The organism is Pseudomonas sp. Root71 (assembly GCF_001429045.1).
In the GTDB taxonomy this organism is placed as follows: Bacteria; Pseudomonadota; Gammaproteobacteria; order Pseudomonadales; family Pseudomonadaceae; genus Aquipseudomonas; species Aquipseudomonas monachiensis.
Genome location: NZ_LMHY01000026.1, coordinates 229809 through 286368 on the forward strand (window position 1 = coordinate 229809; position 56560 = coordinate 286368).

Here is a 56560-nt window from a genome sequence, read left to right on the forward strand (position 1 = left end):
ACAGCTGGAAAAGCAGGCAGGGGAAGTGACCCCTGACGGTAATGCTTCATCAGATGGCTGATACCATTTCCATATCAAGTGCGCGCAGCCGCTAGACTGCGTCCCTGATTTGCTAGTGGAGCGTGCGCCCGTCGCGCGCCCCCAATCTTTACATAGGCTTCCCCCCGAAATGATGGACATCAACGAGATTCGCGAATACCTGCCTCACCGTTACCCGTTCCTGCTGGTGGACCGGGTAGTGGAGCTGGATGTTGAAGGCAAGCGCATTCGTGCCTACAAGAATGTCAGCATCAACGAACCGTTCTTCAATGGTCACTTCCCTGCGCATCCAATCATGCCGGGCGTATTGATCATCGAGGCAATGGCTCAGGCTGCCGGAATCCTTGGTTTCAAAATGCTTGACGTGAAACCGGCCGACGGCACGCTCTATTACTTCGTCGGTTCCGACAAGCTGCGCTTCCGCCAGCCGGTATTGCCGGGTGATCAGCTGATCCTTGAAGCCAAGTTCATCAGCTGCAAGCGTCAGATCTGGAAGTTCGAATGCCAGGCTTCGGTCGATGGCAAGCCTGTCTGCTCGGCTGAGATCATCTGTGCGGAACGCAAGCTATGAGTTTGATTGACCCTCGTGCAATCATCGATCCGACAGCCGTTCTGGCTGACGGCGTCGAGGTCGGCCCGTGGTCGATCGTCGGCGCAGGTGTGGAAATCGGCGAGGGGACAGTCATCGGGCCGCACGTGATTCTCAAGGGCCCGACCCGAATCGGTAAGCACAATCGCATCTACCAGTTTTCCTCGGTGGGCGAAGATACACCTGACCTTAAGTACAAGGGCGAGGAAACCCGCCTGGTGATCGGTGATCACAACGTCATCCGTGAAGGCGTGACGATTCACCGTGGCACCATCCAGGACCGCTCGGAAACGACCCTGGGCGATCACAACCTGATCATGGCCTATGCCCACATCGGCCACGACAGCGTTATCGGCAACCACTGCATCCTGGTCAACAACACCGCACTGGCGGGCCATGTGCATGTGGAAGACTGGGCGATCCTCTCCGGTTTTACCCTGGTTCACCAGTATTGCCACATCGGCGCCCACAGCTTTTCAGGCATGGGTACGGCGATCGGCAAGGATGTTCCTGCCTATGTCACGGTGTTCGGCAACCCGGCTGAAGCCCGGAGCATGAACTTCGAGGGCATGCGCCGTCGGGGCTTCAGCGAAGATGCGATCCACGCGCTGCGTCGTGCCTACAAGATTGTCTACCGCCAGGGCCTGACCGTGGAGCAGGCGCTTGCCGAACTCGCCGAGCCTTCTGCGCAATTCCCGGAAGTAGCGGTGTTCCGCGACTCCATCCAGTCTTCGACTCGCGGCATCACTCGCTAACCATGGCCAATCTGCGTATTGCGCTGGTAGCGGGTGAAGCTTCCGGTGACATTCTGGGTGCGGGCCTCATGCGTGCGCTCAAGGCTCGTCACACTGCCGTCGAATTCATTGGTGTTGGCGGTCCGTTGATGCAGGCAGAAGGCCTGACCTCGTATTTTCCGATGGAACGTCTGTCCGTCATGGGCCTGGTGGAAGTGCTGGGCCGGTTGCGCGAGCTGCTTGCAAGGCGCAAGAAGCTGGTCGCCGACCTGATCGACGCGAAACCCGATGTGTTCATCGGTATCGACGCGCCCGACTTCAACCTCAATATCGAACTCAAGTTGCGCCAGGCCGGGATCAAGACCGTGCATTACGTCAGCCCGTCGGTCTGGGCCTGGCGGCAGAAACGCGTGCTGAAGATTCGCGAAGGCTGCGACCTGATGCTCACGCTGTTCCCGTTTGAAGCCAGATTCTACGAAGAGAAAGGCGTGCCGGTGCGGTTCGTCGGCCATACCCTGGCCGACGCCATTCCACTCCAGGCCGATCGCGCTGCTGCGCGGGCCGAACTTGGCTTGCCCGACGGGCCGCTGGTGGCGTTGATGCCCGGCAGCCGCGGCGGTGAAGTTGGCCGGCTCGGTGCGTTGTTTCTCGATACGGCCCAGCGCTTGCGTGCGCTGCGCCCGGGGGTGCGGTTTGTCATGCCTTGCGCCAGTGCGCAACGTCGTGCACAGCTGGAAGAACTGTTGGCCGGTCGCGATCTGCCGCTGACCCTGCTCGATGGCCAGTCTCATCTGGCCCTGGCAGCGTGCGATGCGGTGTTGATTGCCTCCGGCACTGCAACGCTTGAAGCGCTGCTGTACAAGCGGCCGATGGTGGTCGCCTATCGCCTGGCGCCGCTGACGTTCTGGATTCTCAAGCGTATGGTGAAAAGCCCCTATATTTCGTTGCCGAACCTGTTGGCCCAGCGTCTGCTGGTGCCCGAGTTGTTGCAGGACGATGCCACGGTCGAAGCGCTGGCCCAGACCTTGTCGCCGCTGATCGAGGGTGGCGAAGAGCAGACCCGCGGTTTTGACGAGATACACCGGACCCTGCGTCTGGATGCCTCCAACCAGGCTGCGGACGCAGTGCTGAACCTGATCGGCCAAGTAAAATGAGTAAACCGAATATGCAGATGGGGCTGGATTTCACCTTGGTCGCTGAAATCGAAGAGTTGGTTGCCGGTGTCGATGAAGTGGGTCGCGGCCCGCTCTGTGGCGCGGTGGTGACGGCGGCAGTGATCCTTGATCCGAATCGCCCGATCCTCGGCCTGAACGACTCGAAGAAACTCACCGAAGCCCGTCGCGAAAAGCTCTACGACGAAATCTGCGAAAAAGCCCTGAGCTGGTGCATCGCTCGCGCCGAGGTCGAAGAAATCGATGAGCTGAATATCCTGCACGCCACCATGCTGGCCATGCAGCGCGCGGTCGCCGGGCTGCACGTTCAGCCGAAGCTGGCGATGATCGACGGCAACCGTTGCCCGAAACTGCCGATGCGTTCCGAAGCCGTGGTCAAGGGCGATAGCAAGGTTCCCGCTATCGCCGCCGCATCGATCCTGGCCAAGGTCAGCCGTGATCGTGAAATGGCCGCATTCGAATTGATCTACCCGGGCTACGGCATTGGTGGGCACAAAGGCTACCCGACCCCCGTTCATCTGGAAGCGCTGGCACGGCTCGGGCCGACCCCGATTCATCGGCGTTCGTTTGCCCCGGTGCGTCTGGCGTATGAGGCGCTAGAGAGCGTCGTAGAGAGTTAGTCGCAAGGCTGATTTTTTTTACCAAGGCCCGGTACAATCCGGGCCTTGTTGTCTTCATGTTTACAGACAGGATCACTATGCCGGCTTCATTCGTTCACCTACGCCTGCACACTGAATACTCCCTGGTCGACGGTCTGGTGCGGATCAAACCGCTGGTCAAGACCCTGGTTGGCATGAACATGCCTGCCGTAGCGGTCACCGACCAGAACAACATGTGTTCCCTGGTCAAATTCTATAAAAACGCCATGGGTGCCGGGATCAAGCCGATCTGCGGCGCTGACCTGTGGCTGTCGAACAAGGATCCGGACAACCCGCTGAGCCGGATCAGCCTGCTGGTGATGAACGCCGAAGGCTATCGCAACCTTACCGAGCTGATTTCCCGCGGTTTCATCGATGGTCAGCGCAATGGCGCGGTCATCATCGAGCGCGAATGGGTTGCTGAAGCCAACTCGGGCTTGATCATGCTGTCGGCGGCCAAAGAAGGCGAGATCGGCCAGGCCATGCTCAGCGGCAACCCCGCCGAGGCCGAAACCCTGGCGCGGGAATGGATGGAAGTGTTTCCGGATCGTTTCTATCTGGAAATCCAGCGCACCAATCGCCCCAACGATGAAGAGCAGCTGCACGGCGCCGTGGCCCTGGCCGAGAAGCTCGGTGCGCCGCTGGTGGCGACCAACGATGTGCGCTTCATCAAGCAGGAAGACTTCGCCGCCCACGAAACCCGTGTGTGCATCGGTGAGGGCCGTGCCCTGGACGACCCGCGGCGTTCGAAGAACTACAGCGATCAGCAGTACCTCAAAAGCGCCAAGGAAATGGCCGAGCTGTTCAGCGACATTCCCGAGGCGCTGGAAAACACCGTCGAGATCGCCAAGCGCTGCAACATCGAAGTGAAACTGGGGACGCACTTCCTGCCCAACTTCCCGATCCCCGATGGCATGACCATCGACGAGTACTTCCGCAAGGTGTCCTTCGACGGCCTGGAAGAGCGCCTTAGTGTTCTGCTGCCCAAAGACACCACCGAAGACTACGAAGCCAAGCGTCAGGTCTATGTCGACCGACTGAATTTCGAACTGGATATCATCATCCAGATGGGGTTCCCCGGTTACTTCCTGATCGTGATGGACTTTATCCAGTGGGCCAAGAACAACGGCGTACCGGTAGGTCCTGGCCGGGGGTCGGGTGCCGGATCGCTGGTGGCCTACGTACAGAAGATCACCGACCTCGATCCGCTGGAATACGACCTGCTGTTCGAACGCTTCCTCAACCCGGAACGGGTATCGATGCCCGACTTCGACGTCGACTTCTGCATGGACGGTCGTGACCGGGTAATCGACTACGTAGCCGAGAAGTACGGCCGCAATGCCGTAAGCCAGATCATCACCTTCGGTTCCATGGCGGCGAAGGCTGTGGTCCGCGACGTGGCACGGGTGCAAGGCAAGTCCTATGGCCTGGCGGATCGTCTGTCGAAGATGATTCCGTTCGAAGTCGGCATGACCCTGGAAAAAGCCTATGAGCAGGAAGAGATCCTGCGCGACTTCATCAAGGTCGATGAAGAGGCCGCGGAAATCTGGGAGATGGCCCGCAAGCTCGAAGGCGTTGTGCGTAACGTCGGCAAGCACGCCGGTGGTGTGGTTATCGCGCCGACCAAGCTGACCGACTTCTCGCCGATCTATTGCGACGAAGCCGGTGACGGCCTGGTAACCCAGTTCGACAAGGATGACGTCGAGGCGGCTGGCCTGGTGAAGTTCGACTTCCTCGGCCTGCGAACGCTGACGATCATCGACTGGGCGCTGAAAACCATCAACCGCGACCGCGCCAAGGTCAACGAGCCGCCGCTCGACATCGCGTTCATCCCGCTGGACGACAAGCCGACTTACACACTGCTGCAAAAAGCCGAAACCACGGCGGTGTTCCAGCTTGAATCCCGCGGCATGAAAGAGCTGATCAAAAAGCTCAAGCCCGACTGCCTGGAAGACTTGATCGCACTGGTGGCGCTGTTCCGTCCGGGCCCGCTGCAATCGGGCATGGTGGACGACTTCATCAACCGTAAGCACGGTCGCGCCGAGTTGGCGTATCCGCACTCGGACTACCAGTACGAAGGCCTCAAGCCGGTACTGGCACCGACTTACGGCATCATCCTGTATCAAGAACAGGTGATGCAGATTGCCCAGGTCATGGCCGGTTACACCCTCGGTGGTGCGGACATGCTGCGTCGAGCCATGGGTAAGAAAAAACCCGAGGAAATGGCCAAGCAGCGCGGTGGCTTCATTGAAGGTTGCGCCACCAACAATATCGACGCGGACCTCGCCGGTAACATCTTCGACCTGGTGGAAAAGTTCGCCGGTTACGGCTTCAACAAATCCCACTCCGCCGCCTATGGCCTGGTGTCGTACCAGACCGCATGGCTGAAGGCGCACTACCCGGCGCCGTTCATGGCCGCGGTACTCTCGGCGGATATGCACAACACCGACAAGGTCGTGACCTTGATCGAAGAAGTGCGGACCATGAAGCTGCGTCTCGACGCGCCGGACGTGAACACGTCCGAATTCAAGTTCACGGTGAACGACGAAGGCCGGATCATTTACGGCCTGGGCGCCATCAAGGGCGTGGGTGAAGGCCCGGTCGAGGCGATCACCGAAGCGCGTCTGGCCGGTCCGTTCAAGGATCTGTTCGATTTCTGCGCACGGGTCGACCTCAAGCGTATCAACAAGCGCACCCTCGACGGTTTGATCCGCAGCGGTGCACTGGATCGCCTCGGGCCGTATTTCCACGACGAGCAGAAAGCCTACCAGGCCAACATCGACCGCAATCGGGCGGTGCTGCTGACCGCCATGGAAGAGGCGATCAAGGCGGCCGAACAGACCGCGCGTACGCAGGACAGCGGTCACTCCGACCTGTTTGGCGGTCTGTTTGTCGAAGAAGACGCCGACGTCTACGCGAACCACCGCAAGGCCAAGGAACTGACCCTCAAGGAGCGCCTGAAAGGGGAGAAAGATACCCTCGGCCTGTACCTGACCGGTCACCCGATCGACGAATACGAAGGTGAAATCCGTCGCTTCGCCCGCCAGCGCATCATCGACCTGAAACCGGCGCGTGATACCCAGACTGTTGCCGGGATGATCATCGCCTTGCGGGTGATGAAGAACAAAAAGGGCGACAAGATGGGGTTCATCACCCTCGACGACCGCTCCGGAAGGATCGAGGCCTCGCTGTTTTCCGAAGCGTTCCATTCCGCGCAGTCGCTGTTGCAGACCGACGCGATGGTGGTGGTCGAAGGCGAAGTCAGCAACGATGACTTCTCCGGTGGCCTGAAGTTGCGGGTCAAGCGGGTGATGAGCATGGAGGATGCGCGTACCAATCTGGCCGAAAGCTTGCGCCTGAAGTTGCATGCCAAGGACCTCAAGGGCGATCAGCTACGCTGGCTGGGTGAACTGTTGAAGCGTCACCGCGGCGCGTGCCCGGTCACCATGGACTACACCAGCCCCGATGCGAAGGCCATGTTGCAGTTCGGCGAAGGCTGGCGAATCGACCCGGCGGATGCGTTGATTCAAGCCCTGCGTGACCAGTTCGGGCGAGACAACGTCTTCCTCCAATACCGTTGACGGTCAGTGCTATCAGATTGCCCTGACCTCGACCTGAATTTTTAATCTCGACCTCAACGCGCCTGTCCCTTAAGGTAGGGCGCGAATAGACAACCGGCCGGCCCAAGAACCCTTGGGACTCGACCCAAGACGGACGCCTATGAACCCGAATTTTCTAGATTTCGAACAGCCGATCGCCGACCTGCAAGCCAAGATCGAAGAGTTGCGCTTGGTCGGTAATGACAATTCGCTGAATATCGGCGATGAGATCTCCCGCCTGCAGGACAAGAGCAAAACGCTGACCGAAGACATCTTCGGCAAGCTGACCAGCTGGCAGATCGCACGTCTGGCGCGTCACCCGAAACGTCCGTATACCCTGGACTACATCGAACACATCTTCACCGAGTTCGACGAACTGCACGGTGACCGTCACTTCTCGGACGACGCTGCCATCGTTGGCGGCATTGCCCGTCTGGACGACAAGCCGGTGATGATCATCGGCCACCAGAAAGGCCGTGAAGTGCGCGAGAAAGTTCGCCGCAACTTCGGCATGCCGCGTCCGGAAGGCTACCGCAAGGCGTGTCGCCTGATGGAAATGGCCGAACGTTTCAAAATGCCGATCCTGACCTTCATCGACACCCCGGGCGCTTACCCTGGCATCGACGCTGAAGAGCGCAACCAGAGCGAAGCGATTGCCTGGAACCTGCGTGTCATGGCTCGCCTGAAAACCCCAATCATCGCCACCGTGATCGGTGAGGGTGGTTCCGGTGGTGCACTGGCGATCGGTGTCTGCGACCAGCTGAACATGCTGCAATACTCGACCTACGCGGTGATCTCGCCGGAAGGTTGCGCTTCGATTCTGTGGAAAACCGCCGAGAAAGCGCCGGATGCCGCAGAAGCGATGGGCATTACCGCCGAGCGCCTCAAGGGCCTGGGCATCGTGGACAAGGTGATTGGCGAGCCATTGGGCGGCGCGCACCGTGACCCGGCTGCCGCAGCCGCATCGATCCGCGCCGAACTGAGCTCGCAACTGGCGATGCTCAAGAAGTTCGATAACAATGCGCTGTTGAAGCGTCGTTATGATCGACTGATGAGCTACGGTCTCTGATCGAATACCGATTCGGCCAGCGACGCAAACCACTGTGGGAGCGAGCTTGCTCGCGATGAGGGGATGACAGTCGACGAGTATGTTGAATGTCAGGCCGCTATCGCGAGCAAGCTCGCTCCCACATTTGATTTGTGCATAGGAGGCAGATATGGGGCGGTCCGCATTTGATTTGCCTTCCAGGCTTTTGCTGAATCTGAAACCATGGCGCAATGCTGCGACCTGGCGCATTGCCTTCTCCGGCGGCCTTGACTCCACTGTCCTGCTGTACCTTCTGGCAACACTCTCCAAAACTGAATCCCTGCCGGCGCTGAGCGCCATCCATGTCCATCATGGCCTTCAAGCCGTGGCCGGTGCGTGGCCGGAACATTGTCGTGCCGTGTGCACTGCGCTGGGTGTGCCGCTGCAAGTGGTTCGCGTGCAGGTGCAGCCGGGTGCCAGCCTTGAACGTGCAGCCCGGGATGCGCGTTATCAGGCCTTCACTGAAACCGTTCAGGACAACGAAGTGCTACTGACGGCCCAGCACCGCGACGATCAGGCGGAAACCCTGCTGTTTCGCTTGTTGCGCGGAGCCGGGGTGCGTGGATTGTCCGGGATGCCGCGTCAGCGCCCGTTGGGCAAGGGGCATCTGCTGCGGCCATTGCTTGATGTCACGCGGGCTGAACTGGAGGCTTATGCCAATGAGCATGGCTTGAGCTGGATCGAAGATCCCTCGAACCAGGATCGGCAGTACTCGCGCAATTACCTTAGGCATCAAGTCTTCCCCGTGCTGATCCAGCGCTGGCCGCAAGCGGTGGCGACCATGGCCCGCAGCGCGGCGCATTTGACTGAAGCGCAGGGGCTGCTCGAAGAACTGGCGGAATTGGATCTGCATAAGGCCAGTTCTGCCAGTGAGTTCGCTTGGCTGGGATTGCGATCCCTTGAACTGGCGCCCCTTGCGCAATTGTCTGATGCCCGGCAGCGCAACGCCTTGAGTCATTGGCTCGGACCGTTGAGCCGCTTGCCGGATACTGACCATTGGTCGGGTTGGGAGGACTTGCGCGATGCCACCGGTGATGCCTGCCCGGTGTGGCGGCTGGCCGATGGCGAACTGCATCGGTCGGACGGGCGGATCTGGTGGCTGTCCGGCCACTGGATGCGGCCTCTGCCCGTCGCCGGGGCGTGGCTGGATCCGGCGTCACCGCTGGCTATCCCGGGCAATGGAATGCTTTGGCTCACCGGCCAAATCCCCGATGGCCCGCTGCATATCCGCTATCGTGAAGGGGGAGAGATCATGGCATTGCCAGGCCGCGGCCATCGGGACTTGAAACGTTTGCTCAATGAAAGCGCTGTACCGTCCTTCGTACGCGGCAGATTGCCGCTGCTCTACAAAGACGGGCAACTGCTGGCGGTAGCGAACCTCAAGGGGCTCGATGGTGGTGCACTCGGCGACTGGCATTTGCATTGGCGGCCACTGAACGAAGATCAAGGTTTGAGCTGAAAGGGGCTTTCCGGTAGACTACGCTCCCTTCTTGATACAACTTCTGTGGATTCGCCTGAATTGCAGGAGTTGCCGATTACCAAGCAGTCTTTGCTGGGCGATTCCAAAAAATGTGTAGCGAGCAACGAACCGGTGTTTCATTTTCCGGTCTGTCCCAACGCGGCGGTTTTTTTGAAAGGTGCACTGTGATTAATGCAGGTGATCGGGGGCTTCGGCCTTCCTTCGCTTTCCCCGGCGGCTCGGACCGCTTTAACGCAGACTTCTAGGGTTTTTCATGACGCGCTACATATTCGTCACGGGCGGTGTTGTTTCTTCATTGGGGAAAGGCATTGCATCGGCATCATTGGCGGCCATCCTGGAGGCGCGGGGACTTAAGGTCACCATGCTGAAGCTGGACCCGTACATCAACGTCGACCCGGGCACCATGAGCCCGTTCCAGCACGGTGAAGTGTTCGTCACCCACGACGGCGCCGAGACCGACCTGGACCTGGGCCACTACGAGCGGTTCATCCGCACGACCATGACCCAGAACAACAACTTCACCACCGGCCGTGTCTACGAACACGTCCTGCGCAAGGAGCGCCGTGGTGACTACCTGGGCGCAACCATCCAGGTGATCCCGCACATCACCGACGAAATCAAGCGCCGCATCATCAAGGGCGCGGGCGATGCTGACGTGGCAATGGTCGAGATCGGTGGCACCGTGGGTGACATCGAGTCGCAACCGTTCCTCGAAGCCATCCGCCAGCTGCGTTTCGAAGTCGGCGCCAAGCGCGCGATGCTGATGCACCTGACTCTGGTGCCGTACATCGCCACTGCCGGCGAAACCAAGACCAAGCCTACCCAGCACTCGGTGAAGGAACTGCGTTCCATCGGTCTGCAGCCAGATGTGCTGGTGTGCCGCTCCGATCACCCGATCGATATTTCCTCGCGTCGCAAGATTGCGCAGTTCACCAACGTTGAAGAACGTGCGGTGATCGCGCTGGAAGACGCCGACACCATCTACAAGATCCCGGGCATCCTGCACTCCCAGGGCCTGGATGATTTCGTCGTCGAGCGTTTCGGCCTGCAATGCGGCGGTGCCGATCTGTCCGAGTGGGAAGCAGTGGTCGACGCCAAGCTCAACCCTGAGCACGAAGTCACCATCGCCATGGTCGGCAAGTACATGGAGCTGCTGGACGCCTACAAGTCGCTGATCGAAGCGATGAGTCATGCCGGCATCAGCAACCGTACCAAGGTCAACCTGCGCTACATCGATTCCGAAGACATCGAAAACCAGGGCACCGCGCTGCTCGAAGGCGTCGACGCCATCCTGGTACCGGGCGGCTTCGGTCTGCGTGGCGTTGAAGGCAAGATCACTGCCGTTCAATACGCTCGCGAAAACAAGGTTCCGTACCTGGGTATCTGCCTGGGCATGCAAGTGGCCGTTATCGAGTTCGCACGTAACGTGATGGGCTGGAAAGACGCCAACTCCACCGAGTTCGATCGTGCAAGCGGTCACCCGGTCGTGGGCCTGATCACCGAGTGGGAAGATGCCACCGGCGCTGTCGAAACCCGCACCGAAACCTCCGATCTGGGCGGCACCATGCGTCTGGGCGCGCAGGATTGCCTGCTGGAGCCGGGTTCCCTGGTCCACGGTTGCTACGGCAAGGACGTGATTGTCGAGCGTCATCGTCATCGCTATGAAGTGAACAACAACCTGCTGCCGCAAATCATGGAGGCTGGCTTGAAAATCTCCGGTCGTTCCGGTGATGGCGCACTGGTCGAAGTGGTTGAAGCACCGGATCATCCATGGTTCGTGGCTTGCCAGTTCCACCCTGAGTTCACCTCGACGCCACGCGACGGTCACCCGCTGTTCAGCGGTTTCGTCAAGGCAGCGTTGGCTCAACACCAGAAGAAGGCGTAACCCCGATGGCACAGAAGATCATCCGCGTCGGCGACATCGAGATTGCCAACGACAAGCCCATGGTGCTGTTCGGCGGCATGAACGTGCTGGAAAGCCGTGACATGGCCATGCAGGTTTGCGAAGAGTATGTGAAGGTCACCGAAAAGCTCGGTATCCCTTACGTGTTCAAGGCCAGTTTCGACAAGGCCAACCGGTCTTCTGTGACCTCCTATCGTGGTCCTGGCCTGGAAGAAGGCATGCGCATCTTCCAGGACATCAAGCAAGCCTTCGGCGTGCCGATCATCACCGACGTCCACGAACCGGACCAGGCCGCGGTCGTCGCTGAAGTCTGCGACATCATCCAGTTGCCGGCCTTCCTGTCGCGCCAGACCGACCTCGTGGTCGCGATGGCCAAGACCGGCGCTGTGATCAACATCAAGAAAGCCCAGTTCCTCGCGCCTCAGGAAATGAAACACATCCTGAACAAATGCGTGGAAGCGGGTAACGATCAGTTGATCCTCTGCGAGCGTGGTTCGAGCTTCGGCTACAACAACCTGGTCGTCGACATGCTTGGCTTTGGCATCATGAAGCAGTTCGAATACCCGGTGTTCTTCGACGTGACCCACGCGCTGCAAATGCCTGGTGGTCGCTCCGATTCGGCCGGCGGTCGTCGCGCCCAGGTCCTCGACCTGGCAAAAGCCGGTATGAGCCAGTCCCTGGCTGGCCTGTTCCTGGAAGCCCACCCGGATCCGGACAACGCCAAATGCGACGGTCCTTGCGCCTTGCGCCTGGACAAACTGGAGCCATTCCTGGCCCAGCTCAAGGCTTTGGACGAACTGGTGAAGAGTTTTCCGACGGTAGAAACCGCGTAATCTTCAATTCTCCGGTAAAGTACCGCACGATTTAATGCCCAGGCCCTCGGGCCTGAGCCTTGTCGTCTGCAAGACTGCCCGCTGCACCTCACTTGCCGACGATCAAAGATTTCCTACAGCTGCGTCGTTTTCGTCAACTTTGGAGTGTTTACAACAATGGCTAAAATCGTCGACATCAAAGGTCGTGAAGTTCTCGACTCCCGTGGCAATCCCACCGTGGAAGCGGACGTGCTTCTCGACAACGGCATCATCGGCAGTGCCTGCGCGCCGTCCGGTGCTTCCACTGGCTCGCGTGAAGCGCTCGAGCTGCGTGATGGCGACAAGAGCCGTTACCTGGGCAAGGGCGTTCTGAAGGCCGTAGCCAACATCAATGGTCCGATCCGCGACCTGTTGAAAGGCATGGATCCAAGCGACCAGAAAGCACTCGATCTGGCAATGATCAAGCTCGACGGTACTGAAAACAAAGGTTCCCTGGGCGCCAACGCGATCCTCGCCGTTTCCCTGGCCGCGGCCAAGGCAGCAGCACAGGACCAGGACCTGCCGCTGTACGCTCACATCGCCAACCTGAACGGCACCCCGGGTGTCTACTCGATGCCGGTTCCGATGATGAACATCATCAACGGTGGCGAGCACGCCGATAACAACGTCGACATCCAGGAGTTCATGGTTCAGCCGGTTGGTGCCAAGTCTTTCTCGGAAGGCCTGCGCATGGGCACCGAGATTTTCCACCACCTCAAGGCTGTACTGAAGGCCCGTGGCCTGAGCACTGCCGTGGGTGACGAAGGTGGTTTCGCACCGAACCTGGCTTCCAACGAAGACGCTTTGAAAGTGATCTCCGAAGCCGTGGCCAACGCCGGTTACAAACTGGGCACCGACGTGACCCTGGCTCTGGACTGCGCAGCCAGCGAATTCTACGAAGACGGCAAGTACAACCTGTCCGGCGAAGGCCAGGTGTTCACCGCCGAAGGTTTCGCTGATTACCTGAAAGGTCTGACCGAGCGTTACCCGATCATCTCCATCGAAGATGGCCTGGACGAGTCCGACTGGGCTGGCTGGAAGATCCTCACCGACAAGATCGGCGAGAAGACCCAGCTGGTAGGCGACGACCTGTTCGTCACCAACACCAAGATCCTGAAAGAAGGCATCGACAAAAAGATCGCCAACTCGATCCTGATCAAGTTCAACCAGATCGGTACCCTGACCGAAACCCTGGAAGCCATCCAGATGGCCAAGGCTGCCGGTTACACTGCCGTGATCTCGCACCGCTCCGGCGAAACCGAAGATTCGACCATTGCCGACCTGGCCGTGGGCACCTCGGCTGGCCAGATCAAGACCGGCTCCCTGTGCCGTTCCGACCGCGTTTCCAAGTACAACCAACTGCTGCGTATCGAAGAGCAGTTGAACGGCAAAGCCAAGTACAACGGTCGCAGCGAGTTCCGCGGCTGATTGTTAAATGGTAAATAGTCAGCGGATTGTGTCGAAAAAATCGCAACGGCGACGTTTTTTGCCACTAATCTGATGCCTTATATGCACAAGCCTGGTTCTTCCAGGCTTCGTGCTATCAGAAGCTTCACGTTTTGGCATGGCTGTCTTTTTTCACTGGATACCTGATATTCGATGCGCAGTCCCAATTGGTTGTTCCTCGTCTTGCTCCTGCTGCTGGCTGGCCTGCAGTACCGTCTGTGGGTGGGTAATGGCAGCCTGGCGCAAGTGGCCGAGTTGACTCAGCAGATTGCCGATCAGCAAGCTGAGAACCAGGCGTTGCTGGAGCGCAACCGGGTGATGGACGCCGAAGTCAGTGAGTTGAAAAAGGGCATGGAGACCGTCGAAGAGCGGGCTCGCCATGAGTTGGGCATGGTCAAGGATGGTGAAACCCTTTACCAGCTGGCCCAATGATTAATTCGTTACCGGCCTTCTGGGCCGTGATTCCTGCCGCGGGCATCGGTGCCCGTATGGCCGCGGACCGTCCCAAGCAATACCTGCAACTGGGCGGGCGCACTATTCTCGAACACAGCCTTGGCTGTTTCCTTGACCACCCATGCCTGAAAGGTCTGGTGGTCAGTGTTGCTGTTGACGATCCTTATTGGCCGAACCTGGCGTGTGCGAATGATCCGCGTATTGCCCGGGTCGAGGGCGGCGCCGAACGTTCCGGCTCGGTGCTCAATGCCTTGCTGCATTTGCATGCGCAGGGTGCCGACGATGAGGATTGGGTACTGGTTCACGATGCCGCGCGGCCGAACCTCAGTCGTGACGATCTGGACAAGTTGCTGGCTGAACTGGCTGACGATCCTGTCGGCGGACTGCTGGCGGTTCCGGCGCGGGATACGCTCAAGCGGGTCGACAAACACGGTCGTGTGGTCGAAACCGTGGACCGCAGTGTGATCTGGCAGGCCTACACGCCGCAGATGTTTCGCCTTGGGGCGTTGCATCGCGCACTGGCTGACAGTCTGGTGGCCGATGCCGTTATTACCGACGAAGCCTCGGCGATGGAGTGGGCCGGTTCTGCGCCACGGCTGATCGAAGGGCGGTCCGATAACCTCAAGGTTACGCGTCCTGAGGATCTTGAATGGTTGAGACAGCGTTGGGCTAATCGTCGCTAGTAGATCGCAGCCTGCGGCAGCTCCTACAAAGATCGATTACGTATCACCTGAAGTCCTGTAGGAGCTGCCGCAGGCTGCGATCTTTTGATCTTAAATCCTGTACTCGGGCCTTTGAGCCAACCCCTCCTTCAAAAAGTCCACCAACTTGCGCACCTTCGGCGACAAATGCCGCTGCTGCGGATACAGCGCCCAAACCGCCGTATTCGGTGGTTGATGTGCTTCCAGCAATGAAATCAACGCGCCGCTATTCAAATGCTCCAGCACGTAATAGTCCGGCAACTGACACAGCCCTACGCCTTGCAGTGCGGCATCGAGTACCGCTTGCCCACTGTTGCAACGCCAGTTTCCCTGGACCCTTTGCGAAAATTCCCGTCCGTTCTGTTCCAGTTGCCACAGGTCCGAACTGCCGATTAGGCAGTTGTGGCGGCTCAGTTCCGACAGGCTGTGCGGGCGACCGTAGCGCTCAAGGTAGGAGGGCGATGCACAGAGAAACATGCGGCGCGGTGCGAGGCGGGTGGCGACCAGCCGTGAATCCTGTAAGCGCCCGAGGCGAATCGCCAGGTCGAGGCCTTCGTGTACCAGCTCAAGCTGGCGATTGGTCAGTTCGATGTCGATACGCAGTTGCGGATACAGTCCCATGAAGCGGGTCACCAGCGGCACGATGAAACGCTCGCCGTAAGCCACGGCGCAGGTCATGCGCAGCATGCCCTTGGGTTCGCTGGTCAGGTCACCGACCGCGCGCAACGCCTCTTCGCGGCCGTCCTGTAAACGCTGGCAATGTTGCAGGAAGGTTTGCCCGGCTTCGGTCAGCGTGACCCGACGGGTACTGCGGTAGAGCAGACGGGTTTGCAGGCGTTCTTCAAGGCGTACGATTTGTCGACTGACGTGGGAGGAGGAAACCCCCAGGCGCTGCGCCGCAGCGGTGAACTGGCTGCATTCGGCAACGGCGACAAACTCGTCGATCCCTTCCCAGCGATTTTCGGACATCGAAGATTATCCCTGTACAGCAATAATATTTTGCATTTACATCGATTATTCATCGTTGAGCCATGTATTACACTCCCTGTCTCGTTTTTATTCACTGGAGAGTCATCATGATCAAGTCGCGCGCCGCCGTTGCCTTCGAGGCCAAGAAGCCCCTTGAAATCGTTGAAGTCGATGTCGCCATGCCCAAGGCCGGCGAAGTCTTGCTGCGCGTGGTGGCCTCCGGTGTTTGCCATACCGATGCCTACACATTGTCAGGCGCAGATCCGGAAGGCATTTTTCCGTCAATTCTCGGCCACGAAGGTGGTGCGATCGTGGAAGCGATTGGCGAGGGCGTGACCTCCGTTGCGGTCGGCGATCATGTGATCCCGCTGTACACCCCGGAATGCCGTCAGTGCAAATTCTGCCTGTCGGGTAAAACCAACCTCTGCCAGGCGATTCGCGCGACCCAGGGCAAAGGCCTGATGCCGGACGGCACTTCGCGTTTTTCCTACAAGGGCCAGCCGATTTTCCATTACATGGGCACTTCCACTTTTTCGGAGTACACCGTGCTGCCGGAAATTTCCGTGGCGAAAATTGCCAAGCAAGCACCGCTGGAAAAAGTCTGCCTGCTGGGCTGCGGCGTCACCACCGGCATTGGTGCAGTGCTCAACACCGCCAAGGTGAAACCGGGTGATACCGTGGCCATTTTCGGCCTCGGCGGCATCGGTCTGTCGGCTGTCATCGGCGCCGTAAAAGCCAAGGCTGCCCGCATCATCGCCATCGACATAAACCCGGCCAAATTCGAGATCGCCAAACAGCTGGGCGCAACCGACTGCGTGAACCCGAAAGACTTCGATCGTCCGATCCAGGAAGTCATCGTCGACATGACTGATGGCGGGGTCGATTTTTCCTTCGAGTGCATCGGCAATGTGCAGCTGATGCGCGCGGCACTGGAGTGCTGCCACAAGGGCTGGGGCGAGTCGGTCATCATCGGCGTTGCCGGTGCCGGCCAGGAAATCTCGACCCGTCCGTTCCAGTTGGTCACCGGTCGCGTCTGGCGGGGTTCGGCGTTCGGCGGTGTGCGCGGCCGTACCGAGTTGCCAAGCTATGTGGAGATGGCCGAGACCGGTGAGATTCCGCTGGATACCTTCATCACCCACACCATGGGCCTGGAAGATATCAACAAGGCGTTTGACCTGATGCACGAAGGAAAAAGCATCCGCTCCGTCATCCATTTCTGAGGTCCGCCATGAGCCTGGAAAACATCTCCTGCCAGAAAAGCTTCGGCGGCTGGCACAAGCGCTATCGCCATCGCTCGGAAGTGCTCGGCTGCGACATGGTGTTTGCCGTGTACCTGCCGCCGCAGGCGGAGCAGGGCGGCAAGCTGCCGGTGCTGTACTGGTTGTCCGGCCTGACCTGTACCGATGAGAACTTCATGCAAAAGGCCGGCGCCATGCGCATGGCCGCCGAGCTGGGGCTGATCATCGTCGCACCGGATACCAGCCCTCGCGGTCCTGAAGTGCCGGGCGATCCGGATGGCGCCTGGGACTTTGGCCTCGGCGCCGGTTTTTACCTGAATGCCACCCAGGAACCGTGGTCGCGGCATTATCGGATGCATGACTATGTCGTGCAGGAATTGCCGACATTGGTCGAAGCCCATTTCCCTGCGTCGGACAAGCGCGGTATCAGCGGACATTCCATGGGCGGCCACGGTGCGCTGGTCTGTGCCTTGCGCAATCCGGGGCGTTATCAGTCGGTGTCGGCGTTCTCGCCGATCAACAATCCGATGGATTGCCCGTGGGGGCAGAAGGCCTTCTCCCGCTTTCTGGGAGAGGACCGTTCGAAATGGCGCGAATGGGATGCCTGCGCGTTGATTGCCGAGGTCGATGAAAAGCTGCCGCTGTTGGTCGACCAGGGTGATCGCGACGATTTCCTCGCCAACCAGCTCAAGCCGGAAGCCTTGCAGCAGGCGGCCAAACAGGCGGGTCACCCATTGACGTTGCGTCTGCAACCGGGCTACGACCACAGCTATTTCTTCATTGCCAGTTTCATCGATGAGCACTTGCGGCATCACGCGCATGCTCTGGTTGGCTAATGCAGGTAGAATCACGCCCTGACAAAAATCGGGGCGTTTTTTTATGCGTATTGGCCACGGCTATGATGTGCACCGTTTCGCTGAAGGCGATTTCATCACTCTGGGCGGCGTGCGCATTGCACACAGCTTCGGACTGCTCGCTCACTCTGACGGTGACGTCCTCCTGCACGCCTTGAGCGATGCCTTGCTTGGCGCCGCGGCACTGGGCGACATCGGCAAGCATTTCCCGGATACCGACCCGAAATTCAAGGGTGCCGACAGCCGTGCGCTGTTGCGTCACGTCGTCGCACTGGTTCATGCCAAAGGCTGGAAAGTCGGTAACGTCGATAACACCATCGTCGCCCAGGCGCCGAAAATGGCCCCGCATATCGAATCGATGCGCGCGCTGATTGCCGCGGATCTTCAAGTAGAGTTGGATCAAGTGAACGTGAAAGCTACCACCACCGAAAAGCTCGGCTTTGTCGGTCGCGAAGAAGGCATTGCCGTGCACTCCGTTGCCTTGTTGCTGCGCGCATGAACGAACTGCAATTGCTCGGCCCGCGGGCTTACGGTGAGGCCCTCGGCACGGCGGTCCTGAAAGCGATCGCGGAAGATTTCCAGGTCGACGAAGTCCTCGACATTCCCCTCAGCGGCGAAGGCGAACACCTGTGGATCTGGGTGGAAAAGCGCGGCCTCAATACTGAAGAAGCGGCGCGACGGATTGCCAAGGCTGCCGGCGTGCCATTGCGCACCGTCAGTTATGCCGGGCTCAAGGACCGTCAGGCGTTGACTCGCCAGTGGTTCAGCGTGCAACTGCCAGGCAAGGCCGACCCTGATCTGTCAGCGGCAGAAAACGATACGCTGAAGATCCTCAAGACCGCCCGCCACAAGCGCAAACTGCAACGCGGTGCCCACTCGGCCAATGGTTTTACGTTGCGCCTGACGCAATTTTCCGGCGACAAGGTCGCGCTTGAAGAGCGTCTGCAATTGATCGCCAAACAAGGCATCCCCAATTATTTCGGCGCCCAGCGTTTCGGTCATGACGGCGGCAACGTCATCGATGCTCGCGCCTGGGCCGCGCGCAAGGCCTTGCCGGAGCAGCGCAACGTGCGCTCGCGTCTGCTCTCCACGGCGCGCAGTTTTCTGTTCAATCAGGTGCTGGCCGCACGAGTTGCCGATGGCACCTGGCAGCGTGCCCAGGTGGGCGATCTGCTGGCGTTCACCGACAGCCGCAGCTTTTTCCCGGCAGGCGAAGCCGAGTGCAGCGACCCGCGCCTGGCGATTCTCGATCTGCATCCGACCGGTCCGCAGTGGGGCGAAGGTGACTCGCCGGCCACGGGCGTTGTCCATGAACTGGAGCAGGCCATCGCCGCACGCGAAGCGGATTTGCGTGACTGGTTGATCAACGCCGGAATGAGCCACGAACGTCGCATCCTGCGGCTGCCCATTGGCGGGTTGACGTGGCATTATCCCTCGCTGGACATTCTGCAACTGGAATTCGTCCTGCCGGCCGGATGCTTCGCCACCGTATTGGTGCGCGAGCTTGTTGATCTGGTGCCGGTGGGGCAGACGGACAGCCCATGCGTATTCTGATTTCTAACGACGATGGGGTAACAGCACCCGGTCTCGCCGCGCTTTATGCTGCGCTGGCGGATTACACCGAGTGCGTGGTTATCGCCCCGGACCAGGACAAGAGCGGCGCCAGCAGTTCGCTGACGCTCGACCGTCCGTTGCACCCGCAAATCCTGGCCAACGGCTTTATCAGCCTCAATGGCACGCCAACCGATTGTGTGCACCTGGGCCTCAACGGCCTGCTGGAGCGCGAAGCGGACATGGTGGTTTCCGGTATCAACCTGGGCGCGAACCTGGGGGACGATGTCCTGTATTCCGGTACAGTGGCGGCGGCCCTTGAGGGGCGTTTCCTGAAACATCCTTCCTTTGCCTTTTCGCTGGTCTCACGCCAGGTAGATAACCTTCCCACGGCTGCCCATTTCGCGCGCAAACTGGTTGAAGCCCATGCTGATCTGGATCTGCCACCGCGTACGGTACTGAACGTGAACATTCCCAATTTGCCGCTGGACCGTATCCGCGGTATCCAGCTGACTCGCCTGGGCCATCGCGCCCGAGCCGCGGCACCGATGAAAGTGGTGGATCCGCGGGGCAAGTCCGGTTATTGGATCGCCGCGGCCGGGGATGCCGAAGATGGCGGCCCGGGTACCGATTTCCATGCAGTGATGCAGGGTTATGTTTCGATCACGCCGCTGCAACTGGATCGCACCTTCAATGATGCCTTCAGAAGTCTGGACGGCTGGCTGGAGGGGTTGCGCTGATGGGTCGCGAACAAGACGATATGCTGCGCCGCGGCATCGGCATGACCTCCCAGCGAACTCGGGAGCGGCTGATCCAGCGCCTGTACGAAGAAGGCATCTCCAACGCCAGGGTGCTGGAGGTCATTCGCCGGACCCCGCGCCATCTGTTCGTCGACGAAGCGCTGGCGCACCGTGCCTATGAAGACACCGCGCTGCCGATTGGCAACAACCAGACCATCTCCCAGCCTTATATGGTGGCGCGCATGAGCGAGCTGCTGCTGGAGGCCGGTCCCCTCGACAAGGTGCTGGAGATCGGTACCGGGTCGGGTTATCAGACGGCGGTGCTGTCGCAACTGGTCGAGCGTGTGTTCTCGGTCGAGCGTATCAAGGTTCTGCAGGATCGGGCAAAGGAACGTCTGGTCGAACTGAACCTGCGCAACGTGGTGTTCCGCTGGGGCGATGGCTGGGAGGGCTGGCCGGCACTGGCACCGTACAACGGGATTATCGTCACCGCAGTGGCGACCGATGTGCCCCAGGCACTGCTTGACCAGTTGGCACCGGGAGGCCGGATGGTGATCCCGGTCGGGGCCGGCGAAGTCCAGCAATTGATGCTGATCATCCGCGAGGAACAAGGTTTTTCCAGGCATGTCCTGGGGGCTGTGCGCTTCGTGCCATTGCTCAATGGGCCACTGGCCTGAGCATTTGTTTCGGCACGCTGAATTCTCTTCGATTGCCTTTGTCTTACAGCGGCATCGTTGTGTTAAACGGGATTCATCGTCAGGCAGCAAACGTGTGCGCGACACCGATTCGCCACATTAAAGGTAAAGCGGGCACGGCCCGTTATACTTGCGACAGTTCATTACCGGACTCCGGTATTTCACATTTTCAGCCACCACAGAGGGAGCGGCGGGTGAGTCTCACAGTCATTGCGCAGCGTATGAGTAAAACGAGCTTTCAGCGCCTGGTGACTGGCCTTGTCTTGAGCACGTTGCTGGTCGGTTGTTCCAGCAACAAGTCCAGCGATGTTCGTGTCGTCGACCGCAACAACGCCGCAACCCAGCGTCCGGCCGTGACCACCGGACAATACGTGGTTCGGCCCAAGGACACCCTGTTTTCCATTGCCTTCCGTTACGGCTGGGACTACAAGGCCCTGGCGGCACGCAACAACATTCCCGCGCCTTACACCATCCGCCCGGGTCAGACGATTCGCTTTGATGGTCGTACCGATTCAACGTCGACGGCGGTGGTCAGTTCGTCCAGCTCAACACCTTCGTCGTCGAGTAAAACCACGGTCATCCGTCGTTCGGCAAACGGTACGACCACCAGCACCACGACGGTTGTACCGTCCGTCGCGAGCAAGCCTGCACCCGCTCCGTTGCCCCCTCCCGGGCCAGCCCCGACCGGCTGGGGATGGCCATCTAATGGCATTCTGATTGGAAAATTCTCTTCAAACGGTAGTTTGAATAAAGGAATTGATATCGCCGGAGATTTGGGACAGCCTGTTTTAGCTGCGTCTGATGGGACGGTGGTATACGCCGGGAGTGGCTTAAGGGGCTACGGCGAATTAGTAATCATCAAACACAGTGAAACCTACGTCAGTGCCTACGGACATAACCGCAGGTTGTTGGTTCGGGAGGGGCAGCAGGTCAAGGTCGGACAGACAATTGCCGAAATGGGGTCAACGGGTACAGACCGGGTGAAACTGCATTTTGAGATTCGCCGCCAAGGTAAACCTGTAGATCCGCTGCAATTCCTGCCACGTCGTTGATTGCTTACCAGCCTGTTCCGTCGCGTAGAGGGGACAGGCTCCAGCGTTGCCAGGGATAAAGGCGCCGCTTGAGCTTGAGGTCGAACTCACCAAAGGACTATAACAATGGCTCTCAGTAAAGAAGTGCCGGAGTTTGACATCGACGATGAGGTTCTCCTGATGGAGAGCAGCATCGATACGGATTCGATGTCGAATGATGAAGGGGCGGCTCCACCTTCCGTTCGTGCCAAATCCAAACACTCCGCATCCTTGAAACAACACAAGTACATTGACTACACGCGGGCACTTGATGCCACGCAGCTGTATCTCAATGAAATTGGTTTCTCTCCCCTGCTATCACCCGAAGAAGAAGTTCATTTTGCGCGCCTGTCGCAAAGTGGCGATCCGGCCGGGCGCAAACGCATGATTGAAAGTAACCTGCGGCTGGTGGTGAAAATCGCCCGGCGTTACGTCAATCGTGGGCTGTCGCTGCTGGACCTGATCGAAGAGGGCAACCTCGGCTTGATCCGGGCGGTGGAGAAGTTCGATCCGGAACGCGGTTTCCGCTTCTCGACCTACGCGACCTGGTGGATTCGCCAGACCATCGAGCGCGCAATCATGAATCAGACCCGGACCATCCGGCTGCCGATCCATGTGGTCAAGGAGCTGAATGTGTACCTGCGGGCCGCGCGGGAGCTGACGCAAAAACTCGACCATGAACCCTCACCCGAAGAAATCGCCAACCTGCTGGAAAAACCGGTGGGAGAGGTCAAGCGCATGCTCGGCCTTAACGAACGGGTTTCTTCGGTCGACGTCTCGCTGGGTCCGGATTCGGATAAAACCCTGCTCGATACCCTGACTGACGACCGTCCAACCGATCCATGCGAACTGTTGCAGGACGATGACCTGTCCCAGAGCATCGATCAATGGCTCTCGGAACTGACCGACAAGCAACGCGAAGTGGTCATACGCCGCTTTGGCCTGCGCGGTCATGAAAGCAGCACCCTTGAAGACGTAGGCCTGGAAATCGGCCTGACCCGCGAGCGGGTCAGACAGATTCAGGTGGAAGGCTTGAAGCGGCTACGCGAGATCCTGGAAAAAAATGGTCTGTCGAGCGAGTCGCTGTTCCAATAAGGCACTCACTGCTCAGGCAATGAAACCCCCGACTGGTTCGGGGGTTTTTATTGCCTGAGCAGAAGACCGAATCCTCTCGGAATTTTGGTTTCGTGCTGTAAGCCCAGGCTTACACTTGCGTAAGTGTTCGTTATTTTTACACCCTGGCAATCGTCCATGTTGAACGTTTTGTGTGTTCATCTTTTTGATTTATATAACTATTTTTTATTATTAATGACGTGTGACAGTTGGAATTCGCGCCAAGGGGCCATTGATCCCGCAGGGGAACACTCTAGTATTGAGGTTGTGTCGATGGACAGACACGTCCTTCAAGGATGAGGGATATGGATATCGCAGGACGCGATTCATCAGGACGATGAAAAGGAACACAGGGAATAGGGAAAAAATGTGGGCGGGTCAAACCGCCCCTTTTTTTGCCTGCAGAAAAGCAAAAAGGCCCTTGTGGGGCCTTTTCAGAGAACGCGGGGGGTAATCAGCGCTCGAGGTCTTTGAGCTTGCTGCCTACAGATTTGTTGATGACGCGATCAAACTCTTCTGCATCAGGCATCGAATCTTTCTTCTCGGTGATGTTTGGCCAGATATCGGCCAACTCAGCGTTCAGCTCGATGAAGTTTTCCATGCCGGCCGGAACCTCATCTTCGGAGAAGATAGCCACGGCAGGGCATTCAGGTTCGCACAGCGCGCAATCGATGCACTCATCCGGGTGAATCACCAGGAAATTCGGGCCTTCGTAAAAGCAGTCCACCGGACAGACTTCTACGCAGTCGGTGTACTTGCACTTGATGCAGTTGTCGGTGACGACGAAGGTCATTTCTAATTTTCTCCTCAGGCGCGGCTTGCTGCGCCCCTTCTCGTAGGGGTCGCCAGGTTCGGGAGCGATAGTCTGCTGGCCAGGCTATTAGCCAGCAGCATCCCAAACCGCGCGAGATTCTAACAGCTTGCAAGCCGCTGCGTTAGATCCGTGTCTTTAGTGTATAGAGCATTTCGAGAGCACGACGTGGCGTCATGTTGTCCAGGTCGAGCTTGGCCAGGTCATCCAGCACCGGGTGCGGCAGGCTGGCAAACAGATCGCTTTGCTGCGGAGCCGCTGGTTTGCCCTTGGCCGGTGCCGGTGTTTCATGGGGCAGGGCGGTGTCTTCCAGGCGGCTCAAATGCTCGCGAGCACGGGTGATGACCTCGCTCGGTACGCCTGCCAGTTGCGCAACGGCCAGGCCATAACTCTGGCTGGCCGGCCCGGGCAGCACGTGGTGCAGGAACACGATGCGTTCGTTGTGCTCGGTGGCATTGAGGTGCACGTTGGCCACCAACGGCTGGGCTTCCGGCAGGACGGTCAGTTCAAAGTAGTGGGTGGCGAACAGCGTGTAGGCACGCAGGTGCGCCAGGCGCTCGGCCGCCGCCCATGCCAGGGACAGACCGTCGAAGGTGCTGGTGCCGCGCCCGACTTCGTCCATCAGCACCAGGCTGCGCTCGGTGGCGTTGTGCAGGATGTTCGCGGTTTCGCTCATTTCCACCATGAAGGTCGAACGCCCGCCGGCCAGGTCATCGCTGGAACCGATCCGGGTGAAGATGCGGTCGACCAGCGACAATTCGCAACTGGCTGCCGGCACGAAGCTGCCGATGTGCGCCAGGAGCACGATCAAGGCGGTCTGGCGCATGTAGGTGGATTTACCGCCCATGTTCGGACCGGTGATCACCAGCATGCGGGTGTTGTCGTCCAGGCTCAGATCGTTGGCCACGAATGGCGTGGTCAGCACTTGTTCGACCACCGGGTGACGACCCTGGGTGATGCGCATGCACGGCTCGCTGACGAAGCGCGGGCAGTTCAAGTCGAGGTTCAGTGCTCGTTCGGCCAGGTTGCTCAAGACATCCAGCTCGGCCAGGGCGCCGGCGGTGTCCTGCAACGGTGGCAGCTGGCTGATCAGGTCTTCGAGCAACGCTTCGTAGAGCATCTTCTCGCGGGCCAGGGCGCGGCTCTTGGCTGATAGTGCCTTGTCTTCGAACGCCTTGAGTTCCGGCGTAATGAAACGCTCGGCGCCTTTGAGCGTCTGGCGGCGAATGTAGTCGGCCGGTGCCGATTCCGCCTGCTTGCTTGGCAGCTCGATGAAGTAACCGTGGATGCGGTTATAGCCGACCTTCAGGTGCGACAGGCCGGTGCGAGCCTTTTCCCGTGCCTCGAGGTCGATCAGGAATTGCCCGGCGTTTTCGCTCAGCGACTGCAAATCGTCGAGTTCGCTGTCGTAGCCGGTTTTCAACACGCCGCCATCACGAATGACGGCGGGCGGGTTGTCGATGATGGCTTTTTCCAGCAGTGCCGCCAGTTCCGGGTAGGTGCTGGTGATGGTGGCGAGTTGCTGGAGGTGCGGGGCTTCAAGCTCCGTCATTGCCACTTGCAGTTCTGGCAGGGCGCCGAGGGCGTCGCGCAAGCGGGCGAGGTCGCGGGGGCGGGCATTGCGCAGGCCGATCCGCGCAAGAATCCGCTCGATGTCGCCGATTTCCTTGAGCTGCGGTTGCAGCCTTTCGAAGCGGTAACTGTCGAGCAGGCAAGTGATCGAGCTCTGACGCGCCAACAGCACCGTCAAGTCGCGCAACGGGCGATTCAGCCAGCGGGTCAGCAGGCGACTGCCCATGGCGGTCTGGCAGCGGTCCACCACCGATTGCAGGGTGTTGTCGCGGCCGCCGGCCAGGTTGGTGTCGAGCTCCAGGTTGCGACGGCTGGCGCCATCGAGCACCACGGTGTCGTCCAGGCGCTCATGACGCAGGCTGCGCAAATGGGGCAGGGCGGTGCGTTGGGTTTCCTTGGCGTAGGCCAGCAGGCAACCGGCGGCGCCGATGGCCAGGGTCAGGTTTTCGCAGCCGAAGCCCTTGAGATCCTGAGTCGAGAATTGCTGGCACAGGCTTTTGAGCGCCGAGTCGCGTTCGAAATCCCACGGCGCGCGGCGACGCACACCGCGACGTTTTTCCGCCGGCAAGTCCTTGGGCCAGTCATCCGGGATCAGCAGCTCCACCGGGTTGACCCGCTCCAGTTCCGCCAGCAGGTTTTCCCAGCCCTTGATTTCCAGCACGCTGAAGTTACCGCTGGTGATGTCCAGCACCGCCAGGCCGAACAGGCGCTCATCACCCAGGACTGCAGCGATCAGGTTGTCCCGACGCTCGTCGAGCAGCGCCTCGTCACTCACCGTCCCCGGTGTGATGATGCGCACGACCTGCCGCTCCACTGGCCCTTTGCTGGTGGCCGGGTCGCCGACCTGCTCGCAGATCACCACCGATTCGCCAAGCTTCACCAGTTTTGCCAGGTAACCCTCGGCGGCGTGGTAAGGAATCCCGCACATCGGAATCGCCTGGCCAGCCGACTGTCCACGGGCGGTCAGGGTGATGTCCAGCAACTTGGCGGCTTTCTTCGCGTCTTCATAGAAGATCTCGTAGAAGTCGCCCATGCGGTAGAACATCAGCTGGTCCGGGTGCTGGTTTTTCAGGCGCCAGTACTGCTGCATCATGGGGGTGTGGGAGGACAGGTCGGAGACGGCTTTATTCATCGGATTGTCAGGAAGCTCGTTGAAAGAGGTGGGGCAAAAGCGGGGCAATGGCCGGGCTTTTCCGCGATGGGCGCAAGGTTACCATGGGCGGTCTGCCCGACGCAGGCGCCACGGCCGGGTGACATCTTTTACGATGCAAAAAACGTGATATGTATCGATTATGCAAATCGGCATTGTCTTCATCGAGAAGAGCAAGCACTATGCGAGATATGCAAAAACGCAACGTGTCTACCGTATTAAGAGCATTGCTCGATCAGCACGGGATCTCCCCCACGGAGCTTCACCGTCGCACCGGCGTGCCTCAATCCACGCTCTCGCGCATTCTCAGCGGGAAGATCGTCGATCCTTCGGATAGACATATTTCGAAGATCGCCGAGTATTTCTCCTTGAGCACCGACCAGTTGCGTGGCCGCGCGGACGTCTCGTCTGCCGCTAATGCTGGGCGCGCTCCAGTGCATTCGGAACTCAAGGATATAAGTCTGTGGGATGACGATACCCCTGTCGATGACGACGAGGTGTCGGTCCCCTTTCTTCGCGAGGTTGAATTGGCCGCGGGATCAGGAAGATTCGTCATCGAAGAAAGCGAGCGCTCTAGCCTGCGCTTTGGCAAGCGAAGCCTGCGCCATAACGGTGTGCAGTTCGACCAGGCCAAATGCGTGACAGTGCGGGGCAACAGCATGTTGCCGGTACTGCGCGACGGCGCCACGGTCGGGGTCAATGCCGGCAAGTGCGGCATTGGCGATATCGTTGACGGCGACCTTTATGCAATCAATCACAACGGCCAATTGCGGGTGAAGCAGCTGTATCGCCTGCCGACCGGTATTCGCTTGCGCAGCTTCAATCGTGACGAGCATCCGGACGAGGACTACACCTTTCAGGAAGTCCAGGAGGAGCCGATTGTTATCCTCGGCCATGTCTTCTGGTGGGGCATGTACGCTCGCTAACGCCCTTGCGCTCAGATAAAAACCGCTTCCCGAGCGGTTTTTTTTCGCGTGCTGAAAACATCGGATCATCTTTCAATGCGTTAATGCATTGACTGATTATGCATCAATGCATAATCTGCTTGCCTGTCTATTCAAGAACGCGGAGTGACCGTTCACTCAAGGAGGCATGAAATGACCGTTGAGCAATATGCATTGCTGGACATGCCTCTGTGGCTGCTCATCAGTCTGCCAATACTTGGTGGCGTTACCGGTGAAATGTGGCGTGCCGATAAAGAGGGCGTTCGTGGCTGGCCCCTTGTCCGACGCCTGGGCCTGCGGTCTGGCTCCAGCATGATCTGCGGCGCCTCGGTCATCATGCTGCTGCATGCCGCCAATGTTTCCATCTGGGCTGCCTGTGCGGGTGGTTGTTTAGCGGCGATGGCCGGTACAGACGTGGTTCTAGGGTTGTATGAGCGCTGGATGGCCAAGCGTATGGGGATCGGACATCTTCCGTCCGGTGACGTCGAAGATTGATTCCCCGACAGGCCTTTTCCAGAGCCTCTGGTTCTTTACATTTTGATCGGTCCTGTCGCTTGCAAGTGCGGTCTGCTCGTGTACGGTTAACCTCATCCCGCCCGATCAGGAGATGACCGTGAACGAAATCACCCAGCTCGCCGCCGAACTCGGCAGACGCCTGCAGGTTCTCAATGCCCACGTCACCACGGCGGAGTCCTGCACCGGCGGCGGCATCGCCGAGGCAATCACCCGTATCCCCGGGAGTTCGGCCTGGTTCGAGGCCGGTTATGTCACCTACTCCAACCGGCAGAAAACCCTGCAACTGGATGTCCCGGTGGAGTTGTTCACCACCGTGGGCGCGGTCAGTCGCGAGGTGGTCGAGGCCATGGTCCGGGGGGCGCAGAAAAAAAACAGCGCGTATTTCTCCGTGGCGGTCAGTGGCATCGCCGGTCCCGATGGTGGAACGGCGAACAAGCCGGTTGGCACGGTGTGGCTGGCCTGGGGCGTCGGAGACCAGGTGTTCTGTGAACGGCAGCACTTCCCGGGTAATCGTGACGACGTCCGCCGACAAACGGTGAAGGCCGCGCTAGAGGGGCTGCTGCGGTATGCCGCGGCAGAAATCTCAAATCAGGGGTAGGCGATCCGGAATCGCTGTGGAATAATACTGGCTACTTATACAGGTGTTGGCCGTCAGGCCTTATTGATTACGTGAGGACTTTAATGGACGACAACAAGAAGAAAGCCTTGGCTGCGGCCCTGGGTCAGATCGAACGTCAATTCGGCAAGGGTGCCGTAATGCGTATGGGCGATCAGGACCGTCAGGCGATCCCGGCCATCTCCACTGGCTCTCTGGGTCTGGACATCGCTCTCGGCATCGGCGGCCTGCCAAAAGGTCGCATTGTTGAAATCTACGGTCCTGAATCTTCCGGTAAAACCACGCTGACCTTGTCCGTGATCGCCCAGGCTCAAAAAGCCGGCGCGACCTGCGCATTCGTCGACGCCGAACACGCCCTCGACCCTGAGTACGCCGGCAAGCTGGGCGTCAACGTCGACGACCTGCTGGTTTCCCAGCCGGACACCGGCGAGCAGGCCCTGGAAATCACCGACATGTTGGTGCGTTCCAACGCGGTTGACGTGATCATCGTCGACTCCGTGGCTGCCCTGGTGCCAAAGGCTGAAATCGAAGGCGAAATGGGTGACATGCACGTGGGCCTGCAAGCCCGTCTGATGTCCCAGGCGCTACGTAAAATCACCGGTAACATCAAGAACGCCAATTGCCTGGTGATTTTCATCAACCAGATCCGTATGAAAATCGGCGTGATGTTCGGTAGCCCGGAAACCACCACCGGTGGTAACGCACTGAAGTTCTACGCATCGGTTCGTCTGGACATCCGTCGTACCGGCGCGGTGAAGGAAGGTGATGAGGTCGTCGGTAGCGAAACCCGCGTCAAGGTTGTGAAGAACAAAGTGGCTTCGCCGTTCCGTCAGGCCGAGTTCCAGATTCTTTACGGCAAGGGCATCTACCTCAACGGCGAGATGATCGACTTGGGTGTTCTGCACGGTTTCGTCGAGAAGTCCGGTGCCTGGTATGCCTATGAAGGCACCAAGATCGGTCAGGGCAAGGCCAACTCGGCCAAGTTCCTGGCGGATAACCCGGAAGTCGCGGCAAAGCTGGAGAAGCAACTGCGTGACAAGCTGCTGTCCCCTTCGTCGGTAGCAGACGCCAAAGCTTCTGCGGTCAAAGAGACCGAAGACGACCTGGCTGACGCTGATATCTGATCGAAGCGATGACCGCCGTACTCGATACACTCGTCGCGGTGCGGCGAACCGCAATGGACCTGCTCGCACGGCGCGAGCACGGTCGTGTCGAGCTGACGCGTAAGCTGCGTCAGCGCGGCGCTCTCCCTGAGATGATCGAAACAGCACTCGACCGGTTGACGGAAGAGGGGTTGTTGTCCGAAACCCGTTACCTCGAAAGTTTCGTTTCCTACCGCGCCCGTTCCGGTTATGGCCCTTTACGCATTCGTGAAGAGTTGGGCCAACGTGGCCTGCAGCGCACCGATATTGAACTCGCCCTGCGTGAGAGCGGTATCGACTGGCAGGAGCAATTGATCGATACCTGGCGACGCAAGTTCTCAGGGCAATTGCCGGCAGACGCCCGGGAGCGAGCCAAGCAAGGCAGGTTCCTGGCGTACCGTGGATACTCCATGGAAATGATCAATCGCCTGTTCAGCGGTCGAGGGATGGACGATTGAACTGAAACGGCCCGCTATATCGATAGCGGGCCGTTTTTTTATGCCTCACGAAACCTTTGATGGCTCCCGGGTGCGTTGTTGCACCTGGGGTTTTGATTGTGCCCAGTTTTCCGGCAGGTTGATGTAGTCCACAAGCTCGCGCAGGCGGCCATGATTGCGGGCGTTGAAGTTGAAGACCAGCCGCACCAGATGGCTGAACTCGGCTTCGTCATGTTCCTCACTACTGTAAACGTGTTGATGGAAATGATCGCTCAGGCACAGGTCGGCGAAAGCCTGCTGCATGTGTTCGAGCGCGTGGTCGCTGAGTGTGTGATTCATGCGAATCAGGAACTGATGCTTTAGCCAGCGACTGGAGTGGAAGTTGCTGTAGAACTGGTTGATGTGCTCTACCGCTTCATCGACGTTGTAGACCAGTTTCACCAGCTTCATGTCAGTGGGCAGGATGTAGTGGTTTGCCTCCAGTTGCTGGTGGATGAAGTCCAGTGCGCCTTGCCAGAATTTGCCGCCCGGCGCGTCGAGCAGTACCACGGGCACCAATGGACTCTTGCCGGTCTGGATCAACGTCAGCACTTCCAGCGCCTCATCCAGCGTACCGAAGCCACCAGGGCACAGCACCAGGGCGTCGGCTTCCTTGACGAAGAACAGCTTGCGGGTGAAAAAGAAGTGGAAAGGCAGCAGGTTGGTCGTGCCGTCGACAGTGGGGTTGGCATGCTGCTCGAAGGGCAGGGTAATGTTGAAGCCCAGGCTGTGTGTCAGGCCGGCGCCCTCATGGGCGGCGGCCATGATGCCGCCACCGGCACCGGTAATGACCATCATGTCCGAGCGCACCAGCGCAGCACCGAGCTCTCGGGCCATGCTATAGAGCGGATGTTCCATGGGCGTGCGGGCCGAGCCGAAAACAGTGACCTTGCGTCGCCCCTTGAATTGTTCGAGCACGCGGAAAGCCTGTTCCAGTTCGCGCAGGGCTTGCAGGGTGATTTTGGCATTCCAGCGGTTGTGGTCTTCCTGGGCCATGCGCAGCACGGTCAGGATCATGTCGCGGTAGATCGGGATGTTCGGGCTGTTGGGTGAAATCAGCTTGAGTTGTTCTTCGACCTTGCTGATGAGGTCGTGGCCGCTTTCTTCAAAATGACGGCTCAGGAGGTCATTCGGTTGGTAAGGCATTCAACTTCTCCTTCTGCACAGAACCCTCGGCCCGACAACGTAAGTCGGTGCCACGACACTTCATGTGTCGCTGTCTGCCCAGGCCCATGCCTGGGCGATCTACTTGACCCGAAAGGCATCGGATCATCCAAACAGGCTCTGTTTTCCCTTGAATGAAAAAACGTTCGCACTACACGACAAGCAACGGCCAGCCCCTTTCCAGCCTTGAAGAAGTATAGGTGGATACCCTGAAATCCAGGTCTTCACAGTTATTTGCGCTGCCTTGATCATTGCGCCACAAAGTCTTTCCTGGCAACCGCTTATTGACGATTTGCAAGGTGCTTTCACCGCTCGTCTGAACGCACGTCGCATGTGCTGCACTCTGATTTACTAAGTTACAGGTGCAACACAACAACTTTGCGTCAACGGCAAGGCGCACGGTACAAGCGATTCAAGGATTTATCACTCAAACATGAGTGAGGTGCAGGGAGGCGGGAAACCATGGCCAGAGTCGTTCTGGAGATCGATACGCAACTGTATCGATTGCTGAAGTCATCAGCCGAGACCCATCATTTGAGTCTCGAGGATGAGTGCTGCCGTCGTTTGCGCGGTGGCGAACGCCGTTCGCATTACTTGCAGGCGCTGCTGGCGGAACTGCGCGCCGAAGATGAACAGCGGCGCGCCAAATCCAGGTGATTACTTTTTCTTCTTCGCCGGTTGCAGGCAATCCGATTCCTGGAAGCTTGCGGAGCCGACCGGGCGGTTGGTCTTCACCTCGGTGAAGTCGTAACGCATGATCGCGCCCTTGGCCATCAGCTTGCGAAACCCTTCGTTTCGGCAGACAGAAGCTCCCAGCTGGAAGTACACGGCTTTCGGGTCTGCACGCATCTTGTCGGCGTGGCTGCTCTGCACGCTCAGGTGGTTGATCAGCTGTTTGCCGTCAACGGTATAGCCTTGATCGAGAATGTCTTCGTTGATCGCTCGAGGAGTGCCGACGCTGCTCTGGGCGGCGACGTTTTGCAGCATTTTGTTCAGTTCCGTGTCTTTCAAGGACGCAGCCTGGGCGTTGAAGGATGACGCCAGCAAAATGGCCGCGGTAGGAACGATAAGGCGCAGCATGAAACTCTCCTGGTTCAGTGATGCGGGTTGGACCCGTCACGTGACTGTGCGTTCAGTGGCGGCGAATTATAGGGGAGGCGGGCTGGACGGTACAGGCTTGCGCCGGGCGCTCTGGTAAACTGCTGGCACTTTTTACCCTGTCGAGTGTTTTTCGTGTCGATTTCCCTTCTGTGTGGGCGTTGCCCGCCATGAGTCATACCCCCGCGCGCTTTGCCTTGAATGCCGTAGCCCGCTTGCGCGATCAGCGTGAGGAGGAGGGCATCAAGCCGATTCAGGCCCGCGGCTGGCGCGCGACGCGCTGCCGTGACTGCCGGGTGATCGAGAGCCACTGCCTGTGCGCATGGCGCCCGCAGGTCGCTACCCGTTCCGGCGTGTGCCTGATCATGACCAATAAGGAAGTGTTCAAACCGAGCAACACCGGTTGGCTGATCGCCGACGTGGTGCCTGACAACCATGCCTTCATCTGGTCCCGTACCGAGACCGATCCGAAGTTGCTGGCGCTGTTGTCCGACCCGCAATGGCAGCCTTACCTGGTGTTTCCGGGGGAGTACGTCGAACCTGAACGCGTGACAAACACTGTGGACGTCGATGGCACGAAGCGCCCGTTGTTCATTCTGTTGGATGCGACCTGGACCGAAGCGCGGAAGATCTTTCGCAAGAGCCCCTATTTCGATCGATTGCCGATCCTCAGCCTTCTGCCGGAGAAACTCTCCCGCTACCGGTTGCGCCGCTCGACCCGCAGCGAACATCTGTGCACGGCGGAAGTGGCGGCGCTGTGCCTCGACCTCGCAGGCGATATCGCCGCGGCATCGGCGCTGGACGCCTACTTCGATGTGTTCAGCCAGCATTACCTCGACGCCAAACACCAGTTGGACATGAACGTTTCGACCCCGGCGCACGCCGAGTTGATGCCCTATGTCCGGTCGGTCACCCCATTGATGGACTGATTGTCGCGCATACTGCAATAAAGTGTACCGGCCATGCTGCTTGACCACCCCGGCTTCGCTGGGCATGCTTGGCGCCGATTAGGGTGCTGCCGGAATTTTCGACGCCGTTTTTTGCGTTGAGCGTGCCTTGTCAGTGCAGCTGCGTGGCTGTGTCTTGACTTGCTTTGGCGAGGTCCGAATGCATCGGGCGTCCCATGAAAAACAGGATCATTTGAAAAATGGCCACATACGAAATCCTGATTGCCGATGACCACCCACTTTTTCGTAGTGCCTTGCATCAAGCGCTGACCCTGGGCCTCGGCCCGGACGTGCGTCTGGTGGAAGTGGCGAGCATCGCCGAACTGGAAGTGCGCCTGACGGAAAAGTCCGACTGGGATCTGGTACTGCTGGACCTGAACATGCCGGGGGCCTACGGTTTTTCCGGGCTGGTCCTGCTGCGCGGGCAGTACCCGCAGATTCCGGTGGTCATGGTCTCGGCCCAGGAAGAGCCAACCATCATGGTCAAGTCTCGCGAGTTCGGCGCCAGTGGCTTCATTCCCAAATCCAGTGACTTGAGTGTGATCCAGAAAGCCGTGCGCGCCGTTCTCGATGGCGACGTGTTCTGGCCGCCGCAGGCATTTGAAGCGGTCAGCGTCTCGGATGAGGCCAAGGCGGCCAGCGAAGGTCTTGCCAGCCTCACCCCGCAACAATTTCGCGTGTTGACCATGGTCTGCGAAGGCCTGCTGAACAAGCAGATCGCCTACGAGCTGAGCGTTTCCGAGGCGACTATCAAGGCGCACGTGACCGCGATTTTCCGTAAACTGAATGTACGGACCCGGACTCAGGCCGCGCTGCTCTTGCAACAACTTGAGTCAATTTCCAGCCATTAAAGGCTGGCAAATTCACGCTTTTTTGACTTTGGTTGAACTAGCTTTCCCACTTCTTTTTTGCCAGTTGCCCACTCTATGTCACCTTTCAAAGGCCAGACCGGCCTGAAACGTATTCTCAATGCTTCCGGTTATTCGCTGGACGGCCTGCGCGCAGCCTTCACCGGTGAAGCCGCCTTTCGGCAATTGGTGTTGCTCAACGTCATCCTGATCCCTTTGTCGTTCTTCCTGAATGTCAGCCGGGTCGAACAGGCGTTGTTGATCGCGGTATGCCTGTTGGCGTTGATCGTCGAGTTGCTCAACTCGGCGGTGGAAGCGGCCATCGACCGCATTTCCCTTGAACGGCACCCGCTGTCCAAGAATGCCAAGGACATGGGCAGTGCCGCCCAGTTCGTGGCGTTGAGCATGATTGCCCTGGTGTGGGCGGTGATTCTGCTTTAAGCGATCGTCGGCAGCACGATCTCGTCGCTGCGCTGGACCCCGGCGGTGAAGGCGCGGCACAGTTCGAGGAACTCGCGCATCGCCGAGGTCTGATACTTCTGTTTATGCCAGATGAAATAAAACTGTCGCGCCAGATCCAGATCCGGCGTCTCGACAGGCACCAGGCTGCCGCGGCGGAATGCGTCGCGCAAAGCCAGCCTGGAAATGCAGCCAATCCCCAAACCTGATTCCACTGCGCGCTTGATCGCTTCGGTGTGCTCAAGCTCGAGGCGAATGTTTAACGAAGTGCGGTGATGGCGCATGGCTTGATCGAAGGTCAACCGCGTGCCCGAGCCCTGTTCGCGCAAGATCCAGGCTTCGTGGCTCAACTCGTCCATGGTGGCCGTGCCACGCTTGGCCAACGGATGCTGGGGGGCGCAAAACACCACCAGTTCGTCCTCGACCCAGCTTTGCACTTCGATGTCCGGGTGACTGCAGTCGCCTTCGATTAGACCCAGATCAATTTCATAGTGGGCCACTTGTTGCACGATATTGGCAGTGTTCTGCACATGCAGTTTCACCTGGCTTTCCGGGTGGCGTTGCATGAAGCTGCCGATCAACAATGTGGCCAGGTAATTGCCGATGGTCAGGGTCGCGCCCACCGCCAGAGAGCCGAAACCGGACTTGCCATTGAGCAGGTCTTCGATTTCCTTGGCCTGGTCCAGCAGCGCCACCGCTTGCGGCAACAGTTGTTTTCCGAGGGCGTTGAGGCTCAACCGTTTGCCGGCGCGGTCGAACAACTGGCAGCTGCACTGGCGCTCCAGTTCGGTGATCGAGGTGCTCGCCGCCGATTGCGAGAGGTTGAGCAGGCCCGCGGCACGGGACACACTTTCCTGCTGGGCGACGGCGACGAATACTTGAAGTTGACGGAGAGTAAATCGCATATCGATATAACCGATAACCCTTATCTTAATAATCCATTTAACAGATATTGTCTCTGCCTTTAGAATGCGATGCAATTGCGCATATCACTGGCGCAGGCAAAATCTCCAGGAGTCCCACGTACATGAGCAACATGAACCACGAGCGTGTCCTCAGTGTTCACCACTGGAACGACACTCTGTTCAGCTTCAAGTGCACCCGTGATCCGGGCCTGCGCTTCGAGAACGGTCAGTTCGTGATGATCGGCCTGCAACAGCCCAACGGCCGCCCGCTTATGCGCGCTTACTCGATTGCCAGCCCGAACTGGGAAGAGCATCTCGAGTTCTTCAGCATCAAGGTGCCTGATGGTCCGCTGACTTCGCAGTTGCAGCATCTGAAGGAAGGCGACGAGATCATCATCAGCAAGAAGCCTACCGGTACGCTGGTACTGGATGACTTGAAGCCTGGCAAACATTTGTACCTGCTCAGCACCGGTACCGGCCTGGCGCCGTTCATGAGCGTTATCCAGGACCCGGAAACCTACGAGCGTTTCGAAAAAGTGATCCTGTGCCACGGCGTGCGTTACGTCAACGAAGTCGCTTACCGCGAGTTCATCACCGAGCACCTGCCGCAGAACGAGTTCTTCGGCGACGCGCTGCGTGACAAGTTGATCTACTACCCGACCGTGACCCGTGAGCCGTTCGAGAACGAAGGTCGCCTGACCGACCTGATGCGCAGCGGCAAGCTGTTCAGCGACATCGGTCTGCCACCGATCAACCCGCAGGACGACCGCGCCATGCTGTGCGGCAGCCCGAGCATGCTCGACGAGACCAGCGAAGTGCTGAACAGCTTCGGCCTGAAAGTTTCGCCGCGGATGCGCGAGCCGGGTGATTACCTGATCGAGCGTGCATTCGTCGAGAAGTAAGCACCAGTAACAGCTTTGTTTTACCTGTGGGAGCGAGCCTGCTCGCGATAGCGGTGTGTCAGTCGACGTCAATGTCGACTGTTACCCCTTCGCGAACAGGCTCGCTCCCACAGTTGTTTCTGTTGTTCAGCTTATTGCAGGAATGACTTCCAGGACGCGGATCAGCTCCGGTGTCGGGTAGTGCCAACGCACATCGACATCCCAGAACTGCGCGCCGTATTCCCGCTCGGGTGCAGGCGTCTGATAGGCCGGGCGCGGATCTTGCGCCAGGCATTGCTCGATCAACTCGACCAAGGGCTCTGCAAGGCGCTGGGCATGCTCCTGGGCCTGTTGCAGCGCTGTGTCCGTCCACTGCACGGGAATCAGTTGCGGCGCAGCGCTGGCGATGCTGTTGGCGGCGGTGTCGATGATGTCGGCGTAGGGCACGTAGGGTTTGATGTCGAGAATCGGGGTGCCGTCCAGCAGATCGATGCCAGAGATCCACAGCCGACCGGCTTCGACCTTGTCCAGTTTCACCACCGACTGCCCGATGCCATTGGGGCGGTGGGTGGCGCGGGTGGCGAACACGCCCATGGACTTGTTGCCGCCGAGGCGAGGAGGGCGAACCTTCAGGCGAGGCTTTTCCTCCAGGGCCTGGTGGAACAGGAACAGCAGCCACACGTGGCTGACCTGCTCCAGGCCCTGCACCGCGTCCCCTTGATCGAACGGCGCCACCAGTTCAAGCACCCCACGGGCGGCCGGGGCCAGTTGCGGCTGGCGCGGAATGGCGAACTTCTCCTTGAAGCAGGAGCGCACGAAGCCGATGGGGGAAACGCTGTAGGTCATGGTTTGGGATCGAGGCGGAATCAGGTAGGGCATGATGCCGTAAAGATCAAAAGATCGCAGCCTTCGGCAGCTCCTACAGAGGAATTCGTACGGCGTAGGAGCTGCCGCAGGCTGCGATCTTTTAAAGGCTGAACCCGCCATCCAGCGGAATGATATTTCCGGTCATGTAGGCCCCAGCGGTGCTCGCCAGACTGATCGCCAGCGCCGCCATCTCTTCCTCGCGCCCCCAGCGCTTCATTGGAATCAGGGCCGTATCCTGCGCCAGCGCCTGTTCATCATTGCCAATGTGCCGGGTCATCTTGCTCGGAAAGCGCCCCGGGGCGATCACGTTGAGGTTGATGTGCTGGCTCACCAGTTCGCGCGCCAGAATCCTCGACAGTTGGTGCAACGCGGCCTTGCTCGGCCCGTAGGCATACGCCTGCTCGCCGAAGGAGGAAATCCCCGCCACCGACCCGATGTTAATGATCCGCGCCGGATTCGCTTCGGAACCGGCCTTGCGCAGCAGGGGCAGGAACTGCTGGATGCAGTTGAACACCGAGGTCACGTTGAGCTGCATGACCTTCTCCCAGCCCTTGATCGGGTAGCTCTCCAGTGGTGCGCCCCAGGTGGTGCCGGCATTGTTCACCAGAATGTCCAGATGGGTGATCTGCTCGCCCAGGCGCGTGGCCAGTTGAAGGACGCCCTCTTCGGTGGCGAGGTTGGCCGCGATGGCGCGGCAGCGGCCAAGTGCACCGAGTTCGTCAGCGGTTTGCTGGCAGGCTTCGACGTCGCGGGCGCAGACGTACACGGTGGCGCCGGCCTCGACGTAGGCCTTGGCGATCATCTTGCCGATACCACGGGTGCCGCCGGTCACCAGGGCGGTGCGGCCTTGCAGGGAAAAGTAGGGATGCATGGCGAATCCTGAGAACTGAGGTCTTAATACCCTAGTCGTCAGCCGCCAGAAGCGGAGCCACTATTTTTACGCGGAATGAGGGGCCATATGGCCCGGCCTTGAACTGCATGCGTGCAGTTCAAGGCCGGCGGGCGTTTACTGCGGGCGAACGCGCAGGGTCAGGCCCTTGAGGAAATTGCGCAGCAGTTGGTCGCCACACGGGCGATAGTTGGTGTGGCCGAACTTGCGGAACAGTGCGCTCAACTCTGGCTTGGACACCGGGAATTCGGCGGCCTTGAGGATTGCGTGCATGTCGTCTTCTTTGAGTTCGAACGCCACCCGCAGCTTTTTCAGGATGATGTTGTTGGTCACCGGCACTTCGATCGGCTGAGGCGGACGGCTTTCGTCCTTGCCACGCTTGAAGATCACCAGGCCATCGAGGAAATGCGCCATGACTTCGTCCGGGCAACGTACGAAGCCTTCCTCGTCTTCCTCTTTTTTGTCGAGGTAGGTCAGCAGGTCTGGCAGGGTCACGTCCATGCCGCCGAGCTTGATGATCTCGATGACTTTCTTGTCGCTGATGTCGAGCATGTAGCGCACGCTGCGCAGTACGTCGTTATGAATCATGTGTGCAGTCCTGATATTCGGCTGTGGGCGTCGCGGCCAGGCGCGGCGCCGAAATGTGTGGCGGCGAGAAAAGCCTTAGAACTTCTCTTTGCCGGACAGGTAGCGCCATTGCCCCACAGGCACTTTGCCGATGGACACGCCGCCGATGCGAATGCGACGGATGGCGACGACCTTGAGGCCGACTGCCTGGCAAAGCAGGGCGATGATGCCCGGCTGCGGGTTCTTCATGGCAAAGCGCAGGCGGTTCTCGTTCTGCCAGCTGGCCTTGACCGCCGGCAACTCCTTGCCCTTGTAGGTCAGGCCGTGGTTCAGGCGGTTCAGGCCGTGGGCCACCATCTCGCCTTCGACCTCGACCACATACTCTTGCTCGATCTTGCTGGAGTCAGCGGTGAGTTTGCGCAGGATTTTCCAGTCTTGGGTGAACACCAGCAGGCCGCTGGCGTTGGCCTGCAGGTCGGTGCTGGCGGTCAGGCGCAGGAAGTGCCCGCGCAACGGGCGCTTGCCGTAGCGGTGCTCTTCGCTCAGGGTCTCGGCGCCGAGGGTGGCCATGGCAGTGTCTGTGTCCATGCCGGCGGGCACGTTGAGCAGCAGGGTCACCGGTTCCGGCGCGGTGGCCTTGGCTTCTGGATCAAGCTCGACTTTCTGGGTGTCGACCTTGAATTGCGGCTCGTCGATGACCACACCGTCGACGGTGACCCAGCCGCCCTCGATGAACAGCTCAGCCTCCCGACGGGAACAGCCGACGAGTTCGATGAGGCGTTTGGAGAGACGAATCGGGTCAGTCATGTCATGGCCGTAACAAAAAGGGGGTGGGCATTGTACCTGCCTGGCGCCGGTTAATCCCGGTTCCATTTGTAGGAGCTGCCGAAGGCTGCGATCTTTTGATCTTAAAAGCAAAGATCGCAGCCTTCGGCAGCTCCTACACGGGTATCGGTGTTGTGTCAGCCATGGTGTGAATTTTGTTGATCCTGACGCATACGCATGTGCAACAACGGATACGGCTGCCCCATGCCATCGACCTCCGAGCGACCGATGACCTCGAAGCCCTGCTTGAAGTAGAAGCCGAGGGCTTGGGGGTTCTGTTCGTTGACGTCCAGTTCGCAGGCATTCAGGTGTTCCAGGGCATAGCGCAACAGTTTCTTGCCCAGGCCCTGGCCGCGATGGTCAGGGTCGATGAAGAGCATTTCGATCTTGCCGGCCGCGACGCCGGCGAACCCGGTGATGCGCTGGTTCGAATCCTTGGTGCAGATCAGCATCACCGAGTCGAGGTAGCGGGTCAGCACCAGGTTCTTCAGCAGTTCGATGTAGCTGTCCGGCAGAAAGTCGTGGGTGGCGCGTACCGAGGCCTCCCAGACCCGGGTCAATTCTTCGTAGTCGCCGAGTTTTGGCGTGTGGATGACTGAATGCTGACGCATGCCCGTCTGCCTCTTGTGCAGTGGTTGATAGGAATCCTTTCAACCTCAAACAATAGCCGTAAAAAAGCCCCGCATCTCGTCAAGAGAGCGGGGCTTTGCGTATTTTTTGCGTTTAGATCTGTTCAGCCCACAGATCGTATTCGTCGGCGTCGGTCACTTTGCACCAGACCTTGTCGCCCGGCTTGAGGTTGCTGCCGTTGTCGATGAATACGTTGCCGTCGATTTCCGGGGCATCGAAGAAGCAGCGGCCCACCGCGCCTTGCTCGTCGACTTCATCGACCAGCACTTCGATCTCGCGGCCGATGCGCATTTGCAGGCGCGCCGAGCTGATGGCCTGCTGGTGCGCCATGAAGCGCTCCCAACGGTCCTGCTTGATGTCGTCCGGCACGACTTCCAGGTCCAGGTCATTGGCCGGTGCGCCTTCTACCGGCGAGTACTGGAAGCAGCCGACGCGGTCGAGCTGGGCTTCGGTCAGCCAGTTCAGCAGGTACTGGAAGTCTTCTTCGGTTTCGCCCGGGAAGCCGACGATGAAGGTCGAACGGATGATCAGGTCCGGGCAGATTTCGCGCCAGTTCTTGATCCGCGCCAGGGTCTTGTCTTCGAAGGCCGGGCGTTTCATCGACTTCAGCACTTTCGGGCTGGCGTGCTGGAACGGGATGTCCAGGTACGGCAGGATCTTGCCGGCGGCCATCAGCGGGATCAGCTCGTCAACGTGCGGGTACGGGTAAACGTAGTGCAGGCGAACCCAGACGCCGAGGGTGCTCAGGGCTTCGCAGAGTTCGGTCATGCGGGTTTTCACCGGAGCGCCGTTCCAGAAACCGGTGCGGTATTTCACGTCGACGCCGTAGGCGCTGGTGTCCTGGGAAATCACCAACAGCTCTTTGACGCCGGACTTGACCAGGCGCTGGGCCTCGTCGAGTACGTCGCCCACCGGACGGCTGACCAGTTTGCCGCGCATCGACGGGATGATGCAGAAGCTGCAGCTGTGGTTGCAGCCTTCGGAAATCTTCAGGTAGGCGTAGTGGCGCGGGGTCAGCTTGATGCCTTGTGGTGGCACCAGGTCGATCAGCGGGTTGTGGTCCTGGCGTGGCGGCACGACATCGTGCACGGCGTTGACCACTTGCTCGTACTGCTGCGGACCGGTCACGGCCAGCACGCTCGGGTGTACGTTGCGAATGTTGCCTTCTTCGACGCCCATGCAGCCGGTCACGATGACCTTGCCGTTTTCCTTGATGGCTTCGCCGATCACTTCCAGGGACTCGGCCTTGGCCGAATCGATGAAGCCGCAAGTGTTGACGACCACGACGTCGGCGTCCTGGTAGGTGGACACCACGTCATAGCCTTCCATGCGCAGCTGGGTCAGGATGCGCTCGGAGTCGACCAGTGCTTTTGGGCAACCCAGGGATACGAAGCCAACCTTTGGATTGGCCGGCGCAGGAGTGGTGGACATGTCTAACCTCGGTATTTTGTGACGTCGTTTGCCGCATAGGGCAAAACCGACGGACGGGCGCTTGAACTGCGCCTCTGATCAAAAAGTGCGCAATTCTAGCGATGAGTCGCTCACTTGACCAGCTTTATGCAGGGAAATACGACGAGTGCTGCGCTATGCTTCGCGCCGTTACGCTTTACTGATTTTTTACTGTCAACAAAACGTCTGTAACGTGAAGTAAAACAGCGCATGCTGCACGACAAAGCATAGTGCTTCTTTCAAAGAGGCCAGGGTCTGAGAAGTAGGAGTGGTGGATGGGTCAGGCAAGTAGTCAGGCTGCGGGTGCCGAGCATTCGGCGGTCAAGCCGATCGGCATGCTGGTCGCGGCAGTCGGGGTGGTTTATGGCGATATCGGCACCAGTCCGTTGTACACCCTCAAGGAAGTGTTTTCCGGAGGCTACGGCGTACCGGTCAACCATGACGGGGTGCTGGGGATTCTGGCACTGATCTTCTGGTCGCTGATCTGGGTCGTGTCGATCAAGTACATGATGTTCGTGCTGCGCGCCGACAACCAGGGCGAAGGCGGCATCATGGCCTTGACCGCACTGGCCCGGCGGGCGGCGGCGGGGCACGCCAAATTGCGTACGTTGCTGGTGGTCTGCGGGCTGATCGGCGCGGCGTTGTTCTATGGCGACAGCATGATCACCCCGGCGATCTCCGTACTGTCGGCGATTGAAGGCCTGGGGTTGGCGTTCGACGGGATCGACCATTGGGTGGTGCCTATCTCACTGGTGGTGCTGGTGGCGCTGTTCCTGATCCAGAGCCATGGTACGGCGCGCATCGGCATTCTGTTCGGGCCGATCATGGTGACCTGGTTCCTCGTACTGGGCGCACTGGGCGTCTATGGCATCAGCCAGCATCCGGAAGTCCTGCAGGCGATGAACCCGGTGTGGGGCGTACGTTTCTTCATGGTCCATCCGGGCATGGGGGTGTCGATTCTCGGTGCCGTGGTGCTGGCATTGACCGGTGCCGAAGCGCTGTACGCGGACATGGGCCACTTCGGCCGCAAGCCAATCGCTCGTGCCTGGTTCATCCTCGTGCTGCCGGCGCTGGTGTTGAACTATTTTGGTCAAGGGGCCTTGCTGCTGGGCGACCCGGAAGCTGCCCGTAACCCCTTCTACCTGCTGGCACCGAGCTGGGCATTGATCCCGCTGGTCGGGCTGTCGACCATGGCCACGGTGATTGCCTCGCAAGCAGTGATTTCCGGTGCGTTCTCCCTGACCCGCCAGGCGATCCAGCTTGGTTACATCCCGCGCATGCACATCCAGCACACCTCCAGCGCCGAACAGGGCCAGATCTACATCGGTGCGGTGAACTGGGCGTTGATGGTCGGCGTGGTGTTGTTGGTGCTGGGTTTCGAATCCTCCGGCGCCCTGGCCTCGGCCTACGGCGTGGCGGTGACCGGGACCATGCTGATGACCAGCATTCTGGTATCCGCGGTGATCCTGCTGCTGTGGAAGTGGCCTCCGGTGCTGGTGGTGCCGGTCCTGCTGGGTTTCCTGTTGGTAGACGGTGTGTACTTCGCCGCCAACGTGCCGAAAATCGTTCAGGGCGGTGCATTCCCGGTCATCGCCGGTTTCGCGCTGTTTGTGCTGATGACCACCTGGAAACGCGGCAAGCAGTTGCTGGTCGAGCGTATCGATGAGGGTGGCTTGCCGCTGCCGATCTTCATCAGCAGCATTGCCGTACAGCCTCCCCATCGTGTTCAGGGCACCGCCGTGTTCCTGACGGCACGCCCGGATGCCGTGCCCCACGCGCTGTTGCACAACCTGCTGCATAACCAGGTGCTACACGAGCAAGTGGTGCTGCTGACGGTGGTGTACGAAGACATCCCGCGGGTGCCGCCAACACGACGGTTCGAGGTCGATGCCTATGGCGAAGGTTTCTTCCGGGTGATCCTGCACTTCGGCTTTACCGACGAACCGGACGTACCGAAAGCGCTGAAACTGTGCCACCTCGATGAGCTGGACTTCAGCCCGATGCGCACCACCTACTTCCTCAGCCGCGAAACGGTCATCGCCTCCAAGCTCGAAGGCATGTCGCGCTGGCGTGAGGCGCTGTTCGCCTTTATGTTGCAGAACGCCAACGGCAATTTGCGTTTCTTCAATCTGCCGCTGAACCGGGTGATTGAGTTGGGGACGCAGGTGGAAATGTAAGCCTCATCAAAAAGCCCCCGTTGCCATTGCGGCAGCGGGGGCTTTTGTGTTCTAGGGCAAGAGTAAGTTCAAAAGATCGCAGCCTTCGGCAGCTCCTACATTGGAATGTGTACACCCTGTAGGAGCTGCCGAAGGCTGCGATCTTTTTGGGAGGCTCTATCAGATCACTCCTGAGCGGTCGTTTCGGCTTCCTTCACCTGCCGCTTCTCAATCACATCCACCAGGCGCTTGGCCAGCGCCGGATAGTTCTCGTCGAAGTGATGACCGCCAGGCAGTTTGATGGCTTCGCCCACCGCCGTCTTGTCGGTGCAGCCACTCTCGTCGGTTTCTTCCTCACCGTAGATGCACACTACTTTGGCGGCTGGCAGCTTGGCCATTTCCGGGCCGGTGGCGGCTTCCTTGCCGGCGTTGCCGAGCCAGCCTTCGACTTCGATCTCGAAGCTGCCGGTACGGGCGAAGGCCAGCAGGATAATTGCGTCGACGCGTTGCTGTTCCGATTCGGCCAGGCGGTTGTAGATCGCCGGCAGTACGTCGGCACCGAACGAGTAACCGGTCAGGATGAAGCGTTTGGTGCCCCATTTCTGCCGGTAGTGTTGCATCAGTTCAGCCAGGTCCAGCGCGCTTTGCTCCGGGCTCTTGTGCTGCCAGTAGTAGCGCAGGGTGTCGATGCCGACCACCGGGTAGCCGATCTTGGCCATCTCGCCCGCCACGTCGCGGTCGAGGTCGCGCCAGCCACCGTCACCGGACAGGAACAGGGTCACGGTGTCCCTGGCCTGGCCTGCTGGCACTTCGACCACCGGGATCTGCAGGCCGCCAGCGGCTTTGTCGCCGCCGACGAGGATCTTGCGCAGTTCGTTGTTCAGCACCTGCGGCAGGTTGATGTCGTAGTCGCTGATGCTGGTTTCGGCGTTCGGTTGATCACGCACAAAGCCGGCGCTGGTGTCGTCCGGGTTGTCGTTCCACGCCGCCAGCCAGTGGCCGTGGGCGGCGCTTTTGGGCAACAGGTGCGTGCAGCCACCCTTTTCCAGGGCCAGGTCGACCGAGACGGCCTGGGCCTTGTCGTCCTTTTGCTCGGACAACCAGCGCCAGGCCAGCACGGCGCCAGGGCCGATGCCGCTGACCAGGGTCGCCGGGCCTTTGAGTTCCCGCAGCCCCGATTGCAGGGCACGGCTTTGCAGCAGGCAATCCTTGGGCAGGATCACCTGGACAATTTGCGCCGAACCGCTGCGGCTCAGGGTCATCAATTGCTTGTCGCTGAGTTTCTGGTCTTCGTTGACCGCCACCAGCACCTGGGCGCGTGGCGTGGTGCCGGGGATGACACGGGTCATCACCGCACCATCGGTCGGGGTCAGCAATTGGAGGGTCGGTTCCGGTGCCGGGCGTTTCAGGTACCAGAAACCGCCTCCGAGAATCAGGGTCACTATCACCAGCGTGCCCAATACATACCGCAAGGAGCGTTGAATCATCAGCGTTTCACCAATCCGGTCAAGCCGCCCGCGATCAGGGCGGCAGTGTCGGCCAGCGCAACCAGCGGATCGAGTCCGGCGGGCACGGCCATATAACGGGGTTCCCAATCAGGCTGGAACTTGTCTTTGAAGCGGCGCAAGCCCTGGAAGTTGTACAGCTGCTCACCACGGCGGAATACCATCGAGCCCAGGCGCTGGGTCAATGGCGCGCCGCGACGGGGTTGCAACCCCGACAACGGCACCATGCCCAGGCTGAAACGCGCGTATCCATGGTTTTTATAATGTTGAATCAGGCCGACCATCATGAACTCCATGGTCAGCTTCGGGGCATCCGGATGCGCACGCATCAGGTCGAGGCTGGCCAGGTCATGGCCGTAGGTCTCGAGCAGGTTGGCGAACGCCACCGGGCGCCCTTCGAAACGAATCACCGCGATGCGGAAATGCTTGAGGTAGTCATCGCTGAAGCGGCCCAGCGAAAAACCTTTCTCGCGGACGTTCTTGCCGGTCAGCCAGGCATCGGAAATCACCTTGAGTTCTTCCATCGGCGCCAGGCCCGGCTCATGGATTTCCAGGGACAGGCCGTCACGGGTGCCACGGTTCCAGGTGTAGCGCAGATCCTTCATCTCCTTGCCCTTGGCTTCGAGATCAAAACGCTTGAGGTCGACCCGGGCTTCTTCGCCGAGCTTGATCGCGGTCAGGCCGATGTCCATGTAGTACGGCAGGTTCTCTGCACGCACTTGATAGAACACGGGACGGGCGTGGTGGATGTCGCACAGGTCGCGGAACTGCCAGATCATTTCCGCCCGTTGCTGGCCCGGGCCGATCGGGTCATACAGCGCCACCAGGCTGCGGCCGCGACGGGCGTACATCAGGAAGGCTTCGTCATTGGGGTGAAACAGCAGCGCCTTGTCACCGGTCAGGGCCAGGCCGCCATCCGGTTGGGCCGATGCCATGAGGATCTTGCTGGCGCGCTCCAGTTCGTCGGGCGTGGGCAGGTGAATAACCGGGCGCGCGGTGCGCAGCAGCCAGGTCAGGGACACCACCACCAGCAGCACAGCGGCGCCGAGCAGCGAACGCAGGCCGCGAGGGGCGTCGGCGTCCAGGGTGAACTGCCACCAGAGTTGGTGGCTGTAGGGAACGTCCTGGTAGGCGAACAGCAGCAGCCACATCGACGCACCGAGTACGCACAGGCTGGCCACCAGATACAAGGGCGAGAAGGGCAGTTCGGTCAGGCGGCTCGGGCGATAGAACGAGCGGCGGAATACCCCGAGCAGGCTCGCCGTCAGCACCATCAGGCTGGCTTCTTCCCAGTCGAAGCCTTTGAGCAGCGAGAGCAGGGCACCCACCAGCAATAGAATGGTGGTCAGCATCCACGCGGCCGACAGCCGGCGACGCAGCCCCTGGGCCAGCAACAGGCAAAGTACGCCGACCAGGCTGGCACCGAAGTGCGAGGCATCGACCAGTCGATGGGGGATCAGAAAACCGATGTGTTCCAGGCGGGTATCGATTTCCGGGGTGGCGCCGGAGAACAGCAGGACAACACCGGACAGGAACACCAGCACCGCCAGTATCGGAGCCGCCAGGCCCGAGGCCGCGCGCAACGTCTGGCGTGTCTGGAACAGGCGCTGGCCTTCGTTGATCAGCAGCAACAGGCAGGCCACCAGCAAGGGCAAGACCACATAGATCAAACGATAGAGCAGCAGGGCAGCCGCCAGTGGCGCAGCGCCCAGGGTGTCGGAAAAGGCCGCCAGCAAAATGGCCTCGAACACCCCGACGCCGCCCGGCACATGGCTGAGCACGCCCGCGGCCAGGGCCAGCAGGTACACCAGAAGGAAAGCACCGAAGGGCGGTGTTTCCGGCAGCAGCAGATAGAGCACCGTGGCAGCGGCGGCGACGTCCAGGGCGGTGATGATCAATTGCAGGAATGTCAGGCGACGCCCGGGCAGGCGCAAGGTGCGGCGTCCGACCCTGACCAGCAGGTTGTCCGGGTAAGGCTGTTCCGGCAGCCGACGACGGTAGATACCGATGGCCAGCACCGAGAACAGCACGAGCACGGCGCTCGCCACCACACCCAGCAACGTCTCGGAGAGACCCAGGGCGGTGGACGCGGCTGGCAGGTCACTGAGCGTTGCCAGGGCGGCCAGGGGTGGCAGGGCGCAACCCAGCGAGAGGCTGGCGAACAACGTCATGCGCGCGACTTCAGCCGCTCCCAGGCCATGACGGGCATAGAGGCGATAGCGAACCGAACCGCCAGACAACATTGAAAGACCAATGGCGTTGCCGATGGCAAAGGCCGTGAAACCACCCAGCGCCAATTCACGCGGTGCCAGGCTCACTCCGGCATAGCGGCTGGCCGACCATTCGTAGCCGAGCAGAATGATGAAGCCCGCCACGGTAGCGCCCAGTGCGCCCATCAAGGCAGGTTTTGGAACATCGAGGATCGAATCGTGCAGCGCGTAAAGGTCGAGTTCGCTCAACAGGTGGCGACAGGCAATCAGCGCGATCGCGAACAGCAGCAGGGTGACCGCCAGGCCAATGGGTTGACGGTACTTGCTCAATCGATCAAGCAGGCGCAGGCGCTCGGCATTGATCGGTTGTTCCGCTGTGACAGTGTCTTGTGAATCAGACGAGTTGGCGCGCATCAATCACCTCTTGGATTGTGCGCGACAGGATGGAGGTATCCAGCCAAGTTACCAATCCCTGTAGAAAAAAATAATCACAAATATTAACGCCTATCACCGGAAGCGGGGACGGCGCGTCATCAGTCGTGAAGGCTTCAGCCTGCGATAGAGCATAGTTCGAACCCGGCGCATGGGGGCTTCCAAAACGGCTTGCTACACAGTGACAGGTCATTGTTGCGAAAGGACTTTTTCAACAGATACAAAAAAGGCCACTCTTTCGAGTAGCCTTTTTTGATGTTTGGTTGCGGGAGCCGGATTTGAACCGACGACCTTCGGGTTATGAGCCCGACGAGCTACCAGACTGCTCCACTTTTTTGATGTTTGGTTGCGGGAGCCGGATTTGAACCGACGACCTTCGGGTTATGAGCCCGACGAGCTACCAGACTGCTCCATCCCGCGTCTGTGTGGCGGCATTCTATAGAGATACGCCGGGGTGTCAACCGTTAATCCTGAAGCAGGTCAAATAAACGTTGAATCGCGGCAAACGGTCGCAGGGATGACCTAAGTTTCGGAATCAGAACGATTTCCGGTTTCGGTCCCGTTGAGCCCCAGGCCTTGTTCCTGCATTCGGCGCTACAAAGCGAGCGCGCACAAAAAAGGCCACTCTTTCGAGTAGCCTTTTTTGATGTTTGGTTGCGGGAGCCGGATTTGAACCGACGACCTTCGGGTTATGAGCCCGACGAGCTACCAGACTGCTCCACCCCGCGACAAAGCTGGGGCGGAAGATTGCCCACAACGTTCAGGTGGGCGATCACACCGCCNCACTCTTTCGAGTAGCCTTTTTTGATGTTTGGTTGCGGGAGCCGGATTTGAACCGACGACCTTCGGGTTATGAGCCCGACGAGCTACCAGACTGCTCCATCCCGCGTCTGTGTGGCTCATTCTATAGAGATGCGCTCGGGTGTCAACCTCAAATTCCGATAAAACCTCTTCCTGTTCAATCGGTTAGCATTCAAAAGGGGCGATCGACAGGTCTGTGAGGCAGGCAGGACAAGGCCTGCGCGTCTATTGAAAGTAATTTTTCGATTGAAAAAATAAATTCACAATCGACTCTTCCTACGAATGGAAAAGAACATTCAGACTACTGGTGCTATATACAGGTGTCGGTGAGATACTGTTTATCCGGCACGCCATGACGCCTTTTCTTTGCCATGAACACGGCTTTGCTATGACTCAACGCAAGATCATCCACGTCGATTGTGACTGCTTCTATGCAGCCATCGAAATGCGCGACGACCCACGCCTCGCCGGTAAACCATTGGCGGTGGGCGGGTCGGCGGACCGGCGCGGGGTGATCGCCACCTGCAATTATGAGGCGCGAGCGTACGGGGTGCGTTCGGCGATGTCCTCCGGGCATGCCTTGAAGCTGTGCCCGGACCTGACCATCGTCAAGCCACGCATGGATGCCTATAGAGAAGCGTCCAGGGAAATCCACACGATTTTTCGCGATTACACCGAGATCATCGAGCCGCTCTCGCTTGATGAGGCGTACCTCGATGTGTCGGACAGCGCGCATTTCGCAGGCAGTGCGACGCGAATCGCCCAGGACATCCGGCGCCGGGTTTCCAACCAGTTGCATATCACCGTGTCGGCGGGTGTGGCGCCGAACAAGTTTCTGGCCAAGATCGCCAGTGACTGGAAAAAGCCCAACGGCCTGTTTGTCATCACCCCGGATCAGGTCGAGGACTTTGTCAGCGGTTTACCCGTGAACAAGTTGCACGGTGTCGGCAAAGTCACCGCCGACAAGCTCGGCAAGCTGGGGATCATCGATTGCCTGCAATTGCGCGAGTGGGACAAGTTGGCGCTGGTGCGTGAATTCGGCAGCTTTGGCGAGCGACTCTGGAGCCTGGCCCGTGGGATCGATGACCGTGTGGTACACAACGATAGTCGTCGTCAGTCGATCAGTGTTGAAAATACCTACGACGTTGACCTGCCGGACCTGAAGAGTTGCCTGGACAAGTTGCCCGAACTGCTGGAGACCCTGGCGGGTCGCATGGCGCGAATCGACAGCAGCTATCGTCCGGGCAAGCCATTCGTCAAAGTGAAGTTTCACGACTTCACCCAGACGACATTGGAGCAGGCCGGGGCAGGGCGGGATCTGGGCAGTTATCAGTTAATGCTGACCCAGGCCTTCAATCGCGGTGGTAAACCGGTGCGGTTGTTGGGTGTCGGCGTGCGGCTGGAGGACTTGCGGGGCGGGTTCGAGCAGATGGAGTTGTTTGAGCGGTAAATTCTGAAAAAAAAAGATCGCAGCCTGCGGCAGCTCCTACAGAAGAACGCGATCTGTTGTAGGAGCTGCCGCAGGCTGCGATCTTTTTTGGCGTTTAGTTCAGCCCCGGATTCGCCACCAGTCGCTCGCCATTGCGGGCCAGTGACTTGAGGAATTCGGCCTGCAATTCTGGATCATTGCGCGTCAGTTCGATCAGGCTCTGTTCCAGTTCGCTGGCTTCTTCTTCAAGACCCAGTTCCGACAGGCGCTTGACCCGGTGGACCCACTGATTGACTTCGTCGCCTTCGAGATCGTCATAAATCAGTCCGTGGGCCTCATAGAGCTTGCTGCGCAAGGTGCTGCTGACGGCTAGCGAGGAGTCAGTGTGTACGTCGTCCTGGGCATCCTCGACACGGATCAGCAGCCGGCTCAGATGATTGATGTCATGTTCGGCGAACGGGTTGTCCAACAGGTTCAGGCGCAACACGCCGTTTTTGTCGGTGGTCAGTTCGAACGTTTCCTTGCCGGCCTTGACCTCGACCGGGCGCTCGCTCCAGGGCAGGCTTGAATATTCCGTGCGTTTGTCGCGCTGGACTTCATCAATACCGGCCAGGTTCTGCTGCGCGCGACCGTGGGACTGTACGTTCATGAACGGGTTGAGCCCGGCAAAACCGTAGCTCAGCCAGTCCTTGGTCACGCTGTCCGGCAGATTGCCGAGGGCGAATACGTTGACCACGTTGGCACCGACACCCGCCACCACGGCCACCGCGCCCAGCGGGATTTCGTAAATCTCCCGCCAGGGTTGGTACGGCGTGTAGCGGTCGTAGTGACGCGTGACTTCGTACTCGGTGACTTCGAAAGTCTTCTGCTCGTGGATTTTCACCCGCCGTTGCGGAAGCTCAAGCACCTTGGGCTCACCGACATCGATCTGCAGGCTGTGATCGAGCAATTTGCGCTCGACCCGTTCCTCGTGCTCGCTGCGTTGTGACATGTGATTGGCACAGCCGCTGACCAGCAGGGCGCCGCACAAGGCGGCGCCACCGAGGCCTAAGGTGTTTCGCTTGAACATGACGTCTCTATATCTGCTATCAGCGGCGGATGCGGGCCTGAAGGAAGGACAGCACGTCGGCGACCGGCAGCGCTTGTGCCTCGGCCTCGGTACGGCTCTTGTATTCCAGGTTGCCTTCGGCCAGGCCGCGGTCGCTGACCACGATCCGGTGTGGAATGCCGATCAGTTCCATGTCTGCGAACTTGATGCCCGGGCTGGTTTTCTTGTCGCGGTCATCCAGCAGCACTTCGAAGCCGGCAGCGGTCAGTTCCGCGTACAGCTTGTCGGTGGCTTCGCGAACTTGCTCGGTCTCGTAGCGCAGCGGCACCAGGGCAATCTGGAATGGTGCGAGGGTGTCGCTCCAGATGATCCCTTTTTCGTCGTTGTTCTGCTCGATGGCAGCCGCCACCACGCGGGACACGCCGATACCGTAGCAGCCCATTTCCAGGGTGACCGGCTTGCCGTTCTCGCCCAGCACTTCGCATTTCATCGCTTTGCTGTACTTGTTGCCCAGCTGGAAGATGTGCCCGACTTCGATGCCGCGCTTGATCTCCAGGGTGCCCTTGCCGTCCGGGCTCGGGTCGCCGGCCACGACGTTGCGCAGGTCGGCAACGGTCGGAACAGGCAGGTCGCGCTCCCAGTTCACGCCGAAGTAGTGTTTGTCATCGATGTTGGCACCGATGCCGAAGTCGCTCATCAGCTCGACCGAACGGTCGATGATGATCGGCAGCGGCAGGTTCAACGGGCCGAGGGAACCGGCACCGGCGCCAATGGCGTCGCGCAGTTCGCTTTCCGAAGCCATGACCAGCGGGCTGGCAACGCCTGGCTGGTTGCCGGCCTTGATTTCGTTCAGCTCATGGTCGCCACGGATGATCAGGGCAATCAGCTTGCCTTTCTCTTCTGCGTGCACCACGAGGGTCTTGATGGTTTTCTCGATCGGCAGGTTGAAGCCTTCGACCAGTTGCGCAATGGTCTTGGCGTTCGGAGTGTCGACCAGGCGCAGTTCTTCGCTCGGTGCGGCGCGGGAAGTTTCGCGAGGCACGGCTTCGGCTTTCTCGATGTTCGCCGCGTAGTCAGAACCGTTGCTGAACACGATGTCGTCTTCACCGGACTCGGCCAGTACGTGGAATTCGTGGGAGCCGGCACCGCCAATGGAGCCGTTGTCGGCTTCTACAGGGCGGAACTTCAGGCCCAGACGGGTGAACACGTTGCAGTAGGCCTGGTGCATGCGGTCATAGGTGACCTGCAGCGAAGGCTGGTCGGCGTGGAACGAGTAGGCGTCCTTCATGATGAATTCGCGACCGCGCATCAAGCCGAAGCGTGGGCGGATTTCGTCACGGAATTTGGTCTGGATCTGGTACAGGTTGATCGGCAGCTGCTTGTAGCTGCTCAATTCGTTACGCATCAGATCGGTGATGACTTCTTCGTGGGTGGGACCGGCGCAGAAGTCGCGACCATGGCGATCCTTGAAGCGCAGCAATTCAGGGCCGTACTCTTCCCAGCGCCCGGATTCCTGCCACAGCTCAGCCGGTTGAGTGCTCGGCATCAACACTTCGAGAGAGCCGGCGGCGTTCATTTCTTCACGAACGACGGCTTCGACCTTGCGCATTACCCGCAAGCCCATCGGCAGCCAGGTGTACAGGCCCGAGGCAAGTTTGCGGATCATGCCGGCGCGCAGCATCAGCTGATGGCTGATCACGACCGCATCGGAAGGCGTTTCTTTCTGTGTGGCGAGCAAAAATTGACTGGTGCGCATGGTTGGCCGTTATCGATTGCTGATGACGAGAAATGACGGAGCATTGTACGGGCGAGATCCGCTGGCGTACAGGCGTGCGGTCGGCGGTGTGGCAGGAGGGCGCGATTCACTCGGCCCTCCGCGATTTTTCCTGCGTAAGGGGCTACGACTCTTCGGCGACCGGGGTCTGCATCGGTTCCGGCGTCGGTGTCGGGCCTTCACGGCGGTTCTCCTGGAACCAGTGCAAGGCGATCAACAGCAGGGTCGGGACGCCTAGCAGGGCGGTGATCAGGAAGAAGTTGTGGTAACCGAATTTTTCCACCATGACCCCGGAGTAGCCGCCGATCAGGCGTGGCAGCAACAGCATGATCGAGCTGAGCAGGGCGTATTGGGTGGCGGAGAACTTGAGGTTGGTCAGGCTCGACAGGTAGGCGACGAACGCCGAGGTCGCCAGGCCCGAGCTGAAGTTGTCCAGGGAGATGGTCAGCACCAGCATGTTCAGGTTGGGGCCCATGTCGGCGAGCATCAGGAACAGGATGTTGGTCGCCGCGGATGCGACACCGCCGATGAACAGGATCGGCAGGATGCCGAAACGCACGATCAACAGGCCGCCCATGCCGGCGCCGACCAGAGTCATGATCAAGCCGAAAATTTTACTGACGCTGGCGATCTGGTCCTTGGTGAAGCCCTGGTCGATGTAGAACACGTTGGCCATCACGCCCATGACCGTATCGGACATCCGATAGGTGGCGATCAAGCCGAGCAGCAGCAGCGCTTGCCAGCGGTATCGCAGGATGAAGTCGTTGACCGGTGTCAACACAGGCGCCAGGCCACGACGGCCCATGGCCGAGAGGCACAGGGCGGTGAGGGTGGTGTAGAGGATTGCGCGCAGGAAGGCGCGGTCCTCCAGCAACAGGTCGAGCAGGCTCACGCCCTGGAACAACACGCTGGCGAAGTCGGTGTTGTAGAGCTGGGTGAACATGGCTGGCACCGAAACCAGCAGCACGATCAGCACAAAGACCGATGCCAATTGATGCGCGAAGCTGTAACGACCGGCCTGCAGTTGTGTGCGCAATGGCACCGGCGGTTCGCGCATGAACAGGCTGGTCAGCAGTGCCGGAACCATCAGGGCACCGAACAGGATGTAAGTGCCGGCCCAGGCCGAGTGCTTGTAGTTGAAGCCGGTGGAGCCAAAGCCTTCGGCGAAGTAGAGCGCGCCTGCGGTAGCCAGCAGCGCAGCGACCCGGTAACCGGACATGTAGCTGGCGGCGAGTGCGGCCTGGCGGTTGTCTTCGGCGATTTCCAGGCGGTAGGCGTCGACCGCGATGTCCTGGGTCGCTGATGCGAAAGCGACGACGACGGCAATGGCGATCAGCCACGACAAATGCTTTTGCGGGTCGCAGAAACCCATCCCGATCAGGCCGAGGATGACCAGTGCCTGAGACAGCACGAGCCAGGATCGTCGTCGACCGAGTTTGCCGAGCAATGGCAGTCGCCATTGGTCGAGCAGGGGTGACCAGACCCATTTGAAGGCATACGCCAGGCCGATCAGGCTTGCATAGCCAATGGTTTCACGCGCCACGCCAGCTTCACGCAGCCAGACTGAAAGTGTCGAAAACACCAGCATGTAGGGCAAGCCGGCGGCGAAACCAAGCAGCAACAGCACGAGTGTCGAGGGGCTGGCATAAGCGGCGAGCGCGGCGCGCCAGGTTTTACGGGGCATGGGCTGGAGTCTGCCTCAAGAAATACGGAAACAAAGCGCGCACTCTAACCGCTGTGCTCTACCGGACGCCAGCCATGGCGCTGAATATCAACACGATTGTTCTGGATACTGATGCCCTCCATGCGTAATCGTGCGCGCTGCTCATCACCCGAAGGACTGCCCGCCGGCAGGCTGATACGCCCGTTTGCACCGAGAACACGGTGCCAGGGCAGCTTGCTGTCGCCGGGCAGTTGACTGAGGGTGCGACCGACCCAGCGGGCGGCGCGACCCAGTCCTGCAAGCTCGGCCAGTTGGCCATAGCTGACGACTTTGCCCTTGGGTACTTGGGCCAGTGTCAGATACAGCGCCGTGCGTCGGATTTGCGCTGCACTCTCGGGGTCTTCGGTTGGATCGGTCACGTCCGTCAGTCCTCGGGGAGATTGCTTTACCCTCTGTAGAGTAATTCCTGCGCAGGAAGTTGAGAAATGAACTCAACAGAAATAGTCGGGTCAGTCCTTGTCATGGCCTTGTTCCTACGGATAATGCCGACTTTTCTCGCAAGCCTGAGCCTGTATTTTGTTTATGTTGTCCAGATCCCTGCTGTGTCTCGCCGTCCTTGGCGCATCCTCTCCCTTGCTCGCCGATACCGTGTGGTTGAAGAACGGTGACAAGCTGAGCGGCAAGATCACGCTGTTCGATGGCGGCAAGCTGCTGATCCAGACCGAGTACGCCGGTGCGGTGACGATCGACTGGAAACAGGTCAAGACCCTGGACAGCGATCAGGAGTTGCTGGTCAAGCAGGATGCCTACACTGGCGAGAAGGCCAAGTCGCTGATAGCGGCGGACGCCGGCAAGGTCACGCTGGCCAACGGCGAGACACCAAAGACGGTCGAACTGGCAAGCATTCAGCAGATTCTCAAGCCAAAACCGGTGGTCGAGGATCTGGTGTGGAAAGGCAACGTCGATGTCGCGCTGGATTATCAACGGGCGGAAAACGACACCGATGACTACGACATCGATTTCAAGACCAGTGCGCGACACGGTCGCTGGCGGCACACCGCTGAAGGTGAATACAACCGTGAGTTCCAGGACGACGTGGTGACCACGGACAACTGGCGGGCCGAGTACTCCATCGACCGATTCCTGACCGAGCAATGGTTCTGGCAGGGACGTCTGGTCTACAAGCGCGACAAGGTCGAGGATCTTTCCCGGCAGCGCACGGTCGGTACCGGTCCCGGCTATCAGTTCTGGGATAACGAACTCGGAGCATTCTCCCTGGGCTCGCTGGTCAACCGCACGGATTATGAGTTTTCCGATGGCAGCAATGAAAATTTCTACGCCCTGGCCATGACGTGGGACTACAACCGCTATCTGGTTGGCAAGCGTGTCGAGTTCTTTACCAATGGCGAGGTTGGCAAACCGCTGTCGGATGTAGCCGACTACGCACTCGATGCCGAGATGGGGTTGCGCTACAAGGTGACTGACTGGGCTTCGCTGAACCTGAAGGCGGAGCGCGACATCATCAGCGGCACCGACGATTCGGATCTGGACAAGACACGCTACACCGCAGGGTTTGGCGTGACCTGGTAGGACGCTAAAAGATCGCAGCCTGCGGCAGCTCCTACAGGGGAGTTATGTTCACCCTGTAGGAGCTGCCGCAGGCTGCGATGTTTTTTACCTATGAAAAATACATAGGCACAAAAAAGCCCCGCTGTTGAGGGCGGGGCTTTTTACTAAAGCAAGTACAAGTTAGATAACTTGAACTTCTTCAGCTTGCATGCCTTTCTGACCGCGGGTAGCGATGAAAGAAACCTGTTGGCCTTCTTTCAGGCTTTTGAAGCCGTCGGATTGGATAGCTTTGAAG

Annotated in this window: 53 protein-coding genes and 4 tRNA genes (2 of these 57 only partly in view); 34 read left to right on the forward strand and 23 right to left on the reverse strand. The window is 59.5% G+C overall.

From position 1 onward, the window contains the following. The 13 genes from lpxD to ispD form a co-directional block, all read left to right on the forward strand. Positions 1–61: the 3' portion of a UDP-3-O-(3-hydroxymyristoyl)glucosamine N-acyltransferase gene (lpxD, locus tag ASD95_RS19500; RefSeq protein WP_056720970.1), read on the forward strand. Its footprint begins 995 nt before the window's first position; 61 of the gene's 1056 nt are visible here — the last part of the coding sequence; its start codon lies off the left edge, out of view; its stop codon occupies positions 59–61. 108 nt (positions 62–169) lie between these two features. After that, positions 170–610 carry a 3-hydroxyacyl-ACP dehydratase FabZ gene (gene fabZ, locus ASD95_RS19505; protein WP_007978374.1) on the forward strand — a complete coding sequence of 147 codons (441 nt, stop codon included), beginning with the start codon at positions 170–172 and terminating at the stop codon, positions 608–610. Beyond that, complete coding sequence (gene lpxA, locus ASD95_RS19510) at positions 607–1383, forward strand: acyl-ACP--UDP-N-acetylglucosamine O-acyltransferase (protein ID WP_056720968.1); 777 nt, start codon at positions 607–609, stop codon at positions 1381–1383. Before fabZ ends, lpxA begins: the two co-directional genes overlap by 4 nt. 2 nt (positions 1384–1385) lie before the next feature. Next, the gene (lpxB, locus tag ASD95_RS19515) at positions 1386–2516 is read left to right on the forward strand and encodes a lipid-A-disaccharide synthase (RefSeq protein WP_056720966.1); all 1131 of its coding nucleotides are present in this window, start codon (positions 1386–1388) and stop codon (positions 2514–2516) included. A gap of 11 nt (positions 2517–2527) precedes the next feature. Then, entirely contained in the window at positions 2528–3154 is a 627-nt protein-coding gene (rnhB, locus tag ASD95_RS19520; protein ID WP_056720962.1) for a ribonuclease HII, read from the forward strand. Between the two features lie 77 nt (positions 3155–3231). Then, positions 3232–6753 carry a DNA polymerase III subunit alpha gene (gene dnaE, locus ASD95_RS19525; protein ID WP_056720961.1) on the forward strand — a complete coding sequence of 1174 codons (3522 nt, stop codon included), beginning with the start codon at positions 3232–3234 and terminating at the stop codon, positions 6751–6753. A 139-nt stretch (positions 6754–6892) separates the two neighbouring features. After that, positions 6893–7840: an acetyl-CoA carboxylase carboxyltransferase subunit alpha gene (locus ASD95_RS19530; RefSeq protein ID WP_008052761.1), complete on the forward strand. Its 948-nt coding sequence runs from the start codon at positions 6893–6895 to the stop codon at positions 7838–7840. A 148-nt stretch (positions 7841–7988) separates the two neighbouring features. Next, entirely contained in the window at positions 7989–9317 is a 1329-nt protein-coding gene (gene tilS / locus ASD95_RS19535) for a tRNA lysidine(34) synthetase TilS (protein WP_056720958.1), read from the forward strand. Positions 9318–9591: 274 nt separating this feature from the next. Next, positions 9592–11223 (forward strand): CTP synthase, encoded by a 1632-nt coding sequence (locus tag ASD95_RS19540; RefSeq protein WP_056720956.1) that lies wholly within the window; start codon positions 9592–9594, stop codon positions 11221–11223. Positions 11224–11228: 5 nt separating this feature from the next. After that, positions 11229–12074 carry a 3-deoxy-8-phosphooctulonate synthase gene (kdsA, locus tag ASD95_RS19545; protein WP_056720954.1) on the forward strand — a complete coding sequence of 282 codons (846 nt, stop codon included), beginning with the start codon at positions 11229–11231 and terminating at the stop codon, positions 12072–12074. A gap of 156 nt (positions 12075–12230) precedes the next feature. Continuing rightward, positions 12231–13520 (forward strand): phosphopyruvate hydratase, encoded by a 1290-nt coding sequence (eno, locus tag ASD95_RS19550; protein ID WP_056720952.1) that lies wholly within the window; start codon positions 12231–12233, stop codon positions 13518–13520. 171 nt (positions 13521–13691) lie between these two features. After that, positions 13692–13970, forward strand: a complete 279-nt coding sequence (gene ftsB, locus ASD95_RS19555; RefSeq protein WP_007996937.1) for a cell division protein FtsB — start codon at positions 13692–13694, stop codon at positions 13968–13970. Further along, on the forward strand, positions 13967–14674 hold the full coding sequence (ispD, locus tag ASD95_RS19560; RefSeq protein WP_056720949.1) for a 2-C-methyl-D-erythritol 4-phosphate cytidylyltransferase: 708 nt from the start codon (positions 13967–13969) through the stop codon (positions 14672–14674). Before ftsB ends, ispD begins: the two co-directional genes overlap by 4 nt. A gap of 90 nt (positions 14675–14764) precedes the next feature. Here ispD and ASD95_RS19565 read toward each other — a convergent pair whose 3' ends face one another. Beyond that, positions 14765–15661 (reverse strand): LysR substrate-binding domain-containing protein, encoded by an 897-nt coding sequence (locus tag ASD95_RS19565; RefSeq protein ID WP_056720947.1) that lies wholly within the window; start codon positions 15659–15661, stop codon positions 14765–14767. 107 nt (positions 15662–15768) lie between these two features. Here ASD95_RS19565 and ASD95_RS19570 point away from each other — a divergent pair, with 107 nt between their 5' ends. The 8 genes from ASD95_RS19570 to rpoS all read left to right on the forward strand — a co-directional run bounded on the left by ASD95_RS19570 (position 15769) and on the right by rpoS (position 22904). Beyond that, entirely contained in the window at positions 15769–16881 is a 1113-nt protein-coding gene (locus ASD95_RS19570) for an S-(hydroxymethyl)glutathione dehydrogenase/class III alcohol dehydrogenase (protein WP_056720945.1), read from the forward strand. Positions 16882–16889: 8 nt separating this feature from the next. Further along, positions 16890–17735: an S-formylglutathione hydrolase gene (gene fghA / locus ASD95_RS19575; RefSeq protein WP_056720943.1), complete on the forward strand. Its 846-nt coding sequence runs from the start codon at positions 16890–16892 to the stop codon at positions 17733–17735. 43 nt (positions 17736–17778) lie between these two features. Further along, positions 17779–18252, forward strand: a complete 474-nt coding sequence (gene ispF, locus ASD95_RS19580; RefSeq protein ID WP_056720941.1) for a 2-C-methyl-D-erythritol 2,4-cyclodiphosphate synthase — start codon at positions 17779–17781, stop codon at positions 18250–18252. Then, positions 18249–19307, forward strand: coding sequence for a tRNA pseudouridine(13) synthase TruD (gene truD / locus ASD95_RS19585; protein ID WP_056720940.1), 1059 nt, complete (start codon positions 18249–18251; stop codon positions 19305–19307). The genes ispF and truD overlap by 4 nt, the downstream gene beginning before the upstream one ends. Beyond that, on the forward strand, positions 19295–20044 hold the full coding sequence (gene surE, locus ASD95_RS19590; protein ID WP_056720938.1) for a 5'/3'-nucleotidase SurE: 750 nt from the start codon (positions 19295–19297) through the stop codon (positions 20042–20044). Before truD ends, surE begins: the two co-directional genes overlap by 13 nt. A gap of 41 nt (positions 20045–20085) precedes the next feature. Further along, complete coding sequence (locus tag ASD95_RS19595) at positions 20086–20721, forward strand: protein-L-isoaspartate(D-aspartate) O-methyltransferase (RefSeq protein WP_172435346.1); 636 nt, start codon at positions 20086–20088, stop codon at positions 20719–20721. A 212-nt stretch (positions 20722–20933) separates the two neighbouring features. Continuing rightward, positions 20934–21791, forward strand: a complete 858-nt coding sequence (locus ASD95_RS28820) for a peptidoglycan DD-metalloendopeptidase family protein (protein ID WP_082562880.1) — start codon at positions 20934–20936, stop codon at positions 21789–21791. Positions 21792–21896: 105 nt separating this feature from the next. Further along, the gene (gene rpoS, locus ASD95_RS19605) at positions 21897–22904 is read left to right on the forward strand and encodes an RNA polymerase sigma factor RpoS (protein WP_056720931.1); all 1008 of its coding nucleotides are present in this window, start codon (positions 21897–21899) and stop codon (positions 22902–22904) included. A gap of 472 nt (positions 22905–23376) precedes the next feature. Here rpoS and fdxA read toward each other — a convergent pair whose 3' ends face one another. Then, positions 23377–23715: a ferredoxin FdxA gene (fdxA, locus tag ASD95_RS19610; protein WP_056720928.1), complete on the reverse strand. Its 339-nt coding sequence runs from the start codon at positions 23713–23715 to the stop codon at positions 23377–23379. 142 nt (positions 23716–23857) lie between these two features. Next, positions 23858–26437, reverse strand: coding sequence for a DNA mismatch repair protein MutS (mutS, locus tag ASD95_RS19615; protein ID WP_056720925.1), 2580 nt, complete (start codon positions 26435–26437; stop codon positions 23858–23860). A 209-nt stretch (positions 26438–26646) separates the two neighbouring features. Here mutS and ASD95_RS19620 point away from each other — a divergent pair, with 209 nt between their 5' ends. From ASD95_RS19620 to recX, 5 genes are all read left to right on the forward strand, one after another. After that, complete coding sequence (locus ASD95_RS19620) at positions 26647–27381, forward strand: LexA family transcriptional regulator (protein WP_056722271.1); 735 nt, start codon at positions 26647–26649, stop codon at positions 27379–27381. Between the two features lie 171 nt (positions 27382–27552). Further along, a complete protein-coding gene (locus ASD95_RS19625; protein WP_056720923.1) occupies positions 27553–27894 on the forward strand; it encodes a phage holin family protein in 342 nt (113 codons plus the stop codon). A gap of 118 nt (positions 27895–28012) precedes the next feature. Continuing rightward, positions 28013–28513: a CinA family protein gene (locus ASD95_RS19630; protein ID WP_056722269.1), complete on the forward strand. Its 501-nt coding sequence runs from the start codon at positions 28013–28015 to the stop codon at positions 28511–28513. Between the two features lie 83 nt (positions 28514–28596). Then, positions 28597–29655, forward strand: a complete 1059-nt coding sequence (recA, locus tag ASD95_RS19635) for a recombinase RecA (protein WP_046041172.1) — start codon at positions 28597–28599, stop codon at positions 29653–29655. 8 nt (positions 29656–29663) lie between these two features. Then, positions 29664–30131: a recombination regulator RecX gene (gene recX, locus ASD95_RS19640; protein ID WP_056720921.1), complete on the forward strand. Its 468-nt coding sequence runs from the start codon at positions 29664–29666 to the stop codon at positions 30129–30131. A gap of 45 nt (positions 30132–30176) precedes the next feature. On the opposite strand, the gene ASD95_RS19645 is transcribed toward recX, so the two are convergent. Further along, the gene (locus ASD95_RS19645) at positions 30177–31295 is read right to left on the reverse strand and encodes a TIGR00730 family Rossman fold protein (RefSeq protein ID WP_056720919.1); all 1119 of its coding nucleotides are present in this window, start codon (positions 31293–31295) and stop codon (positions 30177–30179) included. Between the two features lie 480 nt (positions 31296–31775). On the opposite strand from ASD95_RS19645, the gene ASD95_RS19650 reads away from it, so the two are divergent. Then, the gene (locus ASD95_RS19650; RefSeq protein WP_056720917.1) at positions 31776–31970 is read left to right on the forward strand and encodes a hypothetical protein; all 195 of its coding nucleotides are present in this window, start codon (positions 31776–31778) and stop codon (positions 31968–31970) included. On the opposite strand, the gene ASD95_RS19655 is transcribed toward ASD95_RS19650, so the two are convergent. Next, the gene (locus tag ASD95_RS19655) at positions 31971–32393 is read right to left on the reverse strand and encodes a PA3611 family quorum-sensing-regulated virulence factor (protein ID WP_056720915.1); all 423 of its coding nucleotides are present in this window, start codon (positions 32391–32393) and stop codon (positions 31971–31973) included. 188 nt (positions 32394–32581) lie between these two features. Here ASD95_RS19655 and ASD95_RS19660 point away from each other — a divergent pair, with 188 nt between their 5' ends. From ASD95_RS19660 to ASD95_RS19670, 3 genes are all read left to right on the forward strand, one after another. Next, positions 32582–33340 (forward strand): tRNA-uridine aminocarboxypropyltransferase, encoded by a 759-nt coding sequence (locus ASD95_RS19660; protein ID WP_056720913.1) that lies wholly within the window; start codon positions 32582–32584, stop codon positions 33338–33340. A 218-nt stretch (positions 33341–33558) separates the two neighbouring features. Next, positions 33559–34209, forward strand: a complete 651-nt coding sequence (gene erdR, locus ASD95_RS19665) for a response regulator transcription factor ErdR (RefSeq protein WP_008054094.1) — start codon at positions 33559–33561, stop codon at positions 34207–34209. Between the two features lie 75 nt (positions 34210–34284). Continuing rightward, positions 34285–34647 (forward strand): diacylglycerol kinase, encoded by a 363-nt coding sequence (locus ASD95_RS19670; RefSeq protein WP_015093791.1) that lies wholly within the window; start codon positions 34285–34287, stop codon positions 34645–34647. Here the strand turns inward: ASD95_RS19670 and ASD95_RS19675 are convergent. Continuing rightward, positions 34644–35570 (reverse strand): LysR family transcriptional regulator, encoded by a 927-nt coding sequence (locus ASD95_RS19675; RefSeq protein WP_056720912.1) that lies wholly within the window; start codon positions 35568–35570, stop codon positions 34644–34646. The genes ASD95_RS19670 and ASD95_RS19675 overlap by 4 nt on opposite strands. 122 nt (positions 35571–35692) lie before the next feature. Between ASD95_RS19675 and fpr the strand changes: the two genes are divergently transcribed. Continuing rightward, complete coding sequence (fpr, locus tag ASD95_RS19680; RefSeq protein WP_008054100.1) at positions 35693–36472, forward strand: ferredoxin-NADP reductase; 780 nt, start codon at positions 35693–35695, stop codon at positions 36470–36472. 126 nt (positions 36473–36598) lie between these two features. On the opposite strand, the gene tsaA is transcribed toward fpr, so the two are convergent. The 6 genes from tsaA to rimO form a co-directional block, all read right to left on the reverse strand. After that, positions 36599–37297, reverse strand: a complete 699-nt coding sequence (gene tsaA / locus ASD95_RS19685; RefSeq protein WP_056720910.1) for a tRNA (N6-threonylcarbamoyladenosine(37)-N6)-methyltransferase TrmO — start codon at positions 37295–37297, stop codon at positions 36599–36601. 121 nt (positions 37298–37418) lie between these two features. Continuing rightward, on the reverse strand, positions 37419–38189 hold the full coding sequence (locus ASD95_RS19690) for an SDR family oxidoreductase (protein ID WP_056720908.1): 771 nt from the start codon (positions 38187–38189) through the stop codon (positions 37419–37421). A gap of 135 nt (positions 38190–38324) precedes the next feature. Beyond that, positions 38325–38795: a DUF1456 family protein gene (locus tag ASD95_RS19695; protein ID WP_046816549.1), complete on the reverse strand. Its 471-nt coding sequence runs from the start codon at positions 38793–38795 to the stop codon at positions 38325–38327. A 75-nt stretch (positions 38796–38870) separates the two neighbouring features. Then, on the reverse strand, positions 38871–39581 hold the full coding sequence (locus ASD95_RS19700; protein ID WP_056720907.1) for an rRNA pseudouridine synthase: 711 nt from the start codon (positions 39579–39581) through the stop codon (positions 38871–38873). A 155-nt stretch (positions 39582–39736) separates the two neighbouring features. Then, positions 39737–40210, reverse strand: a complete 474-nt coding sequence (locus ASD95_RS19705; protein WP_056720905.1) for an acetyltransferase — start codon at positions 40208–40210, stop codon at positions 39737–39739. Positions 40211–40322: 112 nt separating this feature from the next. Beyond that, complete coding sequence (gene rimO / locus ASD95_RS19710; RefSeq protein ID WP_056720903.1) at positions 40323–41660, reverse strand: 30S ribosomal protein S12 methylthiotransferase RimO; 1338 nt, start codon at positions 41658–41660, stop codon at positions 40323–40325. Between the two features lie 293 nt (positions 41661–41953). On the opposite strand from rimO, the gene ASD95_RS19715 reads away from it, so the two are divergent. After that, on the forward strand, positions 41954–43855 hold the full coding sequence (locus tag ASD95_RS19715; RefSeq protein ID WP_056720900.1) for a potassium transporter Kup: 1902 nt from the start codon (positions 41954–41956) through the stop codon (positions 43853–43855). Positions 43856–44019: 164 nt separating this feature from the next. On the opposite strand, the gene ASD95_RS19720 is transcribed toward ASD95_RS19715, so the two are convergent. From ASD95_RS19720 to ASD95_RS19745, 6 genes are all read right to left on the reverse strand, one after another. Then, positions 44020–45321: a virulence factor family protein gene (locus ASD95_RS19720; RefSeq protein ID WP_056720898.1), complete on the reverse strand. Its 1302-nt coding sequence runs from the start codon at positions 45319–45321 to the stop codon at positions 44020–44022. Beyond that, a complete protein-coding gene (mprF, locus tag ASD95_RS19725) occupies positions 45321–47963 on the reverse strand; it encodes a bifunctional lysylphosphatidylglycerol flippase/synthetase MprF (RefSeq protein ID WP_056720896.1) in 2643 nt (880 codons plus the stop codon). Before mprF ends, ASD95_RS19720 begins: the two co-directional genes overlap by 1 nt. A gap of 278 nt (positions 47964–48241) precedes the next feature. Then, positions 48242–48313: transfer RNA gene (locus ASD95_RS19730), tRNA-Met, on the reverse strand. 11 nt (positions 48314–48324) lie between these two features. Beyond that, positions 48325–48401: transfer RNA gene (locus tag ASD95_RS19735), tRNA-Met, on the reverse strand. A 231-nt stretch (positions 48402–48632) separates the two neighbouring features. Beyond that, positions 48633–48709, reverse strand: a tRNA-Met gene (locus ASD95_RS19740). A gap of 84 nt (positions 48710–48793) precedes the next feature. Beyond that, a tRNA-Met gene (locus tag ASD95_RS19745) sits at positions 48794–48870 on the reverse strand. Positions 48871–49170: 300 nt separating this feature from the next. Between ASD95_RS19745 and dinB the strand changes: the two genes are divergently transcribed. Continuing rightward, positions 49171–50232 carry a DNA polymerase IV gene (gene dinB / locus ASD95_RS19750; protein ID WP_056720894.1) on the forward strand — a complete coding sequence of 354 codons (1062 nt, stop codon included), beginning with the start codon at positions 49171–49173 and terminating at the stop codon, positions 50230–50232. 94 nt (positions 50233–50326) lie between these two features. Here dinB and ASD95_RS19755 read toward each other — a convergent pair whose 3' ends face one another. The 4 genes from ASD95_RS19755 to ASD95_RS19770 all read right to left on the reverse strand — a co-directional run bounded on the left by ASD95_RS19755 (position 50327) and on the right by ASD95_RS19770 (position 55115). After that, on the reverse strand, positions 50327–51280 hold the full coding sequence (locus ASD95_RS19755) for a hypothetical protein (protein ID WP_056720892.1): 954 nt from the start codon (positions 51278–51280) through the stop codon (positions 50327–50329). Positions 51281–51299: 19 nt separating this feature from the next. Then, complete coding sequence (locus ASD95_RS19760) at positions 51300–53015, reverse strand: proline--tRNA ligase (protein ID WP_056720889.1); 1716 nt, start codon at positions 53013–53015, stop codon at positions 51300–51302. Between the two features lie 142 nt (positions 53016–53157). After that, the gene (locus ASD95_RS19765) at positions 53158–54717 is read right to left on the reverse strand and encodes an AmpG family muropeptide MFS transporter (RefSeq protein ID WP_056720887.1); all 1560 of its coding nucleotides are present in this window, start codon (positions 54715–54717) and stop codon (positions 53158–53160) included. Positions 54718–54761: 44 nt separating this feature from the next. Further along, positions 54762–55115: an MGMT family protein gene (locus ASD95_RS19770; protein WP_056720885.1), complete on the reverse strand. Its 354-nt coding sequence runs from the start codon at positions 55113–55115 to the stop codon at positions 54762–54764. Between the two features lie 163 nt (positions 55116–55278). On the opposite strand from ASD95_RS19770, the gene ASD95_RS19775 reads away from it, so the two are divergent. Next, entirely contained in the window at positions 55279–56286 is a 1008-nt protein-coding gene (locus ASD95_RS19775) for a DUF481 domain-containing protein (RefSeq protein ID WP_056720883.1), read from the forward strand. Between the two features lie 159 nt (positions 56287–56445). On the opposite strand, the gene ASD95_RS19780 is transcribed toward ASD95_RS19775, so the two are convergent. Next, positions 56446–56560: the 3' portion of a cold-shock protein gene (locus ASD95_RS19780; RefSeq protein WP_002554837.1), read on the reverse strand. Its footprint extends 95 nt past the window's final position; the window shows 115 of its 210 coding nt (coding positions 96–210); its start codon lies off the right edge, out of view; the stop codon is at positions 56446–56448.

Excerpts from the sequence above, each read along its gene's own strand:
- fabZ (WP_007978374.1), top strand. The coding sequence starts at position 170 with ATGATGGACATCAACGAGATTCGCGAATACCTGCCTCACCGTTACCCG.
- lpxA (WP_056720968.1), top strand. The coding sequence starts at position 607 with ATGAGTTTGATTGACCCTCGTGCAATCATCGATCCGACAGCCGTTCTG.
- lpxB (WP_056720966.1), top strand. The coding sequence starts at position 1,386 with ATGGCCAATCTGCGTATTGCGCTGGTAGCGGGTGAAGCTTCCGGTGAC.
- rnhB (WP_056720962.1), top strand. The coding sequence starts at position 2,528 with ATGCAGATGGGGCTGGATTTCACCTTGGTCGCTGAAATCGAAGAGTTG.
- dnaE (WP_056720961.1), top strand. The coding sequence starts at position 3,232 with ATGCCGGCTTCATTCGTTCACCTACGCCTGCACACTGAATACTCCCTG.
- ASD95_RS19530 (WP_008052761.1), top strand. The coding sequence starts at position 6,893 with ATGAACCCGAATTTTCTAGATTTCGAACAGCCGATCGCCGACCTGCAA.
- tilS (WP_056720958.1), top strand. The coding sequence starts at position 7,989 with ATGGGGCGGTCCGCATTTGATTTGCCTTCCAGGCTTTTGCTGAATCTG.
- ASD95_RS19540 (WP_056720956.1), top strand. The coding sequence starts at position 9,592 with ATGACGCGCTACATATTCGTCACGGGCGGTGTTGTTTCTTCATTGGGG.
- kdsA (WP_056720954.1), top strand. The coding sequence starts at position 11,229 with ATGGCACAGAAGATCATCCGCGTCGGCGACATCGAGATTGCCAACGAC.
- eno (WP_056720952.1), top strand. The coding sequence starts at position 12,231 with ATGGCTAAAATCGTCGACATCAAAGGTCGTGAAGTTCTCGACTCCCGT.
- ftsB (WP_007996937.1), top strand. The coding sequence starts at position 13,692 with ATGCGCAGTCCCAATTGGTTGTTCCTCGTCTTGCTCCTGCTGCTGGCT.
- ispD (WP_056720949.1), top strand. The coding sequence starts at position 13,967 with ATGATTAATTCGTTACCGGCCTTCTGGGCCGTGATTCCTGCCGCGGGC.
- ASD95_RS19565 (WP_056720947.1), bottom strand. The coding sequence starts at position 15,661 with ATGTCCGAAAATCGCTGGGAAGGGATCGACGAGTTTGTCGCCGTTGCC.
- ASD95_RS19570 (WP_056720945.1), top strand. The coding sequence starts at position 15,769 with ATGATCAAGTCGCGCGCCGCCGTTGCCTTCGAGGCCAAGAAGCCCCTT.
- fghA (WP_056720943.1), top strand. The coding sequence starts at position 16,890 with ATGAGCCTGGAAAACATCTCCTGCCAGAAAAGCTTCGGCGGCTGGCAC.
- ispF (WP_056720941.1), top strand. The coding sequence starts at position 17,779 with ATGCGTATTGGCCACGGCTATGATGTGCACCGTTTCGCTGAAGGCGAT.
- truD (WP_056720940.1), top strand. The coding sequence starts at position 18,249 with ATGAACGAACTGCAATTGCTCGGCCCGCGGGCTTACGGTGAGGCCCTC.
- surE (WP_056720938.1), top strand. The coding sequence starts at position 19,295 with ATGCGTATTCTGATTTCTAACGACGATGGGGTAACAGCACCCGGTCTC.
- ASD95_RS19595 (WP_172435346.1), top strand. The coding sequence starts at position 20,086 with ATGACCTCCCAGCGAACTCGGGAGCGGCTGATCCAGCGCCTGTACGAA.
- rpoS (WP_056720931.1), top strand. The coding sequence starts at position 21,897 with ATGGCTCTCAGTAAAGAAGTGCCGGAGTTTGACATCGACGATGAGGTT.
- fdxA (WP_056720928.1), bottom strand. The coding sequence starts at position 23,715 with ATGACCTTCGTCGTCACCGACAACTGCATCAAGTGCAAGTACACCGAC.
- mutS (WP_056720925.1), bottom strand. The coding sequence starts at position 26,437 with ATGAATAAAGCCGTCTCCGACCTGTCCTCCCACACCCCCATGATGCAG.
- ASD95_RS19620 (WP_056722271.1), top strand. The coding sequence starts at position 26,647 with ATGCAAAAACGCAACGTGTCTACCGTATTAAGAGCATTGCTCGATCAG.
- ASD95_RS19625 (WP_056720923.1), top strand. The coding sequence starts at position 27,553 with ATGACCGTTGAGCAATATGCATTGCTGGACATGCCTCTGTGGCTGCTC.
- recA (WP_046041172.1), top strand. The coding sequence starts at position 28,597 with ATGGACGACAACAAGAAGAAAGCCTTGGCTGCGGCCCTGGGTCAGATC.
- recX (WP_056720921.1), top strand. The coding sequence starts at position 29,664 with ATGACCGCCGTACTCGATACACTCGTCGCGGTGCGGCGAACCGCAATG.
- ASD95_RS19645 (WP_056720919.1), bottom strand. The coding sequence starts at position 31,295 with ATGCCTTACCAACCGAATGACCTCCTGAGCCGTCATTTTGAAGAAAGC.
- ASD95_RS19650 (WP_056720917.1), top strand. The coding sequence starts at position 31,776 with ATGGCCAGAGTCGTTCTGGAGATCGATACGCAACTGTATCGATTGCTG.
- ASD95_RS19655 (WP_056720915.1), bottom strand. The coding sequence starts at position 32,393 with ATGCTGCGCCTTATCGTTCCTACCGCGGCCATTTTGCTGGCGTCATCC.
- ASD95_RS19660 (WP_056720913.1), top strand. The coding sequence starts at position 32,582 with ATGAGTCATACCCCCGCGCGCTTTGCCTTGAATGCCGTAGCCCGCTTG.
- erdR (WP_008054094.1), top strand. The coding sequence starts at position 33,559 with ATGGCCACATACGAAATCCTGATTGCCGATGACCACCCACTTTTTCGT.
- ASD95_RS19670 (WP_015093791.1), top strand. The coding sequence starts at position 34,285 with ATGTCACCTTTCAAAGGCCAGACCGGCCTGAAACGTATTCTCAATGCT.
- ASD95_RS19675 (WP_056720912.1), bottom strand. The coding sequence starts at position 35,570 with ATGCGATTTACTCTCCGTCAACTTCAAGTATTCGTCGCCGTCGCCCAG.
- fpr (WP_008054100.1), top strand. The coding sequence starts at position 35,693 with ATGAGCAACATGAACCACGAGCGTGTCCTCAGTGTTCACCACTGGAAC.
- tsaA (WP_056720910.1), bottom strand. The coding sequence starts at position 37,297 with ATGACCTACAGCGTTTCCCCCATCGGCTTCGTGCGCTCCTGCTTCAAG.
- ASD95_RS19690 (WP_056720908.1), bottom strand. The coding sequence starts at position 38,189 with ATGCATCCCTACTTTTCCCTGCAAGGCCGCACCGCCCTGGTGACCGGC.
- ASD95_RS19695 (WP_046816549.1), bottom strand. The coding sequence starts at position 38,795 with ATGATTCATAACGACGTACTGCGCAGCGTGCGCTACATGCTCGACATC.
- ASD95_RS19700 (WP_056720907.1), bottom strand. The coding sequence starts at position 39,581 with ATGACTGACCCGATTCGTCTCTCCAAACGCCTCATCGAACTCGTCGGC.
- ASD95_RS19705 (WP_056720905.1), bottom strand. The coding sequence starts at position 40,210 with ATGCGTCAGCATTCAGTCATCCACACGCCAAAACTCGGCGACTACGAA.
- rimO (WP_056720903.1), bottom strand. The coding sequence starts at position 41,660 with ATGTCCACCACTCCTGCGCCGGCCAATCCAAAGGTTGGCTTCGTATCC.
- ASD95_RS19715 (WP_056720900.1), top strand. The coding sequence starts at position 41,954 with ATGGGTCAGGCAAGTAGTCAGGCTGCGGGTGCCGAGCATTCGGCGGTC.
- ASD95_RS19720 (WP_056720898.1), bottom strand. The coding sequence starts at position 45,321 with ATGATTCAACGCTCCTTGCGGTATGTATTGGGCACGCTGGTGATAGTG.
- mprF (WP_056720896.1), bottom strand. The coding sequence starts at position 47,963 with ATGCGCGCCAACTCGTCTGATTCACAAGACACTGTCACAGCGGAACAA.
- dinB (WP_056720894.1), top strand. The coding sequence starts at position 49,171 with ATGACTCAACGCAAGATCATCCACGTCGATTGTGACTGCTTCTATGCA.
- ASD95_RS19755 (WP_056720892.1), bottom strand. The coding sequence starts at position 51,280 with ATGTTCAAGCGAAACACCTTAGGCCTCGGTGGCGCCGCCTTGTGCGGC.
- ASD95_RS19760 (WP_056720889.1), bottom strand. The coding sequence starts at position 53,015 with ATGCGCACCAGTCAATTTTTGCTCGCCACACAGAAAGAAACGCCTTCC.
- ASD95_RS19765 (WP_056720887.1), bottom strand. The coding sequence starts at position 54,717 with ATGCCCCGTAAAACCTGGCGCGCCGCGCTCGCCGCTTATGCCAGCCCC.
- ASD95_RS19775 (WP_056720883.1), top strand. The coding sequence starts at position 55,279 with ATGTTGTCCAGATCCCTGCTGTGTCTCGCCGTCCTTGGCGCATCCTCT.